This is a genomic window from Enterobacter cloacae complex sp. R_G8, assembly GCF_024599795.1.
GTDB classification, from domain to species: Bacteria; Pseudomonadota; Gammaproteobacteria; order Enterobacterales; family Enterobacteriaceae; genus Enterobacter; species Enterobacter dissolvens.
Genome location: NZ_CP102246.1, coordinates 2,694,355 through 2,750,956, shown reverse-complemented (window position 1 = coordinate 2,750,956; position 56,602 = coordinate 2,694,355). Strand labels below are relative to the sequence as shown.

Below are 56,602 nucleotides of genomic sequence, written 5' to 3'. Positions count from 1 at the left end.
TCGCAGGCGGGCGTCCCCGTTCATTCAACGGCATTCCGTCCGGTGGATGATGCGGCGCTGTGCCGCAACCCGTTTCGTATCTTTACCTCACTGCTGCGCCTTGAGTTGATTGAAAACGTCGCCCTGCGCGAGCGGGCGGCGGAGATCCTCTCTCACCGCAACATCTTTACGCCGCGCTGTCTGGAACTCATCGAACTGCATGAAAAAGAGGGGGCGTTCACCGGGGCGCAGGCGCGGGAGTTTGTTCAGGAAGCGTTAGAAACCTTCCGCTGGCACCGTCATGCGACGGTCGATCAGGAGACCTATCTGGCGCTGCATAATGAACATCGTCTGATTGCGGATGTGGTCTGCTTCCCGGGTTGCCATATTAACCACCTTACGCCGCGCACGCTGGATATTGACCGGGTGCAGGAGCTGATGCCGAAATACGGTATTGAACCCAAAATTCTGATTGAAGGGCCGCCGCGTCGCGAAGTGCCGGTATTATTGCGCCAGACCAGCTTTAAGGCACTGGAAGAGCCGGTGCTGTTTGCCGGAGAGCATAAAGGCACCCATACCGCGCGCTTTGGTGAAATTGAACAGCGCGGGGTCGCGTTAACGCCGAAAGGTCGCGAGCTTTATGACAGGTTGCTCGCCGAGTCCGGCACCGGCAAAGACAACCTGACACACCAGCTTCATCTGCGTGAAGTGTTCAGCGCCTTCCCGGACAGCGAGCTGATGATGCGGCGGCAGGAACTGGCGTATTTCCGCTATCGCCTGACGCCAGCCGGTGAAGCGCATCGCCAGGCGTTTCGCCCCGGTGACGATCCGCAGCCGTTGATTGAGCGCGGATGGGTGGTTGCGCAACCGATCACCTACGAAGATTTCCTGCCGGTCAGCGCCGCAGGGATTTTCCAGTCCAATCTCGGGAATGAAACCCAGGCGCGCAGCCACGGTAACGCCAGCCGCGATGCCTTTGAAGCGGCGTTGGGCTGCCCGGTCTATGACGAGTTCGCACTGTATCAGGAGGCGGAAACGCGCAGCAAACAGCGTTGCGGTTTGCTCTGAAATCGTTACTCTTCAGGGGTGTGATGGAAAAAGAAGGTGGTTATGCAATATCCCTCCGCCCCTGTGGTTGAAACGCGCTACGGCGCACTGGCTGGTTTTACTGATGATAATGTTCATGCGTGGTACGGCATTCCCTACGCCGCACCACCCGTCGGCAACGGGCGCTGGCGCTCTCCGCGTCCGCCCGAGCGCTGGGATGGCGTTCGCCAGGCGTCGGCGTTCTCTTCCTCAAGCTGGCAAAGTAGCGAATATTGTCAGGAGCTGGGTGGGGGCGATCCCGGCCAGTTTTCTGAAGATTGCCTGTATCTGAACGTCTGGTCGCCGGTTAACCGTGCTGAGCCGCTCCCGGTGATGGTGTGGCTACACGGGGGCGGGTTCACCATCGGCGCGGGTGGCTTGCCACCCTACAATGGCAAAGCGCTGGCAGGACGCGGCGTGGTTATTGTCACCATCAATTACCGTCTCGGCCATCTCGGCTTTTTCGCCCATCCTGCGCTGGAGGGGGAAGAAGATCGCGTGGTGCATAATTTTGCCCTGCTGGACCAGATCGCCGCCCTCGAATGGGTGCGGGATAATATCGCGGCCTTCGGGGGCGATCCTGAGAACGTCACGCTGTTTGGCGAATCCGCTGGCGCACGCAGCGTGCTGTCTCTGCTGGCATCGCCGCTGGCGAAGGGGTTATTCCATAAGGCGATTGTGCAAAGTGGCTATACCTTGCCGGATACTCCGCGCGAGCAGGCCCTGAAAAAAGGGGAAGCGGTGGCCGCGCATCTGGGGCTGGAGAACGCCTCAGCAGCGCAACTGCGTGCTATTCCACCGGAGGCATTCTGGCCACTGACCGCGCCGCTGAATATCGCCCCGGCGCCTGTCGTCGGGGATTGTGTTCTGCCAGAGGCGATGCTGGATGTCTTCTTCGCTGCCCGCCAGCATCCTGTTCCGGTCATGATTGGCTCGAACAGCGACGAGGCCAGCGTGATGGCGGTGTTTGGCATCGATCTCGCCGGGCAGATTCAGAAGCTTCGCCGGGAGCGACGTTTTGGTCTGGGGCTGATTAAGCTGCTCTATCCGGGCGTGAAAGGCGACGAAGAGCTGGGACGGCAGGTGTGCCGGGACATGGCGTTTACCACGATGGGGTACGTGGTCATGCAGGCCCAGCAGCGCGTTGGCGCGCCGTGCTGGCGCTACTGGTTTGACTATGTGGCCGAAGCGGAACACGCCACCTATGTCAACGGTGCCTGGCACGGCAATGAGGTGCCGTATGTGTTCGATACCCTTGCAGAGGTGGAACCATCCCGCCACTACGTTAACGATCGGGATCTACAGTTCGCGGCCCAGGTGGCCGACTACTGGGTGAGCTTTGCCCGGGATGCCGGCCATCGTGACAGCCTGCCCGGGCCGACGCACTGGCCAGCCTGTCGCAAAGGACGGGACGTGTTGTTACGCATAGGTGTGAATAAACATGCAGGTTTTAAGCTTGAAAACCGCTTTATGCGCGCCCGCATGAGTCTCTTTAAACGGGTAATGAAGCACCACGTCAGCCTCGATTAAGCAGACAGGCACGAAACGCCGCCAGGCCATTTTCAGTGCCTGGCGATTCACGCAGCACCAGCCGGTAGCTCGCGCCGGTTTTAATACTGGTCGCAAAAGGCCGCGTCAGCCTTCCGGCGCGGACATCCTCTGCCACCAGCGTTTCGTCAGCAATGGCGACGCCCAGCCCCTGAATCGCCGCCGTAATAGCGAGATCCATCGTGTCGAAGTGTTGATTTTTGTGCATAACAACGCCCGGTTCATCCTGTTTTGCCAGCCACAATGACCAGTCTGTCTTGTCCCGTGTCGGGTGAAGAAAGGTTAATGAGCTTAGTGCAGCGCCTGCCCGCAGCGGACTCAGCACCGGGGTTAACGCCTCTTCAAACAACAGATCGCCTGCGCTCATGTGGGTGCCAAACACAATGGCCGCATCATAGGATTCGGTTTTGAAATTGACGTTGTGATCGGTGGTGGTGGTCAACGCAATTTGCAGATCGGGCTGCTCGCGTTCAACGTCCAGCAGCCGCGGTACCAGCCAGCGCATCGCGCAGGTAGGCGCTTTCAGACGGATCACTGTTTGCTGAGCGCGCGCCTGATCGGCCACGGTCAGGAGATGTTCGAAGGCGGATTGCAGTTCCGGAAGCAGGGCGCTGCCCTGGGAAGAAAGGCGCAACCCGCGCGCATGACGCTCAAACAGCGGAAAGCCAAACCACGCTTCCAGGGCGGCGATTTTACGGCTCACGGCACCCTGGGTCAGACACAGCTCTCTGGCGGCATGGGTGAGATTCAGATGACGCGCGGTAACCAGAAAGGCGTCGATGGCATTAAGGGGGAGCGAACGGCGCGACATACAAACACCTCAGCTATGCGTTTTTCTCATGGCTATTATGACAACAATTCGATTGTCGCGACAACAGAGTTGTTGTTTGAATAGTTATGCAATCTCCATGAGAAAGGACAGATGATGACCCTGAAGACCGCGGTGCAAACCCGTTCCAAATTACCTGATGTGGGCACCACCATTTTTACCGTAATCGGCCAGCTTTCTGCTCAGCATAACGCCATTAATCTTTCTCAGGGCGCACCGAATTTTTCCTGCGACCCGAAACTGGTCGCGGGCGTCACCCGCGCGATGGAGGCAGGGCATAACCAGTATGCGGCGATGACCGGCCTGCAGCCTTTGAAGGAGCGTATCGCGGAGAAAATTGCCACCCTCTACGGCACCATGTATGACCCGGGTCGCGAGGTGCTGGTCACCGCCAGCGCCAGCCAGGGGCTCTATTCCGCCATCAGCGGGCTGGTGCATCCGGGTGATGAAGTGATCTACTTCGAGCCGTCATTTGATAGCTACGCGCCGATTGTCCGCCTGCAGGGCGCCACCCCGGTCGCCATCAAACTGACGGTACCGGATTTTGCCGTCAACTGGGATGAAGTCCGCGCAGCCATCACCCCCAAAACGCGCATGATCATCATCAATACGCCACATAACCCCAGCGGGCAGGTGTTCTCGGCGAATGACCTGCAGCAGCTGGTGGCCGTGACGCGCAATACCGATATCATTATTTTGTCTGACGAAGTGTACGAGCACGTCGTTTTTGACGGTGAACCACACCACGGTATGGCCACTCATCCGCAACTGGCGGAGCGTAGCGTCATTATCTCTTCCTTCGGAAAAACCTATCACGTCACCGGCTGGCGCGTGGGTTACTGTGTTGCGCCAGCGGCGCTGATGGAAGAGATTTGTAAAGTGCATCAATTTTTGATGTTTTCTGCCGATACGCCAATGCAGCATGCGTTTGCCGAACATATGACCGATCCGCAAACCTGGCTGTCGCTGGCGGCGTTTTATCAGCGCAAGCGCGATCTGCTGCAAACTTTGCTGGCTGAGTCGCCGTTTAAACTGCTGCCGAGCGCGGGCTCGTTCTTCCTGCTGGCAGATTACAGCCATTTCAGCGACGAGCCCGACAGCGAGATGGTGAAACGGCTGATCGTTGAGTGCGGTGTCGCGACCATTCCGCTGTCCGCTTTCTATACGGACGGTACGGACAATAAATTGATTCGTCTCTCTTTTGCCAAAGATGAGGCGACGTTACGGGCAGGTGCCCAGGCCCTGTGTCGGGTTAAACCACGCTAAGGAGTTTGAGATGAAATTACGCGCGTTAGTTGTCGGCATGGGATTGCTGTGTACGTTTTCTTCCTTCGCGGCCACCGAACTGCGGTACGGACTGGAAGCGGAATATCCGCCGTTTGAGAGCCGCAATGCCTCCGGCGAACTGGAAGGGTTTGACGTTGAGCTGGGGAATGCCATTTGCAAAGCCGCAGCGCTGAAATGCACCTGGGTGGAAACGTCTTTTGATGCGTTGATCCCTGGGCTGGTGGCGAAAAAATTTGATGCCATTAATTCGGCGATGAACATCACCGAACAGCGGCGTAAAAGTATTGATTTTACCCAACCAATCTATCGCATCCCTTCGCAGTTAGTGGGCAAGGCCGGTACCGCGGTAGAGGCGACACCTGAAGGGCTGAAGGGCAAAACCATTGGCGTGTTGCAAGGATCAATTCAGGAAACCTATGCCAAAGAGCACTGGGAAAAGCAGGGTGTCACGGTAGTGTCGTATAAAGATCAGAATATGGCGTGGGGCGATTTGCTGAATGGCCGCATCGACGCCTCGCTGGTGATGTCCGCGGCCGGGCAGGCAGGGTTCCTGAGCAAGCCGCAGGGGAAAGGGTTTGGCTTTATCGGCAAACCGGTGTCTGACGACACGATCCTCGGCAGCGGGATCGGCTTTGGGCTGCGCAAAGGGGATGAGGCCACCAAAAAGCAGCTTGATGCCGCGATTGATAAAGTTCGTGCCGACGGCACGATCGCAAAACTCGCTGATAAGTACTTCCCGGGTATCGATGTCAGCGTAAAATAACCACCTCATTTCGCCCCGGTTGTCGATGTCGCACCGGGGCATTTTTATACACAGTATCCAGGCTTTCTTTACACCACTTTCGGGCCGTTCTGGTCGACATAAAATATTTCTTACTTTGTGCATATAATCACCGGCCAACAATTGGATTCTTAACCATTTTTGTTTAGGCTGTGCGTTCTTTCTTGCCGTCATTTCGCCGAGCGCGAAACACATTCACACGACCATAAGGACGTTTTTCCAGGCATGAATCGCAGACGTTTTTTACAAGGTTCGCTGGCAATGGCAGCCCTGAGCGGCACATCTGGCCTTGCTTCACTGTTCTCCAGAGCGGCCTATGCCGCTGACTCTGACATCGCTGATGGTCAGAGCCGTCGTTTTGACTTCTCCGTACTGCAATCCATGGCCCATGACCTGGCGAAAACCCCATGGGGTGGTGCGCCGCGTCCGCTGCCGGACACGCTGGCAACCATGACGCCGCAAGCCTATAACGCCATCCGGTACGATGAAAAGCAGTCCCTGTGGAATAACATCGACGGCCGTCAGCTGGACGTGCAGTTCTTCCATATGGGGATGGGGTTCCGCCGCCGCGTGCGGATGTTCTCCCTGGACCAGGCGACCTCCCAGGCGCGTGAGATCCACTTCCGCCCGGAGCTGTTCAGCTACGGGGATACCGGGGTGGATACCAAACAGCTTGAAGGGCAGAGCGACCTTGGTTTTGCCGGTTTCCGCGCCTTCAAAGCGCCAGAGCTGGCGCGCCGCGATATCGTCTCTTTCCTCGGGGCGAGCTATTTCCGTGCGGTTGACGACACGTACCAGTACGGCCTGTCGGCGCGCGGTCTGGCGGTGGATACCTTCACCGACACGCCGGAAGAGTTTCCTGATTTTACCGCCTTCTGGTTTGAAACCGTCAAACCGGGCGACACCACCTTTACCGTTTATACGCTGCTGGACAGCCCTAGCATTACCGGTGCCTATAAGTTTGTGATCCACTGCGAGAAGAGCCAGGTGATCATGGAGGTGGAAAACCATCTCTATGCGCGTAAAGCGATCAAACAGCTTGGCATCGCGCCGATGACCAGTATGTTCAGCTGCGGCAATAACGAACGCCGCATGTGCGACACCATTCATCCGCAGATCCATGACTCTGACCGTCTGGCCATGTGGCGGGGCAACGGCGAGTGGATTTGTCGTCCGCTGAACAACCCGCAGAAACTGCAGTTCAATGCCTTTGTCGATAAAAACCCGAAAGGGTTTGGTCTGTTGCAGCTTGACCGGGATTTCTCACACTATCAGGACGTGATGGGCTGGTATAACAAACGCCCAAGCCTGTGGGTGGAGCCGCGTAACGACTGGGGTAAAGGTGCCGTTGGCCTGATGGAAATCCCGACCACGGGTGAAACGCTGGATAACGTGGTCTGCTTCTGGCAGCCGGAAAAAGCGGTTAAAGCGGGCGATGAGCTGGACTTCAAATATCGCCTGTACTGGAGCGCTATGCCACCGGTGCGTTCGCCGCTGGCCAATGTCTTCGCCACCCGTACCGGTATGGGCGGGTTCCCGGAAGGCTGGGCGCCGGGTGAACATTACCCGAAAGTGTGGGCCCGTCGCTTTGCCATCGACTTTGTGGGCGGCGATCTGAAAGCGGCTGCGCCGAAGGGAATTGAGCCGGTGATCACGCTCTCCAGCGGTGAAGCGAAGCAGGTTGAAATCCTCTACGTTGAGCCGTTTGACGGCTATCGCATCCTGTTTGACTGGTATCCAACGTCGGATTCGACAGAGCCTGTGGATATGCGCCTGTTCCTGCGCTGCCAGGGCGACGCCATCAGTGAAACCTGGCTGTACCAGTATTTCCCGCCGGCGCCGGACAAACGTAATTACGTTGACGACCGGGTGATGCGTTAACGATCGATTCCCTCTCCCTGTGGGCTGAGGGATCCCCAGTAATTTTTTACCGAAAGCGATGAATGTTGCTTCAGGAAAATGAATGACTTACAGCGACGCCCTGGTCCGGCTGTAAATCGCTGAGGCGTTTCCTGCAGGCCGGGGCGAGGCGCATGGATGCGCCGAGAGGGCGGCTTTACAGGGACGTTACATCCGCCCGTCCCCGATAAGCCGGAAGGAATAAGCCGAAGGCACCGCGAAGCGGCGATTTACCGCCGGGAGCCCGGGTCGCCAGGGCGGCGGCGATTGAGCCGCCCTGGCACGTTCACAAGTCATGCCGTTACAGAGTAGCAAGGAACATAAAGTGAACGGAATGACCTCTACAGCCATATGTTCCCCCTCACCCCAGCCCTCTCCCTCAAGGGAGAGGGGGGCCTCCGTGCAGGCATTATTTTATGGGGATCCCTCAGCCCTTTGGGAGAGGGCTTGGGTGAGGGGCAATGACCGCAGCAAAATCCGAAATTATCCCGGTATCTTCCCCCTATAGCGCGCCCAGCAGGGGCGTGCGGGTGATCCGACTCTCCCCGTTAACCACTTTTTCGCCGCGCAGATGAATGCTCTCGCCGTCAAAGGCTTCAATGACCGCATCGTCGGTGATTTCAACCTGGTGCTCGATAAGCACATCGCCACTGATCCGCGCCCGCCCCTGAATGACCACCTTGTCATCAATCATGATGGGGCCGCCGCGAAGCCACGCCTGACCGCCAATCAGCACATGATGTTTAATCACGCAGTTGCCTTCCACAACGGCATCCTCCGCAACCTGAGAGCTGTAACGCACGGTAGGGATGGCATCCTCGTCAAACCCGGCAATCAGGCGCGCGTTGCCGTACACTTTTGCACAGTCGCACACCCACACGTTGTTGAGATCGTTGCCTTCAAGAATGGCCTTGTCGAAGACCTCGGCGCGGTGTTCGATAAACGCATAATTGACGATGGCTTCGCCGTAGATTTGCGCCTGGTGCACCACGCGCGACTGGCTGACGGTGGCGTTATCGTAGATTTTAAGGATCTGCTCCTGGTCTGGCGTCAGGCCTTTGGCCGCGATAATCATGCTGTTATGCAGCACACGGGCATTACCGTAAATATGGCAGTCACCCCGCACGCTGGAGTTCTGAATGGTGACGTTGTCACTTATGCGCGCACCATGACTCACTTCCGCGCCGTCCAGCCAACTGTTCCCACTGATATGAGCGTGATGGCTGACCACACACGGCAGGGTGAGTCGGGCATTGCCGGAGATGGTCGCACCGGCGAAGACCACGCTGTTTTCGTCGTAGATCCAGCACTGGCCGTCCTGCGCCAGAGCGCGCTCATCCTCAACCCATCCGCCTTTCGTGCCGCAAAGCACGTCGTTAAAATCGGTGGTGGCGATGATTTGCCGGAGGGGGGTGACGGATTTGGTTTCCCCATTTTGCCAGTGCCACAGGCGTGTTTCGTCGCTAAGGCGATATTTGTTCATGCTGTTCTCTCTGATAAGCATCCTGTTAAACGTAGCAAACTTTTCGCCTGTCGAAAGGGTGGCAACCGCAGGGCAAACTCCTTAAAATGGCATCCATAATACATCTTAATACTGGCGCACTCAGGAAAAACAATGACAGTTGATGAGAATTACTTCACAGAGAAATATGGACTCACCCGTACCCACTCAGAGGTGCTGTACAGCGCAGGGATCGTTAAGCCAGGCAAAACGCTCGATCTCGGCTGCGGCAATGGCCGCAACAGCCTTTACCTGGCCGCCAACGGTTACGATGTGACAGCGTGGGATAAAAACCCAATGAGTATCGATAACATCGAGCGCATCAAAGCGGCAGAAGGGATTGCGAATCTGCAGACGGCAATCAAAGACCTGAACAACCTCAGCTTTGACGGTGCATACGATTTCATCCTTTCCACCGTGGTGCTGATGTTCCTTGAAGCGAAAACCATCCCTGGTTTGATCGCCAATATGCAGCGCTGTACGCAACCGGGCGGCTACAACCTGATTGTGGCGGCGATGGACACCGCGGATTATCCCTGCACCGTCGGCTTCCCGTTTGCGTTTAAAACCGGCGAACTGAGCCGCTATTACGAAGGCTGGGATCTACTTAAGTACAACGAAGATCCCGGCGAACTTCACCGCACCGACGCGAACGGTAACCGCATCAAGCTGCGCTTCGCCACCCTGCTGGCGCGTAAACCCGCTTAACGGGCGGCCAGCAGACAGAGTTGCAGGGCGGTGTGGTAAGAGGCCTCGAACGACGACAGCGGCAGAAACTCAAATCTGGAGTGGAAGTTATGCGCGCCGGTGAAGAAGTTCGGGGTGAGTAACCCTTTTGCGGACAGCGCTGCGCCATCTGTACCGCCGCGCATCGGGATGGGTTTCGGCGTGATCCCGAGGGATTCCATAGCCGCAAACATCAGATCGATGGCGCGGCGATCTTCCCCAATCGCATTGCTGATATTGCTGTAGGTATCCTCAATGTGAAACTCAACGTTTGCGGTGGGGTGTCGGGCGGCAATCAGCGCCGCGACGTCGGCAATCTGCTGCTTACGGGCGGCAAAACGTGCCTGATCGAAGTCGCGGATGTTTGCCTTCAGTATGGCCTCGTTTTGTCCGGCCTGCATTCCGTTAAACCAGATATAGCCCTCACGCCCCTCGGTGCACTCCGGGGTTTGCTGACGGTCGAAATGGTTGATGAAGTCTGTCGCCATCAACAGCGGGTTCACCAGTACGCCCCTGGCAGACATGGGGTGCGCCGTGACGCCGGTAAAACGAATCTCCGCCGCTGCCGCGTTAAAGTTTTCGTACACGATCTCTCCCAGCTCGCAGCAGTCTATTGTCCAGGCGAAATCAACGTCGAAGCGCTTCAGGTCCAGCGCTTTTGCACCATTCAGGCCAATTTCTTCATCCGGCACAAACGCGACCACGATATCACCGTGCTGATGCGCCGACGTCAGGTTTTCCAGCAGGGTCATGACCACGGTCACGGCAGCTTTATTATCTGCGCCTAATACGCTGGTTCCATCGCTGAAAATAATCTCTTCGCCAGGATAGGCCAGAATTTCCGGATGCTCCTTAACGCGAAGCCAGATCTCTTTCTCTTTATTCAGACAGAGGTCTTCACCACGGAACGTTAATATTTGTGGATGAATATCCGGTGATAAACCCACGTCGACGGTATCAATATGAGTAATAAATCCAATCCGTGGTGCGCCGGGTACATTGCCTTTTTTTACCGCGGTGACCGTGGCGAATTCATCGATCACAATGTCGTCTAAGCCCAGCTGTGTCAGCTCTTTCGCCAGTTCCTTCGCCATCTCATGCTGGCCTGGTGTGGAAGGGAGAGTGCTGACTTTTGGATCGCTCTGGCTGGTGATGGCGAGATAACGGAAAAAGCGTTGTGTTAATTGTCTGGAAAGCGACGAGCCCATAGTGTTTTCTTCCTTATTTATTTTTCGGGTGTTTGCCACATCACTTTAATGTTATTTATGAAATGGCAAAAGAATTAATTAGCCGTCGAATTAAAAGACAGGAATAAATGATGAAAAGCAAACTCACAACGTTAACGCTGGCACTCGCTGCGCTCACGGTCAGTTCCACCGTGGCCGCGAAAACGCTGGTGTATTGCTCCGAAGGATCACCGGAAAACTTTAATCCTCAGTTATACACCTCGGGTACCAGCGTGGATGCCAGCGCAGTGCCGGTCTATAACCGGCTGGTCGATTTCAAACCCGGCACCACTGAGCTGGTGCCGAGCCTGGCAGAGCGCTGGGACGTGAGCGATGACGGCAAGGTCTATACCTTCCATCTGCGCAAAGGGGTGAAATTCCAGAGTAACAAATCCTTTACGCCGACGCGCGACTTTAACGCCGATGACGTGATCTTCTCGTTTATGCGCCAGAAGGATGTTAATCATCCGTACCACAACGTCTCTAACGGCAGCTATTCCAACTTCGAAAGTCTGGAATTTGGCAGCTTGATCACGGCAATTGATAAAGTGGATGACCATACCGTGCGCTTTACCCTGGCGCACCCGGAAGCGCCGTTTGTCGCCGATCTGGCGTGGTATTTTGCCTCCATTCTTTCGGCGGAATATGCCGACGCGATGCTCAAGGCGGGCACGCCGGAGAAGGTGGATATGGAGCCCATCGGCACCGGCCCCTTTAAGCTGGCGCAGTATCAGAAAGACTCCCGCATCCTGTTCACCGCCTTCCCGGACTACTGGCAGGGGAAATCGAAGCTGGATCGGCTGGTGTTTACCATTACGCCGGATGCGTCGGTCCGTTTTGCCAAAATCGAGAAAAACGAATGTCAGGTGATGCCGTTCCCGAACCCGGCCGATTTGCCGCGGATGAAGGCGAACAACGATATCAATCTCATGAGCAAGGCGGGGCTGAATACCGGCTTCCTGGCCTTCAATACCCAGAAGCCTCCGCTGGATAATGTGAAAGTGCGCCAGGCGCTGGCGATGGCCATCAATAAACCGGCCATTATTGACGCCGTGTTCCACGGCACCGGCACGGCGGCGAAAAACCTGCTGCCGCCGGGGGTATGGGGGGCCGACAGCGAGCTGAAGGATTACGAATACGATCCCGAAAAAGCCAAAGCGTTGTTGAAAGCGGCCGGCTTTGCCAACGGCATCAGCATCGATTTATGGGCGATGCCGGTGCAGCGACCCTATAACCCGAATGCGAAACGCATGGCGGAAATGATTCAGGCGGACTGGGCGAAGGTGGGCGTGCAGGCCAAAATCGTCACCTACGAGTGGGGCGAGTACCTGAAGCGGGTGAAGGGCGGTGAGCACCAGGCCGCGCTGATGGGCTGGACCACGGCCACCGGCGATCCGGACAACTTCTTTGGTCCGCTCTTTACCTGCACCTCGGCAAACGGCGGTTCTAACTCGGCCAAATGGTGCTACAAGCCGTTTGATAACATCATCGCCGAGGCTAAATCGATAACCGATCATGATAAACGCGTGGCGCTGTATAAACAGGCGCAGCAAATGATGCATGACCAGATGCCTGCGGTGATGATTGCCCACTCCACGATTTTCGAACCGGTGCGCAAAGAGGTGACAGGCTACGAAATCGATCCGTTTGGCAAGCATATCTTCTGGCAGGTGGATATTAATCAGTAATTTTTCACTGCCCGGACCGTCTCCGGGCAGACTTTTCGCAATTTGTGCTCTCAGCATCATTTTTTGTCACAACGCACCCACCAGACTTTTGCTATAACTTCAAATGCATACTTGCAGATAACATGGAAAACCATCATGCGTACTCACACTTTTTTTAAAGTTGCAGTGCTTTCTGGTCTGTTGGCGTTGGCGGGGTGTTCATCAAAAGTCGCCGCGCCAGAGCAGTATTCTGGCTTTTTAAAAGACTATTCAGGATTACAGCAAACGACATCCGCAACGGGTAAACCAACCCTGCGTTGGGTTGATCCTGCTTATAACGAGGCGAATTACGACAGTATTATCTGGACGCCAATTACCTATTATCCGGCACCAAAACCGACGACTCAGATTGGTCAAAAAACACTGGATGAGCTTCTGGCCTATACCAACACCAAAATGAAAACGGCTATTGGCCAACGTAAGCCTATTGTGACGACGCCGGGCAAACACAGCCTGATTTTCCGCGGGGCGATCACCGGGGTGAGCTCGCAGAAAGAAGGTCTGCAGTTCTATGAAGTGGTGCCTGTTGCGCTGGTGGTGGCAGGTACGCAGATGGCAACCGGCCATCGCACCATGGATACCCATCTCTTTTTCGAAGGTGAGTTGATTGATGCGGCGACCAACAAACCGGTCATGAAGGTGGTTCGTAAAGGTGAGGGCAAAGAACTGGCGAACGAAAATACGCCAATGGGCTTTGCGACGCTGAAACAGGTTGTGGATGACATGGCGACGGACGCCACCATGTTTGATGTGCATAAAACAGCGAAATAATCACATACGGCCTGCAAGCGCAGGCCGTTTTTTTATGCCGTCCGCAGGCGTCTGAACCAGGTTTCCGGCCTGGTGAACATCACCATGTTCCCGCCCAGAATCAGCAGTAATCCGATAATGCCGTTAATGTGCCAGACGTAGCCTTCATACACCGTGGAGATGGAGAGCGCCACCAGCGGGAAGAGCAGGGTACTGTAGGCCGCTTTGCCCGGACCAATGCGTCCGACCAGGGTGAAGTAGGCGCCAAACGCTATCACCGAGCCAAACAGCGCCAGATAGACCAGCGCCCCCATGTAGCTCATGGTCCATTGCGGCGCGAAGCTGTCGCCTCTGAACAGCGCAATGCAGCCCATCACCAGCGTGCCGTAGAGCATCGCCCAGGCATTGGTGGTCATGGTTTCAAGCCCTCTGCGCTGATGACGCATGCTGATCATATTGCCCAGCGAGAAGCCATAGGTGCCGAGTGCGGAAAGGCCAATGCCCGTCAGCAGCGATACGCTCCAGCCGCTGGCCAGCAGATCGTCCCAGAAGAGGGTGATGATCCCCACCAGACCGAGTGCGGCTGCCGTCCAGAAACGTGCCGGCGGGCGTTGCCCGAAGAAAATAAAGCTGTTGATGGCGTTATAGAGCACCGCCATGGAAAATATCACCGACTCCAGGCCAGTGTTGATATGCGCCGCGGCCGTGTAAAAACACCAGAAGTTGAAGCAAAACACGCAGCATCCCTGCAGCACGCAGAACAGATGATCCCGCAGCGCCAGTTTACGCAGGCGACGCAGCGCAAGCAGAACCACCATCATCGTGGCGCTGGCCAGCGCGAAACGCCAGAAAATGGACACCGGAGCCGCCACGGGACCCTGCTGCAGAAAAATCGCAATCCAGGTCGTCCCCCAGATAACCACCACCAGTCCGTATAACAATGCGTTCATGTTTTCTCTCTTCTCAAACCACGGAAACCCAGAGTATGGCGACGGGGGCAACGACAGGCTTTCACCGTCCTGCGGTGGACTTGCAAAATCTTGCGCTTTTTTCTGTTCCGGGGTCTGGCAACGGAAGACAACAATTCTTAGACTGACAGTCTGATTCACAGACGCGCTAACGGTTATGTCACACGCTTACGATACCTTTGAAACGCTCCGCCAACAGAACGCCGTGCTGCGGGAAACCGTTGCGCTCAATTCCGGTATCCAGCTGGCGGCGTGGTACAACAAGCGCGACACGATCACCGTAAAAAGCAATCATCACACCCTGAGCCTGTACGTGGCGGACGGTTACGAAAGCTATCAAAAAACGCCGGGCGGCTGGAAAAACGGGGGTGGGCCGGATCGTTTTTGTCTGATGCCGAAAGAGAGTGAATCGACGTGGGATATTCGCGATGACCTGTCGTTTGTCCATCTCTACTGCACCGATGACCATCTGCGCGATGTGGGTGAAAAAATCTGGGACAAACGCCCGCTGTCGTTGACGCTGGATGAAAAAATCTTTGGCAGCGATGCAAAAATTACTGCGCTCTATCGTCAGTTTTTGCTCGGCTGCGACTGGCAGCAAAAAGCCAACCAGCTGACGCTCAGCACGGCCTCAACGCTGCTGCTGACCCATCTGCTGCAGAACTATTCGAATGTGCAGTGGAAGCTGCCGGTGGTCACCGGCGGGCTGTCGCCGTTTGTGCTGCGCAACGTGCTGGCCTTTATCGAAGAGAACCTGGCGCAGCCGCTGACGCTGGCTGAACTGGCGGCGCAGGCCGCGCTCAGCGAGTACCATTTCGCCCGCATGTTCCGCCAGTCAACCGGGCTGGCACCGCACCAGTACGTGATGCAGCGCCGCATGGAGAAAGCCAAAACGCTGGTGCAGCATACGGCGACGCCGCTGACGGACATTGCGCTCGCCTGTGGCTTTAACTCCGCCAGCCATTTCAGCAACCGCTTTCGCAGCGTGATGGGGATGACGCCTTCCCAGCTACGCGCGGCGAAGGCGTGATAAAACGGCGAAGCACACGCCCCCCAGCACCAGCCCCCAGAATGCCGAGCCAATCCCGAGCAGCGTCACGCCGCTGGCGGTCATCAGAAACGTGACAATCGCCGCGTCACGCTCCGTTTCGTTATGCAATGCCTGATACAAACTCCCGCTGATGGTGCCCAGCAGCGCCAGGCCTGCCAGCGTCTGGATCCAGCTCGGCGGCAGGGCCGCCATCAGCCCGGTAAGGGATCCACCGAATACGCCCGCCAGCAGGTAAAAGCCGCCTGCCGCCATCGCTGCCAGCCAGCGTTTACTGGCATCCGGATGTGCATCCGGGCTCTGGCAAATGGCGGCGGTAATGGCTGCAATGCAGATGGAGTAGACGCCGAAGGGCGAAAGCAGCAGCGCCAGCCCGCCGGTTGCGATCATCAGCGGAGATACCGACAGCGGATAGCCCGACGCTTTCATCGTGGCAATGCCTGGCGCATTCTGCGACGCCATGGTCACGAGGAAAAAGGGCAAGCCGATACTGACCAGGCTGGTAAAGGAAAATGCCGGTGCAATAAACTGTGGCATGACGAGGGAGAGGGTGAGATTGTTTGTGACAACGTCACCACTCGTCCAGGCCACCACGCTCCCGGTGACCAGCGTCGCCACAATGGCGTAGCGTGGAGCCAGCGCTTTGGCGACCAGCCATGCCGCAATCATGCTGCCGCAGAGCAGAAAATGGCCGTCAAGGTGACTGAACGTCTGCAGGCCAAAGCGCAGCAATACGCCTGCCAGCATCGCGGCGGCAAGCGAATGGGGAATGAGTTTCATCAGGCGGGCGAAGAGTCCGGTCAGGCCGCACAGTAAGATCAGCCCATTGGCGAAAATGAAAATGCCGATGGTTTCTGCAAGTGTTATCCCGTGCAGACTGGTAGCCAGTAGCGCCGCGCCGGGGGTTGACCAGGCGGTGAGCACCGGGGCTTTATACCACCATGACAGGGCGAGCGTACTGATCCCCATGCCGAACCCCAGCGCGGTCATCCAGCCGGCGATCTGCTGTGCGCTCGCGCCTGCCGCGGCAGCAGCCTGCCAGATAATAGCGGCCGAGCTGGCATAACCGACCAGAACGGCAACGAATCCGGCAAGAATGGCGGGAAAAAGAGGGGCTGACTGGCGCATAAAATCTCCGTTGTGCGTTATAACGTCCGCACTAAGGTAACACTGTGCGTTATAGCGTACAAGTGGTATGCTTATCCGCCTCGGGAGGAATCATGGACATCACACAACATCTTGCTACAACACTGAAGACGCAGCGCCAGGCGCGCGGCTGGAGCCTGTCAAAGCTGGCAGAAGAGACGGGGGTGTCAAAAGCCATGCTGGGACAGATCGAGCGTAATGAATCCAGCCCAACGGTGTCGACGCTGTGGAAAATTGCCACGGGGCTGAATGTTCCGTTCTCGGCGTTTATCACGCCGGAAGCAGACCGGCAGGCGGTGTTCGATCCGCAGCAGCAGGCGATGGTGGTGAAACCGCTGTTCCCGTGGGACGAGACGCTGAAGTTCGATCATTTCTCCATCACCCTGGCGCCCGACGCCCTGAGTGAATCCACGCCGCACGAGGCGGGGGTGATTGAACACGTGGTGGTGATAAGCGGTGAACTGGAGATGAAAATTGACGGCGAATGGCGAACCCTTTACGCCGACCAGGGCGTGCGTTTTGCCGGGGATAAACCGCATGCCTACCGCAACAGCAGCAGCCGACCGGTGCATTTTCACTCCCTGATTCATTATCCCCGCTAAAGCCTCGCAAAACTGTTTCGCTGATGCATACTTCTGACTACAATAGCCGCCATTTTGACCATAACGGATAACGACGAAGTATGCGCCTGCAATCCCATCATCTTGAACTTTTAAGCCCGGCCCGCGACGCCGCCATCGCCCGTGAAGCGATCCTTCATGGGGCTGATGCCGTCTACATTGGCGGTCCTGGCTTCGGTGCCCGCCATAACGCCAGCAACAGCCTGAGCGATATTGCCGAGCTGGTGCCGTTCGCCCACCGTTTTGGGGCGAAAGTGTTCGTGACCCTGAACACCATTCTGCATGATGATGAACTGGAGCCTGCGCAACGTCTGATCACCGATCTCTACCAGACCGGCGTGGACGCCCTGATTGTTCAGGACATGGGCGTACTGGAGCTGGATATTCCACCAATTGAACTGCACGCCAGTACCCAGTGCGATATTCGCACTGTCGAGAAGGCGAAGTTTCTCTCTGATGCGGGCTTTTCCCAGATCGTGCTGGCGCGCGAGCTGAACCTGAATCAAATCCGCGATATTCACCAGGCGACGGATGCCACCATTGAGTTCTTTATCCACGGTGCGCTGTGCGTGGCGTATTCCGGGCAGTGCAATATCTCCCATGCGCAGACGGGCCGCAGCGCCAACCGCGGTGACTGCTCTCAGGCCTGCCGTCTGCCGTATACCCTGAAAGACGATCAGGGCCGCGTGGTCGCGTTCGAAAAACACCTGCTGTCAATGAAGGACAACGATCAAACCGCCAACCTGGGCGCGCTGATTGATGCCGGTGTGCGTTCCTTCAAGATTGAAGGGCGCTACAAAGACATGAGCTACGTGAAGAACATTACCGCCCATTATCGTCAGATGCTGGACGCCATCATTGAAGATCGCGGTGACCTGGCGCGCGCGTCTGCCGGTCGCACCGAGCATTTCTTTATTCCGTCGACGGATAAAACCTTCCACCGTGGCAGCACAGACTACTTCGTCAATGCCCGCAAAGGCGATATTGGCGCGTTTGATTCACCGAAGTTTATCGGTTTACCGGTGGGTGAAGTGCTGAAGGTTGCCAAAGATTATCTCGACGTGTCGGTGACCGAACCGCTGGCGAACGGGGATGGTCTGAACGTGATGATCAAACGTGAAGTCGTGGGCTTCCGTGCTAATACGGTCGAAAAGACCGGTGAAAACCGCTATCGCGTCTGGCCAAACGAGATGCCTGCCGATCTCTATAAAGCACGTCCTAACGCCGCGCTGAACCGTAACCTCGATCACAACTGGCAGCAGGCGCTGCTGAAAACTTCCAGCGAGCGTCGCATTGCGGTAGATATCGAGTTAGGGGGCTGGGAAGAGCAGCTGATCCTGACCATGACCTGTGAAGACGGCATCAGCGTCACGCATACTCTCGACGGTCTGTTTGAGGTGGCGAACAATGCAGAAAAAGCGCTCAATAGCCTGAAGGATGGCGTGGCGAAGCTGGGACAGACCATTTACTTTGCGCGCAACATTGCGGTAAATCTGCCGGATGCGCTGTTCGTGCCAAATAGCCTGCTGAACCAGTTCCGCCGGGAAACGGCAGAGATGCTGGATGACGCGCGACTGGCGAATTATCCGCGCGGCAGCCGCAAGGCGGAAACCGTGCCAGCACCCGTTTATCCCGAGTCGCATTTATCGTTCCTGGCGAACGTGTATAACCATAAAGCGCGCGAGTTTTATCATCGCCACGGCGTGCAGTTAATTGATGCTGCCTATGAAGCGCATGAAGAGAAGGGTGATGTGCCGGTGATGATCACCAAACATTGTCTGCGTTTTGCCTTTAATCTTTGCCCGAAACAGGCGAAAGGTAATATTAAGAGCTGGAAAGCCACGCCAATGCAGCTGGTGAATGGTGACGAGGTGCTGACCCTCAAATTTGATTGTCGTCCGTGTGAAATGCACGTTATCGGCAAAATGAAAAACCATATATTCAAAATGCCACCACCGGGCAGTATTGTTGCCTCCGTGAGCCCCGACGAACTGATGAAAACCCTGCCGAAACGTAAGGGTAATTAATTAACGAAAGTGTGTATCCGGTTTGCGCGATTTTTGCCACAGGTGATGTTCGCGCAAACCCTCCGCTGATTCCTCCGCTGCGCTGCGTAATTCATCACTGTCTGCCTCGTGCCGAAGTTGATGATCAACATTCCTGACCCACAAATATTCATGGCCTTTGTGTCCTGCCATCAGCTGGCCGGAAAACAGGGCGCAGACCAGCATAATAAGCGTTAACCCCTTTTTGAACATGGACTTCCCCTTCAATAAAAATGCCACGCTAGCATGAACGTAGTTTCGTAGGGTTATTATTGGCATTTTCAAATTAGCGCAAAGAATATGTCATGTTGCGCGAACAGGATATATTTTGCGCTTAGTGAGATTTTTCCTAAAAAAGAATTATCTTTGTCATACCCTAAAATTTGGTATCAAAATATGGCAGAGGTTTAAGGATTAATCTTATATAATAAGATTTCTCTGACAAAGGAATGGATCTGATTCAATGAAAAAAGTCATGTCAATAGCGCTTCTGGTGGTTGCCGTTGGGGCTGTTGTAGGTATGAACGTTAACTGGAGTGGCGAACCGGATTATATTCAGTCAGCGGAAGCTCGGGTCGGTTCTTATTTAACCAGCGACTACGGACGCGTGGCGTGTAATAGCAAGCAAATTGATGACCAGCGTTGGGAATTAGGCTGTACCAATCCGTCGAAAGGTAAAACATTCCAGTTTGCTGTTTTCTCAGCAGATAAAGCACCGTATGGCGTCTCGCGTCCATTCTATCTGGAAGCGATTAACGATGATGCAAAACAGAGCGCGGAACAGGGCCTGATGCGCTACCTGCAAATTAATACCAAAGCGGGTTAATGGCTCTGTTTAGCTTTTGTTGAGTTCAGGCATGTTAGGTTGTTATTGATCCGCTGCCCGGCATGGAGTGTCGGGACGTAGACATGAAAATACAAATCTATCCATGCAAGCATTTACCGCCAGATAATGGCGGTTTTTTTTTGCCTGCGAACCGGCCATCAGCGTGGCGGGCGGGCAAACTGTTTACGGTACTGGGCAGGGGAAAGCGCGAACTGCTGGCGGAAATGGTGTCGCAGGGTCGCTGCCTGACCAAAACCGGTTTGTTCAGCAATGCTGTCGATGCTGAGACGGCTGCTCTCCAGATAATCTTTCGCCCGTAAGAGTCGTTCATTAAGCAGCCAGCGCGCAGGCGTGGTGCCTGTGGCAGCCTGAAAGCGGCGCAGAAAGGTGCGCTGGCTCATGCCGACGCGACGCGCCAGCGAATCCACGCTGTGAGAAACGCTCAGGTGATTGTGCAGAAAATCGAACAACTGTCCCAGACGCTGGCTCTCCCGCAGCTGCGCCACCGGGCGACTCAGCTGCTGCGGCTGGGAGCCATCCCGGTGGGGAGGAATCACCAGACGGCGCGCGACGCTGTTGGCGGTTTCCATACCGTAATCCCGTCGCACCACGTGCAGACAGAGATCGATGCCTGCCGCGCTTCCTGCAGAGGTCAGAATATCGCCTTCATCCTGATACAACACATCGTCGACCACGCCGATCGCCGGATAACGGGCTTTCAGCGCCTCAATATAGCGCCAGTGGGTGGTGGCTTTGCGCCCGTTCAGCAGACCCGACGCGGCCAGAACAAACACCCCGGAACAGATAGAAAGCAGCTGGCAACCGCGTGCGTTGGCCCGGCGTAATGCCTCGCACAACGACGCGGGAACAGGCGCATCCATCCCTCGCCAGCCCGGCATAACAATCAGGTCTGCCGACGCCAGCAGATCAAGCCCCCCGTCGGTCAGGATGCGGATCCCACCGGTTGCCCGAAGCTCACCGTCATCAATGCCCGCCACCGCAAAACGATACCATTCGTCGCCCAGCTCGGGACGTGGCAAACCGAAGATTTCCACCGCCACGCCGAATTCAAAGGTACACAAACCGTCATAGGCCAGTACCACCACCTGCGGGCGGGAAACCTGTCTTAAGTTTGTCATCTTTTTGCTGTTTTCTGGCATAAGCGGACGCATTCACGTGATCAATTTCTGGATAGAGTAGTGTTAACACAAACGCCAAAGATGAGGAAGGATCATGAGTTATGTTACTGAATTTCCGGCTGCCGAGCCGCAGGAAGCCGTTACCCATTTTCTGCGTCGCCTGAGCGTCGAAACGGACTGTGCCGATGTGCACCATGCGCTGACGAATAACGAGCAGGACTTTGTGTTGCTGCATGTTGTCGGGAAACCTGAGCAGTTTGCCCGTCGTCATGTGCCCGGCGCGATACATATGCCCTGGAGCCAGATCACCGAGGCGCGCATGGCGCAGTGGCCGGCCGATACGCTGTTCGTGGTGTACTGCGCCGGGCCGCACTGTAACGGCGCGGACAGAGCCGCGCTGAAGCTGGCGCGTCTCGGACTGCCGGTGAAAATCATGATTGGCGGCATCACCGGCTGGGAGGACGAACAGTACGCGTTTGCCAGTAGCGAAACCGCTGCCGCGCTATGAACATGAATAATTTTCAACTGTCGTGAAATTTTCTCGTTTGCCGGGATACAGCAGGTATGTCATCTTTTTTGGACATTTAGACATCCAGAAGTCTAAAGATTCAAGAGATGAATTATCACTGCTGGCAATTATCGCCGGCAGACAGAGGAGATTTCCATGCAGCGACAGCACGCCCCATACCGCGCCGATGTAGTCGGCAGTTTTTTACGCCCGGATGCCATCAAACAGGCGCGCCAGCAGTTTGCCCGCGGTGAGATTGATGCCGGGCAGCTTCGCGCGGTGGAAGATGACGCGATCCGCCAGGTGGTCGAACAGCAGTGCGCCTGCGGCCTGCACGTGGTCACCGACGGTGAGTTCCGTCGCGCCTGGTGGCACTTCGATTTCTTCGATGGTCTGCAGGGGGTTGAGCGTTACGATTCACAGCAGGGCATTCAGTTCAACGGCGTGCAGACCAAAGCGCACGGCGTGCGCGTCACTGGCAAGCTGGGCTTTGGCGATCATCCGATGCTGGAAGACTTCCGCTACCTGAAAAGCATCAGCGGCAACGCGCAACCGAAAATGACCATTCCCAGCCCGAGCGTGCTGCACTTCCGTGGTGGCCGCAAAGACATTGATGCCACGGTGTATCCGGATCTGAAAGACTATTTTGACGATCTGGCTACCACCTGGCGCGATGCCATCCGGGCATTTTACGACGCGGGCTGCCGCTATCTGCAGCTGGATGATACCGTCTGGGCCTACCTCTGTTCGGATGACCAGCGTCGTCAGATCCGCGAGCGCGGGGAAGATGCCGATGAGCTGGCGCGTACCTATGCCCGCGTGCTGAACAAGGCGCTGGAAGGTAAACCAGACGATCTGACCATCGGTCTGCATGTCTGTCGCGGTAACTTCCGCTCAACCTGGATTTCCGAAGGCGGCTATGAGCCGGTGGCCCAGGTGCTGTTCGGCACGGTGAACGTCGATGCCTTCTTCCTGGAGTATGATAATGACCGTAGCGGTGATTTCGCACCGCTGCGCTTTGTCCGCCCGGGCAAGCAGCAGGTGGTACTTGGCCTGATCACCACCAAAAATGGCGAGCTGGAAAACCCTGAAGGGGTGAAGGCGCGCCTGGAGGAGGCGGCCAGATACGTGGCGAAAGAGCAGATCTGCCTCAGCCCGCAGTGCGGCTTTGCCTCCACTGAAGAGGGCAACACCCTGAGTGAAGCCCAGCAGTGGGACAAAGTGCGTCTGGTCACGCAGATCGCCAGCGAAGTCTGGTAATCCCGCCGTTACAGCGCTGCATTATAAAAGTGCAGCGCTGTACCATTCTGAGTCGTTTTCTTTACATCCCGCGTTACACATCCTGCAATAGCACGTTATTCATCCTGGCATCCTTTTTGCTCCTGCTTCGCTGAGACATTTTTCCGCGTCCATGCCGTAACGGACGTCTTCGCACAGCGTTCTTTTTCAGGAGTGAAAATATGCACCGTCGTACATTATTAAAAGCCTTCGCGTTGTCTGCGTCAGTCGTTGCTATGGGGATGAGTTTTGGCGCACAGGCGGCCGATACCATCAAAGTGGGGATTATGCATTCGCTCTCCGGCACGATGGCGATCTCAGAAACGCCGCTGAAAGATGTCGCCCTGATGACGATTGACGAGATCAACGCCAAAGGCGGGGTGCTGGGTAAAAAACTGGAGCCGGTGGTGGTTGACCCGGCTTCTAACTGGCCGCTGTTTGCCGAAAAAGCCCGCCAGCTGCTGAGCCAGGATAAAGTGGCCGTGGTGTTTGGCTGCTGGACCTCGGTGTCACGTAAATCCGTACTGCCGGTGTTCGAGGAGCTGAACGGTCTGCTGTTCTATCCGGTGCAATACGAGGGCGAAGAGATGTCGCCGAACGTCTTCTATACCGGTGCGGCGCCAAACCAGCAGGCCATACCGGCGGTGGAGTACCTGATGAGCGAAGACGGCGGTAGCGCCAAACGCTTCTTCCTGTTGGGTACGGATTACGTCTACCCGCGAACCACCAACAAGATCCTGCGCGCCTTCCTGCACTCCAAAGGGGTGGAAGACAAAGATATCGAAGAGGTCTACACCCCGTTCGGGCATAGCGATTACCAGACCATCGTCGCCAACATCAAGAAATTCTCCACAGGCGGTAAAACCGCTGTGGTCTCCACTATCAACGGCGATTCTAACGTCCCGTTCTATAAAGAACTGGCTAACCAGGGGCTGAAAGCAACCGATGTCCCGGTGGTGGCATTCTCCGTTGGCGAAGAGGAGCTGCGCGGGATTGACACCAAACCGCTGGTCGGCAACCTGGCCGCATGGAACTACTTCGAGTCCGTCGATAACCCGACCAACCAGGCCTTCGTGGCGGACTATAAAGCCTATGCCAAAGCCCATAAGCTGCCGAACGCCGATACCGTGGTCACCAACGACCCGATGGAAGCCACCTATGTCGGGATCCATATGTGGGCGCAGGCGGTAGAGAAAGCAGGCACCACCGACGTGGATAAAGTGCGCGCGGCCATGGCCGGACAGTCCTTTAAAGCGCCATCCGGCTTTACGCTCACCATGGATGCCACCAACCATCACCTGCATAAGCCGGTCATGATCGGTGAAATCGAAGGTAACGGTCAGTTCAATGTGGTCTGGCAGACGGAAGAGCCGGTACGCGCTCAGCCGTGGAGCCCGTTCATCGCCGGGAACGATAAAAAGCCCGACCAGCCGATGAAGACCGCCAGCAACTAAGCCATTACCGCAGGGAGAAAAGTCATGAACGCCATGCGCATGATGATCGCTATTGTATGGCTTACCGGACTGCTGCCAGGGATGGCGCAGGCATCGGATGCCGATCAATTTGTTGCCGCCAGCCGCAGCCAGCAGGCTGAGATGCTGACCCGCTGGGCCATCGCGCCGGATGCCGCAAGGCTGCCGTTACTGCAGGCGCTGCAAAACGAAAATCTGTTTGCCGACAGCCAGAAGCATGCCTTTGCGCGACGCAATGGCGAGATAGTGGCGCTGGGAGATTCCCCTGCCGCAGAAGGGCAAACCAAAGCCGTACGCCTGACCAACCGTCTGCGGGTGCTGGCCGCTACGGCCAACGCTACGCATCAACTTATCAGTGACAACGTCACGCAGCGGCGGGCCGCCGCGCGTCAGTTACAGCGGGATGCGCAGCCGGAAATGATCGGCCTCCTGCAAACGCGGGTAAACAGTGAAACGGACGATGTGGCACGCCAGTCGCTGCTGCTGGCGCTGGCTAATCTCCAGCTCGCCAGCCCGCAGGCTGATGTGCGTCTTCAGGCTATTGAACGACTCGGGCAATCTGACGACCCGGACGTGCCATCCCGACTCATGCCGTATACCCAGACGCAAACCGAACCGGATGCCCGCGTGCGAGCCGCTGCCGGGGAGAGCCTGAGTCAGATCCAGCACCGACTGATGTGGGGCGATCTTCTTGGGCAGGCGTTTATGGGGCTGTCGCTGGGCTCGGTCCTGCTGCTGGCGGCGCTGGGGCTGGCGATCACCTATGGGCTGCTGGGGGTCATCAACATGGCGCACGGCGAGATGCTGATGCTGGGGGCGTACGCCACGTGGATGGTTCAGCAGGCGATGGCCGGATTGACGCCTCAGTGGCTGGCGCTGTATCCGGTTGTCGCGCTGCCCATCGCCTTCTGCCTGACCGCCGGCATCGGGATGATTCTGGAACGCACCGTGATCCGCCATCTCTACGGTCGTCCGCTGGAGACATTACTCGCCACCTGGGGTATCAGCCTGATGCTGATCCAGCTGGTACGCATGACGTTTGGCGCGCAGAACCTGGAGGTGGCAAACCCGGCCTGGCTGTCCGGCGGGGTGCAGGTGTTTGCCAACCTGACGCTGCCGTGGAACCGCATTGTGGTACTGGGCTTTGTGCTGATGGTGCTGTTCTTTACCTGGCTGGTCCTGAATAAAACTCGTCTGGGCCTGAACGTGCGTGCGGTAACGCAAAACCGCAGCATGGCGGCCTGTTGCGGGGTGCCGACCGGACGTGTCGATATGCTGGCGTTTGGTCTGGGCTCCGGCATTGCCGGTTTAGGCGGCGTGGCGCTCTCCCAGTTGGGCAACGTCGGGCCGGAACTGGGCCAGGGTTACATTATCGACTCTTTCCTGGTGGTGGTGCTCGGCGGCGTCGGACAGCTGGCGGGGAGCGTGGCGGCGGCCTTTGGCCTTGGGATCTTCAACAAAATTCTTGAACCGCAGATGGGGGCCGTGCTGGGCAAAATCGTCATTCTGGTGGCCATCATTCTGTTTATCCAGAAACGCCCGCAGGGATTGTTTGCGCTGAAAGGGAGGGTCACTGACTGATGAGCCAGCCACTTACCTTAAAACTGGCGCGAAAAGCGCCACGCACCACGCAGATTGCAGGCAGCCTGCTGGTGGCGTGTCTGCTGGTATTGCCGTTCTTTGCGATGTTGCCCGCTACCCATCCGCTGGCGCTGTCGACCTGGATGCTGACGCTGATCGGCAAAATCCTGTGCTACGCCATCGTTGCGGTGGCGCTCGATCTGGTATGGGGATACGCCGGCATGCTCTCGCTGGGCCACGGGATCTTCTTCGCGCTGGGCGGATATGCGATGGGCATGTACCTGATGCGCCAGGCCGCGGGTGATGGCCTGCCCGCGTTTATGTCGTTTCTCTCCTGGAGCGAACTGCCGTGGTTCTGGTGGGGGACGCAGCACTTTGTCTGGGCGCTGGTACTGATTGTGATGGTGCCGGGACTGCTGGCACTGGTGTTTGGCTGGTTTGCCTTTCGCTCTAAAATCAAAGGGGTCTATTTTTCGATCATGACGCAGGCCCTGACCTACGCGGGGATGTTGCTGTTCTTTCGCAACGAAACCGGGTTTGGCGGCAATAACGGCTTTACTGGTTTCACCACGCTGCTGGGCTTTTCCGTCACCGCAACCACAACCCGTATCGCGCTGTTTCTGGCGACCGTGATGCTGCTGCTCCTGACGCTCGGCACCGGTTTTGCCCTCGCCAGGAGTAAGTTTGGCCGCATTCTGACCGCCGTACGCGATGCTGAAAACCGCCTGACGTTTTGTGGCTACGATCCGAAGGGGTTTAAGCTGCTGGTGTGGACGCTTTCCGCCGTGCTGTGTGGTCTGGCGGGAGCGCTCTATGTCCCGCAGGTCGGGATTATTAACCCGGGTGAAATGTCGCCGACCAACTCCATTGAAGCCGCTATCTGGGTGGCGCTGGGCGGCCGTGGCACGCTGGTTGGCCCGGTGATTGGCGCGGCGCTGGTGAACGGCGCAAAGAGTTTCTTCACCGTCGCGATGCCGGAGTACTGGCAGCTGTTTCTCGGGCTGATTTTTATCGCGGTTACGCTGTTTTTACCGCGCGGCGTCTACGGCCTGTTTCGTAAAGGAGAGAAATAATGCAGCCAGCCGAAGGATTATTTACTCGCCAGCTGCCCGGAGATCGCTATCGCGAGCAGACGGACCCGGTGCTGCAGCTGGATAAGATCAACGTGAACTTCGATGGATTTCAGGCGCTGACGGATCTCACGCTGAACATTGGCGTGGGGGAGTTGCGCTGCGTGATTGGCCCAAACGGCGCGGGGAAAACCACCCTGATGGACGTGATCACCGGCAAAACGCGGCCAAAAAGCGGTAAAGCCGTGTATGACCAGTCGGTAGATCTAACCCTGCTTGAACCGGCCGCCATTGCGCGCCAGGGGATTGGCCGCAAGTTTCAGAAACCGACGGTATTTGAAGCGCTGACGGTGTGGGAAAACCTTGAGATCGCCATGAAAACCGACAAGTCCGTCTGGGCAAGCCTGCGGGCTAAACTCAACGGCGAACAGCGCGATCGTATTGATGAGATGCTGGTCCTGCTGCGGCTGGCCAGTGAACGCGACCGCCGCGCCGGACTGCTTTCGCACGGGCAAAAACAGTTCCTCGAGATCGGAATGTTGCTGGTCCAGGATCCGCATCTGTTGTTGCTGGATGAACCCGCCGCCGGGATGACGGACGCGGAGACCGAGTACACCGCCGAGCTTTTCCGGACCCTGGCAGGCAAGCACTCGTTGATGGTGGTTGAGCATGACATGGGGTTTGTTGAAACCATTGCCGATCGCGTGACCGTACTGCATCAGGGACAGGTGCTGGCAGAAGGCTCGCTGCGCGAGGTACAGGCCAACGAGCAGGTAATTGAAGTCTATCTGGGACGCTAAGGAGCCTTGATGTTACAGGTTAACGAACTGAATCAATACTACGGTGGAAGCCATATTCTTCGCGGCGTGAGCTTTGAGGCCATTACCGGCGAAGTGACCTGCCTGCTGGGGCGCAACGGCGTGGGGAAAACCACGCTGCTGAAGTGTCTGATGGGGCTGATCCCGGCGAAAACGGGTGAGGTTATCTGGCAGGGGAAAAAGATCACCCACAGCAAGCCGCACCAGCGGGTACAGTCTGGGGTCGCGTATGTGCCGCAGGGACGTGAGATTTTCCCGCGCTTAACCGTGGAAGAGAATCTGCTCATGGGGCTGTCGCGCTTCTCAGCCCGCGATGCAAAGCATGTCCCGGAGGAAATCTGGCAGCTTTTCCCGGTATTAAAAGAGATGAAGCACCGACGCGGAGGCGATCTCTCTGGCGGACAACAGCAGCAGCTGGCGATTGGACGCGCCCTGGCGAGCCGTCCGCAGCTGCTGATCCTCGATGAACCTACCGAAGGCATTCAGCCCTCGGTAATCAAAGAGATTGGCCACGTGATCCGCCAGCTTGCAGACCGGGGGGACATGGCGATCCTGCTTGTTGAGCAGTTTTATGACTTCGCGGCTGAGCTGGCGGACAGCTATCTGCTGATGTCTCGCGGCACCATTATCCAGCGAGGACGGGGAGACAACATGGAGCAGGAGGGCGTTCGCGGACGGGTTGCGATCTGAAATGTTATAATATAACATCCTCATTCTTATAAAAACGGAGTGAGGATACTGTTGTGGCTGCACATATTGGAAAATTTGCGATGACTCTGGGGGCGCTGCTGGTCAGCGGCCAGCTGTTTGCCCACTCACACGGTCACCAGATGACCGAAGCGGAGCAAAAGGCGGCAAACGGCGTGTTTGCAGATAAAGACGTTAAGGACCGGAAACTGTCCGACTGGGATGGCACCTGGCAGTCCGTTTATCCCTTCCTGCTGGATGGCTCGCTGGACACGGTCTTCAGAAAGAAGGCGCAGAAGGACAATAAAACCTTCGACGAGATCAAAGCCTATTACCGCACGGGGTACGCCACCGACGTGGAGGCTATCGGCATCGAAAATAACGTCATGGAATTCCACAAAGGTAAAGAGGTCAGCCGCTGTGAGTATGATTACAGCGGCTACAAAATTCTGACCTACGCGTCAGGCAAAAAAGGCGTTCGCTATCTGTTTGAGTGTAAGGACGCTGACAGCAAGGCGCCGAAGTTTGTTCAGTTCAGCGACCACACCATTGCGCCAAAAGCCTCTTCCCACTTCCACATCTTTATGGGCGATACCTCTCACGAGGCGCTGCTGAAAGAGATGGATAACTGGCCGACCTATTATCCAAACGAGATGTACAAAGAGCAGGTGGTGGAGGAGATGTTGCACCACTGATGCTTTATTGCAGGCGGGTGACGGCTACGCCATACCCGGCCTGCGATTAGGGTTTTGTCGGTCGGGTAAGCGCAGCGCCACCCGACACGCTATCTTCATTTTTCACGCTCATGCCACGCAAAATCATCAACCATGCAACGACAATGGCGGCCATCATAATCACGAACAATGACCAGTGCGGCAGGTTGGTCAGGATAATGCCGGTGATCATCGGGTTAGCTGCCGCGCCGAGCCAGCCCAGCGCCTGGGCGGAGAAGTAGCTTGCTTTCATTCCCGGCGGGGCGATGTTGTCGATCAGCATGTATTCACCCGGCGCATAAATAATCTCACCCAGCGTAAAGATGGCGGCAGCGATGCCCCAGTAAATCAGGTTTTCCCCGGAGAGCATAAAGCCCCCCAGCCCCACGATAAAAAACAGCGTCGCGGCGGTCATCAGCGGGCGAATATTGCTGGCAGAGATCTTACGACCGAGTGCGTACTGCAGCGTCACCACCACGGCGGCGTTGACGGGCAGCACTACGGCGACCACCTTTTCGGCGAAATCACTGTCTGCATGCGCGGCCAGGACATACTGCGAAATACAGCTCGCGAACGACCCGCCAACGTATGACGCGAGCAGGCCAGAGAGCGTATACCAGAATAACGCCCGATCTTTCAGCAATACCGACGGCTGCCACGTTGTCTTCTGCTCAGCGGTATCTAACGCAACGCTTTTTTGCACAAAGAAATGGATAAACCCCAGCGGCAGGGCGGCACAGAACGCGGCCAGCCAGAACGGCAGCTGCAGGCTGTACATCACCAGAAACGTGCCGAGAGGCGGCCCGACCGTCCAGCCGATATTCAGAAAGCTGTAGTTCAGCGAAAACACGCGGGCTTTTTCACTGGAGGTCAGAACGTCAGAGAACCAGGCTTTCAGCACCGTCGAAAACACGGAATAGGCGCAGTTGATCAGCGAAAAGAAGAGCACCACCAGCGTGACGTTATTGACCAGCGGGATCGCCACAAAACCGGCGATAAACGCCACGATGGCGATCAGCATGTAGCGCTTTTTATCAAACTTATCGGCCAGAATGCCAAATCCCAGACTGAATACCACGCCGATGGTTAACGCAATGGTCAGGGCATAACCAATATTCCCGACGCTCATGTTAAACACACGCGTGAGATAAATCGTCATGAACGGCAGCGTGGCCCCACGACCGATGGTTAACAACAATGACGATGCCAGCAGCGCTGCGGTTGAGCGCCTGAGAGATGGTTTCATATTCCTGCCCGACAAATGCTTATGCTTTTTTTAGTTGTGTTCTAAAAGGAGTATCACGACATAAGAGGCTTGTATAGCGGCTAATTTATCCGTAAGTGCTTCAGCTGCCTGCCAGAATTAATGATCTTCTCGTAACGCGCTTTTTTCTGTTACCTTCAAGTGTTAACAAATTATTAATAAATCAGGGGCAGGGTATGACGCGTAAAGACGGACTGCTGGCATTGCTGGTGGTCATCGTATGGGGACTCAATTTTGTGGTCATTAAAGTGGGATTGCATAACATGCCCCCACTGATGTTGGCAGGCTTGCGTTTTATGCTGGTGGCGTTCCCGGCACTGTTCTTTGTTGCCCGCCCGAAAATTCCGTTTACCTTGCTGCTGGGTTATGGCCTGACCATCAGCTTTGGCCAGTTTGCGTTTCTGTTCTGTGCCATCAAATTCGGGATGCCGGCCGGGCTGGCCTCGCTGGTACTGCAGGCGCAGGCGTTCTTTACCATCATTCTTGGCGCATTTGTCTTCGGCGAGCGTTTGCAGGGTAAACAGCTGGCGGGGATCACTTTAGCCGTGTTTGGCGTGCTGGTGCTGATTGAGGCCAGCCTGAACGGTCAGCATGTGGCGTTGCTGGGCTTTATGCTGACGCTGGCGGCGGGTCTGAGCTGGGCCTGCGGCAATATCTTCAACAAGCTGATTATGCAGCATGAGGCACGCCCGCAGGTGATGTCGCTGGTGGTCTGGAGCGCACTGATCCCGGTGGTGCCGTTTATGGTCGCGTCGCTGATTTTTGACGGCCACGCGGTGATGCTGAAGAGTCTGGTTGAAATCGACCTTACCACCATTCTGTCGTTGGTTTATCTGGCGTTTGTCGCCACCATTGTGGGCTACGGTATCTGGGGTTCACTGCTGGGGCGGTACGAAACCTGGCGCGTGGCGCCGTTATCGCTGCTGGTGCCGGTCGTCGGGCTGGCCAGCGCTGCAATCCTGCTGGATGAGAAGCTAAGTGCATTACAGCTGCTGGGGGCGGTGTTGATCATGGCCGGACTGTATATCAACGTGTTTGGCTTGCGCGTGCGTCGGGCGACGCGGGTGCGGGGATAGGGCAGAAAAAAGCCCCGCATCCGCGGGGCAAAAACGAATCAGAGGCCGTGCTGATTATAATAAGGCACGCCTAATTCGTCGGATTTGTCGCTACCAGTCCCCATGTGGTTGAAATCATAGGGAGACCGGTCATGTGCTGACGGCAAAATCATCGTATCATGATTATTTTGCTGCGTTGCACGGGGTGTTTGCTCCGCGAAGGTCTGGCTGGAAAACAGCACCAGCAAGGCGAGGGCGGCGGAGGCGGTAAGGTTCATGATTTCCTCGGTTACGTCTTTACAGGCGATGATTAACTACAATGTTTTAGCGGATACAGGTATCGGGATTCACCCGGCACGCTGGTGATTCGATACTTATGAGGCGGCACGTCGAAGTAGTTCTTAAACGTACGCGTCAGGGTTTGTTGCGATTCAAATCCGTAACGCTCCGCCAGATAAAGGATCGGTTCATTGCTTTCTTTCAGTTTTTGGGCAATTTCCGTCAGCTTGCGGCTGCGAATATATTGACCTAATGAATGACCGGTCTCTTTTTTGAACATCCGTTGCAGGTGCCATTTGGAGTAACCTGAACGCTCTGACACTTTTTCAAGGGAGAGCGGCGATTCCAGGTTATCTTCGATCCAGTCCAAAATGCTATGAATGGTGATAGCGTCAGTATTGCGTCTGGACATCGTCATACCTCTTTTTCTGTTTACGGCAGTATTTTCTTAAGCAAAAGCTCAAGCGTTGCCACTTCATCTGCCGTTAAGTTTTTTGTTAGTTCCTGATGCAGTGTTTGTCCTACTAATTGATGACATTGCTCACACATATCCGCACCGTCGCGGGTGAGTGTCACCAGGACGCCGCGCTTGTCATTCGGGTTAGGGCTTCGTTCTATCCATCCTTTACAGACGAGACGATCCAGCATGCGGGTCAGCGCGCCCAGATCGACAGAGAGCACCTTTTTTAATTCAACCGGGGTGATGCACACCTGACAGCGAATGGAGCACAGCACTTTAAACTGTGTTGCGGTGATATCCAGCGGCGACAGATAGTCATTCAGCAGGCGGTCTTTTTTCTGGTTAACCAGATGAATAAGACGACCCAGTGGAACAACGTCGTTGAAGATATCACTGGTGCTTTTCACAATGGTTGCCCTGGCAAGTAGTTTAGTCACGGCAGATATTATTGCTCAGGCAAGTATAAGTCAACTGAATGGATCTGCGGATGCCACGAATTGCTAAAACGTTTCATGAACTTTTGTTGGGGTCTTTCAAATCATACAGATAACGCAGGGTTATCGTTCCCGGATGAAAATAATCGTTACGTTGAGTGCATGGCTCAACGTCACACTTTCACCCTATAATTGCGGTGGTAAATATGGATAAGGACAACGACACATTATGGTGGATTTGATTAAAGCAATTGGTCTTGGGCTGGTGGTGTTACTGCCGTTGGCTAACCCGTTAACGACGGTAGCGCTCTTTCTGGGGCTGGCAGGGAATATGAACAGCGCAGAGCGCAATCATCAGTCGATGATGGCCTCCGTGTATGTGTTCGCCATCATGATGGTTGCTTACTACGCCGGTCAGCTGGTGATGAATACCTTCGGGATCTCCATTCCTGGTCTGCGCATCGCCGGGGGGCTGATTGTGGCCTTTATCGGTTTCCGCATGCTGTTCCCGGCGCAAAAAGCGCATGAATCGCCTGAAGCGAAAAGCAAATCCGAAGAGCTGGAAAGCGAACCCAGCGCGAATATCGCCTTTGTGCCGTTAGCCATGCCGAGCACGGCGGGGCCAGGGACTATTGCGATGATCATCAGTTCCGCCTCGACGGTGCGTGACAGCGCTACGTTCCCGGACTGGGTACTGACCGTTGCACCCCCGCTTATTTTTGCCCTGATCGGCGTGATTGTCTGGGCCTCCTTGCGCAGCTCCGGGGCGATTATGCGCTGGGTAGGCAAGGGCGGTATCGAGGCGATTTCCCGGCTGATGGGGTTCTTGCTGGTGTGTATGGGCGTGCAGTTTATTATTAACGGCGTGCTGGAGATTATTAAGACCTATCATTGATGTGTTTGCCGGGTGGCGCTGCGCTTACCCGGCACAACCAGACATCACCCGTGGTGAGCCTGTTCCTCCAGCGCCACCGGCCATTTACGGAAGATCAACACCGACCAGATAAGCGCCACCACGGCCGGAATGGCCCCCAGATAGCCAATCGCCGACATGGAGACATGCAGGATCACCTGATTGCCCACCAGCGCACCCGCGCCAATCCCCAGATTAAAAATGCCCGAGAACAGCGACATCGCCACATCAGTGGCATCCGGCGCGAGGGCCAGCACCTTCACCTGCATCCCGAGACCAATAATCATGATCGCCACGCCCCAGAACAGGCTGAGGATCGCCAGCTGGCTTTCACTGCCCGCCGCGGGCATCAGCAGTAGCAGACACGCCAGCAGCAAACCGATGGCGCTGCTCACCAGCGTTGAAGCGTGTTTATTGCCGAGCTTACCAAACAGAATACTGCCGATAATGCCAGCCCCGCCAAGGAGCAGCAGCAGGAGGGTGGCAAAGTTGGCGCTGAAGCCGGCCACGACCTGAACGAACGGCTCAATGTAGCTGTAGGCCGTATAGTGGGCGGTGACCACGATGACGGTAAGCAGATAAATGCTCAGCAGTGCCGGACGACGCATCAACAGCGGCAGGCTTTTCAGCGAGCCGGAATGTTCGCTCGGCAGCTTCGGCAGCAGTTTCATCAGGCAAACCAGGGTAATCAGCGCCCCCATACCGATGGCGAAGAACGTGGTACGCCAGCCGAAGTATTGCCCCACGATGCGGCCAATCGGCAGGCCCAGCACCATTGCCAGGGCGGTCCCGGTGGCAATCAGGCTCAGCGCCTGAGCGCGTTTCCCCGCGGGCGCCAGCCGGATAGCCAGTGACGCGGTGATCGACCAGAAAACGGCGTGAGCAAAGGCAATTCCGACGCGGCTTAACACCAGCACCGTAAAATTCCACGCCAGGAACGACAGCACGTGGCTGGCGATAAACAACGCAAACAGCCCGATCAGCAGCTTACGGCGCTCCATCTGGCTGGTCAGCAGCATAAACGGCAGCGACATCAATGCCACCACCCAGGCGTAAATGGTCAACATAATGCCCACCTGCGCCGTTTCCATCTGGAAACTTTCTGCGATGTCAGACAACAGCCCAACCGGAACAAATTCTGTGGTGTTGAAAATAAACGCGGCGATAGCCAGCGTGACCACGCGTAGCCACGCAACCCTGCGGGAAACTGTGTTCGTTGTCATAGGGATGTCGGAGATTCGTTGCTAAAGAAGAGGAGACGATCTTAAAGCCTTGAACGGCGAAAACTCAACCATTATGTGATGCAGATCTCAATATTTACCTTATCAAAGCGGTAGCCGGGGGCGTGGTTTTCATTGAATATAAAGGAACACTCCAATAAAAACAGGCGGTAAGACAGTGCAGGAGATTGATTTTTATCTGGTCGATGCGTTCAGCAATGTGTCATTTGGCGGAAATCCGGCTGCCGTTTGCCCGCTGAAAGCGTGGCTGCCGGACGAAACGTTACTGAAAATGGCGCAACAGCATAATCAGTCGGAAACCGCATTTTTCGTCTGTACGAAAGGGGGCATTGAGCTACGCTGGTTTACCACGCTCACCGAAGTCAACCTGTGCGGTCACGCCACCCTTGCTGCGGCGCACGTCCTGTTCAGTGAGCTGGACTATCCAGACCCGCGTATCCATTTTGAAACGGCTTCCGGTCGCCTGACGGTGAGCCGGGAGGGGGACTGGCTGACGCTGGATTTCCCGGCATGCCCGACACAGGAAGAGACGCCCCCGCCGGAGATGCTGGCGGCGCTGGGGATAAGCCACTACATCGAAGCCCGAAAAGGGCGTGCCTGGGTGGTGGTGCTGGAGGATCGCCAGCAGGTTGAAGCGCTCACACCGACTATTTCGGCCATGACGCCAGGCGAACATAAAGTTGCCGTTACGGCGCGGGGCGACGGGGATTATGACTTCGTCAGCCGTTTCTTCTCACCCGGCGTTGCCGTCTGGGAAGATCCGGTGACCGGCTCTGCACACACGATGCTCATTCCCTACTGGAGTGAGACGTTGGGTAAAACCACGCTGTTTGCCCGTCAGGTGTCCGCGCGGGGTGGCGATGTGCGGTGCGAGCTGAAAGGTTCGCGCGTGCTGATGAGCGGGCAGGCGTCACTCTATTTGAAAGGCACAGTTTTTCTGCGCTAAATACCTATAACAACAGAGGAAAAGACAATGCAGGAAATTGATTTTTATCTGGTGGATGCCTTCAGCGACAGGGCGTTTGGCGGCAATGCCGCGGCGGTATGCCCGCTGGAAGAGTGGCTTTCGGATGAGACGCTGCTCAAAATGGCGCAGCAGCATAACCAGTCCGAAACAGCTTTCTTCGTGCGTACCGACACCGGCTTCGAGCTGCGCTGGTTCACTACGCTGCATGAAATTAATCTGTGCGGCCACGCCACGCTGGCGGCGTCCCACGTTATTTTCGAATACCTTGATTATCCGCATACCGAAATCACCTTCACCACGCGCTTCGTGGGTGAGCTGACGGTGAAACGCAGCGGCGACTGGCTGACGCTCAATTTCCCTGCGTGGTCGACCGAGATGGTTGACAATCCACCGCCAGGCCTGTTCAGCGCGCTGGGGATAGCCCAGGCTAAAGAGGTCCGCGTCGGACGGGATTACATGGTGGTGCTGGAGAGCCAGCAACAGGTGGAAGCCTTAACCCCGGATATTGCAGCGATGGCGCCGCTGGGGAAAATGGTCTGCGTGACGGCTCCGGGGGAGGAGTATGACTTCGTCAGCCGCTTCTTCTGCCCGGGCGAAGGGGTACCGGAAGATCCGGTCACCGGATCCACGCACAGCATGCTGATACCGTACTGGAGCGAGAAGCTGGGCAAAACGTCGATGAACGCCCGCCAGGTTTCGTACCGTGGCGGGGATCTGCGCTGCGAACTGAAGGGCGACCGTGTGCTGATTGGCGGCCAGGCGACGCTCTATCTGAAAGGGCGTATCTTCCTGCGCTAGCTGAGCGAGGCGCCGCCGCATATCACCATCTCCTGGCCCGTGATGGCGGCGGCTTCATCGCTGAGCAAGAAATTCACCAGCCCCGCGACCTCTTCTGGCGTGATGAGACGGCCGATGGGCGGACACGTGGGCGGTGAGCTTTCTCGCCCCGGAGCGCTAAGCATCGGCGTTTGGGTGGCCCCCGGCGCGACCACGTTCGCGGTGATCCCACGCGGGGCCAGTTCCGCCGCCCAGCTTCTGACCATCCCTGTCATCGCCGCCTTGGTGGCAACATACTGCGAACGGCCTGCCGCCCCGCGGGAGGTTCTGCTGCCAATCGCCACAAATCGTCCACCGGCGGCCATAGCGGGCGCGAAATGGTTAAACAGGGCTTCGCAGGCCTGAACGTGCAGTTGCCACAGTGACGCGCCAACCCTGCTGTCCAGTTGCCCCAGTGGGGCGGCGGCCATCATTCCGGCGGCGTGGATCACCGCCTGCGGTGTCGCGATGGCGTGCAGGGCGCTGTTCAGCGCCTCAGGGTCGGTGATATCCACGCGTAACCCCGTAAAGCCAGGGGTATCCGGCATCACGGCACGGCGGCTGAGTCCGGTGACCTGCCAGCCTTCCGCCAGTAAACGCTTAACGATGGCCTCACCAATTCCGGAGCTGGCTCCGGTCACGACGGCGTGACGCATGTCAGGCCTCCAGCATTGAACGAGGAACTTTAAACACCGCTTTGCGAACGGTCATCGGTGCGCCGCTGGCGCACAGCGCCTGGTGTGGTTCTTCAGGATAAAAGACCGCAAAGTCACCCGCGCCAAGGCGGATCCCGACGCTGTGTGCCGGTGAGCGGGCAATGAACAGGTCCGCTTTACGCTCTTCGTCATTCGGCTTGCCGACAGGGCGTGCCCCGGCATAGATGAGTTCTTCTCCCGCCAGCACAACCTGAATATCCGCCCACTGGTGATGGTACTCCGTATGCCGCTCCGCGCGCTGCTGCGTCTGCGCCGGACCAATCTGGCAAAACCAGGGGGCATTGTCCGGCTGCCAGCGGCCGTCGTCGCGTTCGCTAAGCGCCTGCAGCGTGCAGTCCGGGCGGGACAGCAGGGCATACAACACTGGCGGTAACCCTGCCAGCGGCAGGGCGTTGAGATGTCCGATAATCATGCTGACTCCTTGACCCACTCGGGCGTCACCCGTACGTATTTTATGGCCTGACGAAAGTAGGTGTAGGCGATATGCAGGCTGCCATCCGGGCTCTGTTTAATGCTCGGATAGGAAAACTCACGATTCAGTTTCTCCAGGGAGTTGTTAGTCATGCAGTAGCCGTCTCCCTCGTCCAGATGCCGTTGCCACGGCCAGCTTTTGCCTCCGTCCGGCGAAATGGCGACGGTCATCGGCGCACGCGGGGCACCCCAGAAGGCGGCCCGACCGTGGGTCACAACCGGCTCTTTACGGCCATCGCCATCGTCAATTTCGTCGTACAGCGAGGTGCGACGCTCCTGCGCCCCGGCGGCGCTCATGAAGTTAAACACCAGCGCCAGCTCGCCACTGGCAAGCGTTGTCACCTGGATAGAGGAGTTGTTGTTGGGTAATACCGTGGGCTCCGGCACGGACCAGCTTTCGCCGTTGTCCGTTGACTGGCTGTAATAAATGTTATCCGCCCACCGGCTACGGAACAGGGCAACCAGGGTGCCATTGCGCAGCGGGGTGATGTTCATATGGACGCAGCCCAGGCTGTCCGGTACCTCGACATCACGCCAGGTTTTGCCCCCGTCTTCGGAGATTTTCACCGCGCTGATATCATCGTTTCCGACCCATTTCTCACCCGGCCGGGTGCGGCAGTAAAACACCGGCAGCAGCCAGTTACCGTTCTCCAGCACGATAATCGGCTGACGAATAAAGGTGCCGGGTTTATCGAGCAGGGTCGCGATGTCCCCCCAGGTTTTACCCCGATCCCGGGACTGGCGATAGCGCACAATAGCGGTGTCCTGGTTGCCGGACATCTGCGCGGTCCACAGCAGCCACAGCACGTTATCTGGCGCCAGGAACAGAACCGGGTTCTGTTCGGAGCGCGTGGCATCGTCCGACAGTTTTTCTGCCTCACTCCACTGCTGGCTTCCCGGTGACAGGCGCGAACCCCAGACTGAGATATCCGCAATACCCTCCTGGGTACCGCCAAACCAGACGCACATCAGCGAACCATCCGGCAGCGGCAGCAGATTTGCCGCGTGGTTTTGTGGGCAGGCGGAAGGCAGCATCGCCGCCTCCACGCGAGTATCCTGTTGTGGGCGAATAATTCCGTCGCGGGTTACGGTTACAGACATATCAGACTCCATTGTTTTCAACGGGGGTTGGCGCTTTACCCTGTGCCTTTCCCGGAATGAGACGGTCGATGACCATGATGACCGCAGGGGTCAGCAGGGCGATGTACATATTGTTAATGCCAAACGGATCGCCCAGCAGATACCAGACGGAGGTTACAACGCAGGCGCCGATCAGCCCTGCATTGGCTCCGCGGGTGCTGCGGAAGAACGGGGCGTAGAATGCGATGACCGCCACGACGGAAATTGACAGACGAATGGCACGGGTAAAGAACGACAGCTTCAGCACTTCAGGCACCAGCAGAACAAAAATCAGCGGCAGGAAACCAATCAGCAGGGAGATCCAGCGGGTGGCCTTAAATTCCTGCTCGGGCGTCGGGTTGCGCATCGGTACGTAAAAATCTTTGACCACCAGGGAGGCAATGGCGAGCGCCACGGTACTGACGCTGACGAAGATGGACGCCACCAGAGAGGTGGTTACCAGACCGGCCAGCCACGGGTTCATATCCTGCAGGAAAATCGGCATCGCATACAGGCTGTCGATCTCCGGATGCAGGTATTTTGCCGCCACGCCAATCACCGCAATGGCCAGCGCAATCGGCAGGCAGAAAAAGAACGCGACCCAGGTCGAGCGTTTAGCCGATTTAACATCTTTGGTGGAGGAGATGGCCTGGATCACAAACTGGGTGCAGAAGATGGATCCAATGGTGCCAATGAGCCATGCGAAAATGGTCGACGCGCCGATATTGCCATCCCAGGTCCAGTAGAAGTCCGGCATGTTTTCGATCATCGGCGTGAAACCGCCGGTTTTGGATAACGCAAAGCCCATGATGGCCAGAATGCCGAAGTATTTCAGCGCACTGTGCAGCACGGTTACCCACGCCACGCCCTTCATGCCGCCAAAGGCGAAATAGAAGGTGCTGACGATAGCCGTAATAAAGGCGGCAACGGGCAGATTGACTTTCAGTACGGTGGAAATGGCTGCTGCGCCGCTGACGTAATTCCCCACGTTAACCAGCAGCAGGGCGTAGATCATGATGAGGGAGATAATGTTTTTGGTGCTGTTACCGTATTTTTCAGCAATCGCACCCGAGATGGTGATTTTCCCGGTGTTGTATATGCGTTTTACCAGCAACAGACCAAAAAGTGGGAAGCCAATCGCGGCCCCGATGACGGACCATGACGCAGCAAACCCGTCCTCAAACGCCGCCTGCGCGGTGCCGATGGTGGATTTAGCGCCGATATACTCAGACATCAGCAGGATCCCGACAATAAACGCCGGCATCGCACGGGAGCCTTCCATAAAGTCCCCGGAGTTTTTACTGCGGATCCGGAAGGTCAGCCAGGTGGTGAACAGGATGTAGGCAATGACTATGCCCACAATGATCAGGGTATCTTCAGCGGTAAAATTATTCATCTTTGCCTCTCTTCAGGGCGAGTGAATCCTGGGCACCTCAGGTACCCGGTATTCTTATTGACGAAACCAACGCCGTTTAGCTAAGTGACGTTGTCACTATCTGGCGAATCTGTTGGCACTGCTGCTCGCTAAACGCCACGGCATAGCGACTCACTCCGACATCCTCGCCCATGATTTGCAGGGCCTTTTTAACGGCGGCAGGGGAAAACGCCACGCTGTAGAGCTCGGTGCGCAGTCGGGTGACGCGCTCCTGCGCCTGCCGGGAACCTTCAACATCACCCGCGTTAAAGCGTGACCAGATGGCGTTGATCGCCGCTGGTGCCACGTTCGCCAGCCCGGAAATACAGGCTGAACATCCGTCGACGAAGCCCTGATGGATCAGTGAATCCGGTCCGTTCAGCACGTCAAACCCATCAATGTCGCTGACCGCGTTGAGGAAACCGCGCAGGCTTTCATAGCTCCCGGCACTGTCTTTAATACCTGAAATGTTGGGGTGTTCGGCCAGCGCCCGTACCGTGGCGGGCTCAAGTGTGTTGCCGGTCCGCGCCGGAATGTTGTACAGAAAGACCGGTACGGTTAGCGCGTCAGCGACGGCGGTGTAGTGTGCGATGAGCTCAGCCTGTTTCAGCGGCACGAAGTAAGGGGTGATGACGGAAACCGCATCCACACCCAGCGCAGCGATCTGTTTTCCCAGCCGGATGGTGTCGCGGGTGGAGATTTCGCCAATATGCGCCACGACGGGCGCGCGTCCGGCGACGGTTTCCACACAGGTCCGGGTGACCGCGATTTTTTCCGCTTCGTTCAGGACAAAGAACTCGCCGTTGGTTCCGCCGCAAAAAATGCCGTTTCCGGCGTCCAGCTGGCGGGCGATCTGCCGCGTTAAGCCGGGAAGGTTGAGTTCGCCTTCCGCGTCAAAAGGGGTGACGATGGCCGTCAGCACGCCCTTGATGTTGTTACGCATTTCTTACTCCTTGACTATGCATGTTCAGGAAACAGTGTCCGGTAAATCGCCTGCACCTCGTCGTGATTCACCTGACAGGGGGCATTGTTCATTAACCGTTTAACGTTCAGGGCGGCATCGCTCAGGGAAGCGATGTCTTCGCGCGGCACGCCCAGGGACTCAAGGTTGTCCGGCAGGTTGAGACGACGAACCAGCGCGGCAAAGTACTCCACCAGCGCGTGAGATTTTTCGTCATCGGACAGGCTGCTGTCCGCGCCTGGCACGAGATCCCAGACCTGCGCAAATTTTGTCACGCAGTGGGGACGAACCACACGCATGCAGGGTGCCAGAAGAATGGCGTTGGCCACGCCGTGCGGCAGGTGATATTTCCCGCCAAGCGGATAAGACAGGGCGTGAACCAGATGTGTGCCGGCCTGCGCAATCGCGACCCCGCCGTAATAAGAGGCCCACAGCATTTCCAGCTTTGCCAGCAGGTTACCCGGCTCAGCGCAGGCCGTTTCAATGTTCTTCAGCAGCTTAGCGAGCCCGGTCAACGCCGCGTTATCGCTGACCGGGTTGGCGACCGTGGCGGTGAAGCACTCAATCAGATGGCACAGGGCATCGATTCCGGTAGAGGAGGCAATATGCGCGGGCATGCTGGTGGTCAGTTCCGGCAGCAGGGCGACGTAATCGGGCAGCAGGACCGGGGAGATAATACCAATCTTCGTGTTTTGCTCCGGTATCGCCAGAATAGCGTTCGGCGTGGCTTCTGACCCGGTTCCGGCGGTGGCGGGGATCAGAATTGAGGAGATACGTGCCATCGGTTTTACCCCTGCCAGCAGCCTGTCCAGCCCCGGCGACAGCGGGTGACAGAGCACGGAGAGCAGTTTCGCCACATCCAGTACGCTACCGCCGCCGATCCCGACCACAACATCAAACGATCCGCCGTTTAACCCCGCGAGCAACTGGCTGACATCGTGGTGGGAGGGTTCAGGTGGCACCGTGTCAATCACCGTGACGCGGCGGTTGTCCTCTTCAAGAATTGAACGGATCTGTTTTGCCGCCTCCAGACGCGCAATGTTGCCGTCCGTGACCAGCAAGAGCTGCGCGTTATCGGTGAGTAATGGCCTGATGGCGGCGAGCGCATTTGCGCCGCTAATAATGGTGCTGTTAAGGGTAACCACGCTTTTCTCCTGTCTTTGTGTCCATGATTAAATTCGCTCAATTAAGACGCTTCATGGTCATCGTGTGGCTAAATTTATAATTTATCCGCAAACTGATTAACTTGATCTTGCTCACATATAATCAATCATGATTGAATATAATCATTAGCAGGAAAAGCGAGCCCGGAGTGGGAATGAAAGAAAACAACCTGTTCAGAGACGTCGTTGTCGTCGCAGATGACTTTACCGGTGCAAACGATGCGGGTGTCAGCCTGGCGCTGAGCGGTAAGAAGGTCAGCGTGGCATTCCAGACACCCTTTACCCAGACGGTGGATGCACTGGTCATTAATACCGATTCCCGTGCGCTGAGGGCAGCAGAGGCGGCCGAAAAAGTGGCCGTACTGGGGGCGGATATTGCGGAGGCGCGCTGGCTCATCAAAAAGATTGATTCCACGCTGCGCGGCAATGTAGGGGCAGAAACAGGCGTCCTTAAGGCAGTAAGCGGCAAACGGCAGGTGATTGTGGCGCCAGCGTATCCCGCGGCAGGGCGGATCACGCGCCACGGCAGGTGTCTGGTGAACGGCATTTCGGTGGATGAAACCGAATTTGCCAGCGATCCGAAAACGCCCGTCCCGTCTGCCACTATTGCTGACATGTTTACCAACGTGAGTTGTCAATCCGTGACCGTGAACACGCTGGCAGCCGAACTGGCGCAGGGAACGGAGTGGCTCATCGTCGATGCCCAGTGTGACGAGGATCTGGACGCCATTATTGGCGCCGCGCTGACCTGCCCGCAGACACCACTGCTGGTCGGGTCTGCCGGCTTATGTGATGCGCTGGCACGCCATCTCGCCCCCGTGAAGCGTCAGCAGCTGCTGGCGGTGGTGGGATCAATGAGTGAGATCGCTCAGCGCCAGATTGCGCTGGCCGCTGCAGAGCCTGCGGTTTCGTCGGTGTTCATTGATGTTAATGATGTGCTGAAGGGGGAGACGGCGAACGCGCTCATGCGCATCACGCAGGCCCTGAAGGCGGGCCGACACTGCCTCGTTCATACCTGCCCGGACCATGAGGCGCGACATCAGGTTGAACGGCTTTGCGCGCAGTATCAAATGACCCGGGCCGAACTGGGTGAAACGATCTGCGCCTTCCTGGGAGAGATTACCCGAGAGGCACTGACGGCATGTCCGCCAGATGCGTTGTATGTCTCAGGCGGTGATGTGGCAATGGCCGTCGCCAGCGCGCTTGATGCGCAAGGATTTGAAATTACAGGGCGCGTCGCAGGATGCGTCCCTTACGGCAAATTTCTGGGTTGTGCCTGGCACCAGCCGGTAATGACCAAAGCAGGGGGCTTCGGAAAAGAAGAGACGCTGCTTGAGGTGTTGCATTTTATCGAGGAGAGACTGAGTGACTAACATTATTGCTGTAACCATGGGTGACCCGGCGGGCATTGGCCCGGAGATCATTATCAAATCCCTCACCGGGAGCGAATTAACGGGAGCCCCGGTTGTCGTTGTGGGCTGTGCCCGCACGCTCAGGCGGGTGCTGGATGATGGGATCGTGGGGCAGGCTGACATCCATATCATCAAGCAGGTCAGCGAGGCTCGTTTCGCACCCAACGTGATTAACGTGCTGGACGAACCGCTGGCCGACCCTGATGCCCTGAAGCCCGGCGTGGTTCAGGCTCAGGCGGGGGATTTAGCCTATCGCTGCGTGAAGCGCGCGACGGAACTGGCGATGGCGGGGGACGTGAAAGCGGTTGCCACCGCGCCACTGAATAAAGAAGCGCTGCATCTGGCCGGACATCACTACCCCGGGCATACCGAGCTGCTGGCCCATCTGACGCACAGCAAAGACTACGCTATGGTGCTGTACACCGATCGGCTGAAGGTCATTCATATCACGACCCATATTGCGCTGCGTAAATTCCTTGATACGCTCAATCAGGATCGGGTAAAAACCGTCATCGGCATTGCGGATACCTTCCTGAAGCGGGTGGGCTTTAGCGCACCTCGTATTGCGGTCGCGGGTGTGAACCCGCATGCGGGAGAAAATGGCCTGTTTGGCGATGAAGAGATCACAATCGTCGGCCCGGCCGTTGCGGCGATGAAGGCGCAGGGGGTTAACGTCACCGGACCGTGCCCGCCGGATACGGTATTTATGCAATGCCACGAAGGAATGTATGACATGGTCGTTGCGATGTATCACGATCAGGGGCATATTCCGCTAAAATTGCTCGGCTTTTACGACGGGGTGAATATCACCGCCGGATTGCCGTTTATCCGCACCTCTGCAGACCACGGAACCGCGTTCAATATTGCATGGACCGGTAAAGCCAGGTCGGAGAGCATGACGGTGTCTATTCAGTTGGCTATGCAAATTACACGGGAATAATATGAAGGGATATAACCGGTTAGAGCAGATAATGGATTACCTCAAAGGGCACAACCTGGTCACGGTGGATCAGCTGGTGGCGATCACCGATGCCTCACCGGCGACGATCCGCCGCGACCTGATTAAGCTTGACCAGGAGGGCGTCATCAGCCGAACCCACGGCGGCGTTACCCTTAACCGGTTTATTCCTTCCCAGCCGACCACGTCCGAAAAAATGCAGCGCAGTCTGGCAGAAAAACATGCCATCGCCAGGGCGGCAGCGAGCTTTGTTAACGCGGGGGATGCCATTGTGCTGGACGCCGGTACCACAATGATTGAACTCGCGCGTCAGCTGACGCATCTGCCGCTTCGCGTCATCACCAGCGATCTGCACATTGCGCTGTTTCTCTCTGAGTTTAAACAGATTGAAGTGACGATCATTGGCGGTCGTATCGATGATTCGAGCCAGTCCTGTATCGGGGAACACGGGCGTCGGCTGTTGCAGAATGTCTGGCCTGATGTGGCTTTCGTCAGCTGTAATGGCTGGGATATTACCCGCGGTATCACGTCGCCCACGGAAGAGAAGGCCGCGCTGAAGCGGGATTTGATTGCCAATGCCAAACGTCGGGTGCTGCTGGCGGACAGCTCTAAATACGGTGCCTGGTCGCTGTTTAATGTGGCGCACCTGAACACCCTGACGGATATCGTCACCGACAGCAGGCTGGATGAAGCCGCCCGGGCCCAGCTGGAACAGCTTGAGACCCGCCTGACGCTGGCGTCATGACATAAGTTAAAACTATGAAGTCCGAACAGATGGCAGACGCTATGTTGAAATCTGGTGTCACAAAAAAAGCAAGGAGCCTGCCATGTATTCCATTACCTCTGAATCTGCCCGTCATCCGGATATCCTCAAGCTGATTGCGGCGCTTGACCGCTATCAGAGCGAACTCTATCCCGCTGAAAGCAATCATCTGCTCGATCTGGCTGCGCTGCCTGAAGCCTCGCTTATCCTGATGATCATTCGCGACCCGCAGCTGCAGGCCGTGGGATGTGGTGCCGTGGTGCTGAATGGCGACGGTACCGGAGAAATGAAGCGGGTCTATATTGATCCGGCCCATCGCGGGCAACATCTGGGCGAGACGCTGCTGGCCGCCCTCGAAGATGAAGCCCTGAGCCGTCATTGCCATACCGTGCGTCTGGAGACAGGGATCAAGCAAAATGCCGCCATTCGCCTGTATGAACAGTGCGGATATGAACGCCGTCCGGCGTTTGCGCCGTATGTCGACGATCCGCTGAGTCTGTTTATGGAGAAGGCTCTGGTTGTCGACGTTCGTTTAGCAGCGCTATAAACGCTTCGAGCTGGCGGGTCATCGCCCCACGACGCCACACCAGCCAGGTGGTCAGCCAGCGCCAGTTCTCCGCCAGCGGCCACGCCTCTACCTGATGATGCCCCGGCATACTCTCCAGCATTGAGCGGGGCATCAACGCAATACCCGCCCCTGCAATCACGCAGGCGAGCATACCGTGATACGACTCCATCTCATGGATCCGCCCGGGCGTGGCGCGGTCGGCGTGAAACCAGCTTTCCAGATGACGTCGATACGAACAGTTTGCGCGAAACGCGTAGACGTCGCTGCCGCTTACCTGCGCGGCGCGCGTCACCGCCGCATGCCCGGCAGGCGTGACCAGCATCATCTCTTCCCGGTAAACCGGCATGCCTTCCAGTTCCGGGTGAGAAAGTGGCCCGTCGACAAACGCCGCACTTAAGGTGCCTTCCAGAACGCCGTCAATCATGGTTCCGGACGGGCCGGTAGAGAGCGCGAACTGAATGCGCGGATAGCGTTGGTTAAACGCCGCCAGACTTTCCGGGATCCGCACGGCGGCGGTGCTCTCCAGGGCGCCAAGGGCAAATAACCCCTGCGGCTCATCACCGGCGACGACCATCCGCGCCTCGTCAACCAGCGCCAGGATCTGCTTGCTGTAGCGCAGAAAGTTGTGCCCGGCGGGAGATAACCGCAAACGCTGGCTCTCCCGGATAAACAGCTCAACGCCGAGATCGGCCTCAAGCTGGCGGATGCGGGTGGTCAGGTTAGACGGCACGCGATGCACCTTCTGCGCCGCCTGGGTGATGCTGCCGGTCAGGGCAACGGCGTTAAACATTTCAAGCTGAGTTAAATCCATAGCATTCTCGATTCGTGAATAAGGTGGTTAGTATTATTCATTTTTAAGAAATAGCAGAGTGGGCCACAATCAATCAACCGATATTACGTGGAGAACATCATGACTTATTCATCTGCTACGCATGCCCTCTCTGTTAATCCGGCGACAGGCGAGACGCTGGCCGCGTATCCCTGGGCCACATCCGAAGAGGTTGAACAGGCAATCACCCTGGCTGAGGCCGGTTTTCGCCAGTGGCGAGGGGAAAGCGTCTCTCACCGGGCACAAAAGCTGCGCGACCTGGGGGCAGCACTGCGCCAGCGTGGGGAAGAGATGGCGCAGATGATCTCCCGGGAAATGGGCAAGCCGATTGTGCAGGCGCGGGCGGAAGTGGCCAAATCTGCGGGTCTGTGCGACTGGTATGCGGAACATGGCCCGGCGATGCTGCGTGCGGAGCCCACGCTGGTGGAAAACCAAAACGCGGTCATTGAATACCGTCCGCTGGGGCCGATTCTTGCGGTGATGCCGTGGAACTTCCCGCTCTGGCAGGTGCTGCGTGGTGCGGTGCCGATCCTGCTGGCAGGTAACAGCTATCTGCTCAAGCATGCACCGAACGTCCTCGGTTCTGCTGCGCTGATTGGGCAAATTTTTGCTGATGCCGGTATTGCGCAAGGCGTCTTTGGCTGGGTGAATGCCACCAATGATGGTGTGAGCCAGGCGATCAACGATCGTCGTATCGCAGCGGTAACCGTCACCGGTAGCGTGCGTGCAGGTGCGGCAATAGGGGCTCAGGCGGGAGCGGCGCTGAAAAAATGTGTTCTGGAGCTGGGCGGCTCCGATCCGTTTATCGTGCTGAATGATGCCGATCTGGATCTGGCGGTTCGCGCGGCCGTCACGGGACGTTATCAGAACACCGGGCAGGTTTGCGCGGCGGCAAAGCGCTTTATTATCGAAGAGGGGATTGCCGATGACTTTACCCGGCGTTTTGTTGCGGCGGTGGCGGCGCTGAAGATGGGAGCACCGGATCGGGAAGAGAATGATATTGGCCCGATGGCGCGTTTCGATCTGCGTGACGAACTGCACCAGCAGGTGCAGGCCACGCTCGCGCAAGGGGCCACGCTGCTGCTGGGCGGCGAGAAAATCAGCGGGGAGGGCAACTATTACGCGCCAACCGTGCTGAGCCATGTCACCCCGACAATGACCGCCTTCCGTCAGGAGCTGTTTGGCCCGGTGGCGGCGATTACGGTGGCGAAGGATGCGGAACATGCCCTGCAGCTTGCCAACGACAGCGACTTTGGTCTCTCTGCCACGGTGTTTACCGCCGACGAAGCGCTGGCCGGGAGATTCTCCCGCGAGCTGGAGTGCGGCGGGGTGTTTATCAATGGCTTTAGCGCCAGCGATGCGCGCGTGGCCTTTGGCGGCGTGAAGAAGAGTGGTTTTGGCCGCGAGCTTTCCCACTTTGGTTTGCACGAATTCTGTAACGTGCAGACGGTGTGGAAGAACAGAGTGTAACCCGCCCTCCTTACAGAGACCCTGACGACGAGGGTCTCTGTCATTTCTCTGCAATGGTTCTGTCATTTTCGTTTCGTAGACTCGCACGCGTCTAACGTCTTGTTACTGAAGAAAATTATGAACCTAACGCAAATTTATCGTCGTATTGCGCAGCACATTATCCCCCGCCAGTTTGGCCTGCTGACCGGTATCTTTTGTATTATCGGCCTCTTTTCCGCCCTGCAACTCTCCTCGTCGTTCCTGCTCAATGCCTCCCTGAAGGAAGCGCAACGCAACGAGCAGCAAAACCTGCTGGCGTACCAGCAGCAGAGCAAGCTGGATCTGGCTCGCGTTTCCCTGCTGGCCGCAAGCGATCTGCTTAACCGCTCCGGCGTCTGGTTTATGCAGGATAAAGAGACCGGCTCCGAGGGCAGCTGGCACAGCCTGATGGACGACGCGCAACAGGCGCTGGACGTGTCGCAGCAGGCGTGGAATGCCTGGCTGGCACTTAACCCACCAAAGGATGACGCCCTGGTGAACAGCTATCAGCTTTTTTACGGCGCGATAAAAGAGCAGGCGGAAGGGCTGGTGAAAACCAACACCATCGATGCGTTTTTTGCCGTGCCGGCGCAGGCATTTCAGACCGACTTTAATGACAACTATGCCCGCTATCAGCAAGCAAGCGAGAAGCAGGCGCTCAAAGGGCGTCAGTCGTTGATGGCGCAGCTCTCCGGTCTGCAAACGTTGTTCCTGCTTGCGCCTGTTCTGTTGCTCGCTATTGCGGTTGCCGTCTGGTTCGGGATGTCCCGATGGGTGATTACCCCGTTGCGGCGCTTGATTGCGCATATCAACCGGCTGGCCGCAGGCGATCTTTCCGGTACCCCTCCTGGCGTGACGCGTTTTAACCGTGAAATTGCACAGCTCAGCGACAGTATTGCCACCATGCAGCACGGGCTACAGCAACTGGTGACCCAGGTTAGCGATGCCACCACCTCAATGGTGGAAAACATTGGTGCGCTGGCGCAGGGCAATCAAAAGCTGTATTACCAGTCGGCGCGTCAGGCCAAAGAGCTGGAAGACGTGACGGCGCATATCGCGACCCTGGAAACCCACGTGGAAGGCAACACGGGCTATGCGAAGCTTGCCAGCTCGCGGGCGGATGAGGCGCGCCAGGCCGCTGCGGGAGGGGATCAGATGATGTCGACCGTCAATGCGTCGATGCAGGCGATCGTCGACCGATCTTCTGAGATGCGGGGGATCGTGGCGATGATCGACAGCGTCGCGTTTCAGACCAACATTCTGGCGCTGAATGCGGCAATTGAAGCGGCCCATGCGGGAAACCAGGGGCGCGGGTTTGCCGTTGTCGCCCGGGAAGTGGGGCTGCTGGCGAGAAAGAGCAGCCACTCGACGCAGACCATTCAGGAGCTTATCAACCGTTCCCTTCAGGGGATCGAAGACGGTTCCCGGGCCGTTAACCGTCTGGAAGACAACCTGCAGCAGGTCACGGGGCTGGTGGGAACATTAAGCAGTTTGCTGAATGAGATCTCGGCGGCCACGCTGAGTCAGGGGGAGAGTATTCATCAGATGACGCGCCAGCTTCAGGCGCTGAATCAGGTGTCGCGGCAGACCGACAGCCTCGTTTCTGACGCGTCCGATGCCTCTGAGCGCCTGCACAAACAGTCGGATCTTTTATTGCAGGCCGTTTCGCGTTTTCGTCTCAGTGCCTGACGCAACTCATAAGCGTCTGTTATACTCGCAGCCCGTTTTAGCCTGAGGGCAAGGAGCAAAGAGAGTGGCTGCGGTCATCCATAATGAGATGCTGGACGAGATTCTGGCGCAGGTTCGTCCGTTACTTGGAAAAGGGAAGGTTGCCGATTACATTCCGGCCCTTGCCTCGGTCAGCGGGAATAAGCTGGGTATTGCAATTTGTACGATCGATGGACAGCGTTACCAGGCCGGTGACGCCACGGAACGTTTTTCCATCCAGTCTATTTCGAAAGTGTTGAGTCTGGTCGCGGCCATGCGGCAGTACGAAGAAGAGGAGATCTGGCAGCGGGTAGGTAAAGATCCCTCCGGGCAGCCGTTTAACTCGCTGCTTCAGCTTGAGATTGAACAGGGTAAACCGCGTAACCCCTTTATCAATGCCGGGGCGCTGGTGGTCTGCGATATGCTGCAAAGCCGTCTCAGCGCGCCACGTCAGCGCATGCTTGAAATCGTTCGTCAGCTTTCAGGCGTTGACGACATTGCCTACGATCCGGTGGTGGCTCGCTCGGAGTTTGATCACTCTGCGCGGAACGCGGCCATCGCCTGGCTGATGAAATCCTTCGGCAATTTCCATAATGATGTGGCGACCGTACTGCAAAACTATTTCCACTACTGCGCGCTGAAAATGAGTTGTGTGGAGCTGGCGCAGACTTTCCTGTTTCTTGCCCACCAGGGACATGCTCCGCATCTTAATCAGGACGTTGTTTCACCGCTGCAGGCGCGTCAGGTCAATGCCCTGATGGCGACAAGCGGGATGTATCAGAACGCGGGGGAATTTGCCTGGCGTGTCGGTCTTCCGGCCAAGTCGGGCGTCGGTGGCGGGGTGGTCGCCATTGTACCGCATGAGATGGCAATCGCCGTCTGGAGCCCGGAGCTGGATGAGACGGGAAATTCACTGGCCGGTGTGGCGGTTCTGGAGCAACTGACCCAACGCCTGGGACGTTCCGTTTACTGATGTCTGCTCTGGATCCGCTTTTTTCTCGCCTGGCGCGATCGACCTTTCGGTCGCGCTTTCGCTTAGGCACCAAAGAACGGCAGTACTGCTGGGACAAGGGTGCCGATACCATTGATCGGCATGCCGCCGATTTTATTGCTCAGCGTCTTGCGCCCGCGCACCCCGCCAATGACGGAAAACAGACGCCGATGCGCGGCCATCCGGTGTTTATAGCCCAGCATGCGACCGCCACCTGCTGTCGCGGCTGTCTGGCGAAATGGCACAACATTCCGCAAGGTGTTCAGCTCACCGCGCAGCAACAGCATTATATCGTGGGCGTGATCCATCACTGGCTGGTGTTGCAAATGAACACCAAAAGTTGACGAGTGCTGATCCTGTTGTAATTGTGTTATAGATGCACGTTAAGTGATTTCCCCTCGTGGTGACGGGTCAGTTAGTTGCCATAAGTTATTATATGGAATGATATTTAATGCGTTCAGACCCCTCTGCCTTCACGCTCTTTCGACCTGAATCGCCGCTGCGTAATGCGGCGGGTATCTTTATTCTCACCACCTTGTTCTATTTTATTGGTGCGGAGTTACGTCTGGTCGAAGCCTTGTCGCTGTTCTGGCCGCTGAACGGCGTGATGGCAGGCGTCTTTGCCCGTTATACCTATCTTAATCGTCTGCATTACTATGCGGTGTCGTATGTCGCCATGCTGATGTACGACGCGGTCACCACCAACTGGGGAATGGCCTCGGTGGTCATCAACCTGTCGAATATGATCTTTATCGTCGTTGTCGCGTTGCTGGTGGTGCGTGATAAGCGATTGATGAAGAAAACCCCCGATCCTATCAATGCGCTGCGGCTGTTCAATTACTGTCTGATCGCCGCCTTACTGTGCGCGCTGCTCGGCGCGACCGGGTCGGTGGGGATCGACAGCCATACCTTCTGGCCGCTGTTTGCCGACTGGTTTAGCGAGCAGTTCTCAACGGGCGTGCTCATTTTGCCGTGTATGCTCACGGTCAGTATGCCGACGCGGGCATTCAGGCTGCGTCTGGAGCAACTTTTACCGGTCATTGCGTTGATTGTCTCGGTGATGGCATCGGTGGTGATTGGCGGGGCGGGAAGCCTTGCCTTTCCGCTGCCGGCGCTGATCTGGTGTGCGGTCCGCTACTCCTTGCCCGCGACCTGTCTGCTGACGTTTCTGACCGGAGGCGTGGAGATCGTCCTGGTCGCCAACTCCATTATCAATATCGCCGTGGGCACGCCGCTCTCGACTCCGATGATGTTCTCCGCCCGGCTGGGGATTGCCACCATGGCTATCTGTCCGGTTATGGTCTCCGTCAGTATGGCGGCCATTAATTCGCTGATCCACCAGGTGTCGTTGCGTGCGGATTATGATTTTCTGACCCACGTGTATTCGCGCTCCGGGCTCTATGAGGCGTTAAAGCGGGAAGAGGCGCACCGGCATACACGTTTTCTGACCGTGATGTTGCTGGATATCGATTACTTCAAAAGCATCAATGATAACTATGGGCACGAGTGTGGCGACCGCGTGCTGGCGTCGTTTGCCCGCGAGGTGCAGCAGGTTGTCGGAGACGACGGCATGGTGGCGCGTATGGGCGGGGAAGAGTTCGCGGTTGTGGTGAATACCGGTGACGCGCGACACGGCTTTGCGCTGGCGGAACGTATCAGAGTCACCATTGCCGGTCATCCGTTTACCTGGCGCCAGCAAACGCTCTATCTGACCGTCAGTATCGGCCTTGGAAGCGGGAAGGCGGAGTCCTGGCAACTGACTGAGATTTTCAACAAGCTGATGGCCGAAGCAGACGATCATCTTTATCGATCCAAAAAAGCGGGGAGAAATCGCACCAGTGCGCGTGTGTCAGACGAACCCATTATCCCGACACCAGAGAGTGAAACCTGAGCGCAGCCTGCATTCTGCCGGGAATGAATCATAACGAATAGCGGATAAATTGCTTGCTAGGTATTTTTAACGTCAATAAGATACCGGAAGAAAGCTATCGGAAAATTCGCAGAATGAATGCAGCTGACAAACTCAGTAGAAGCCCTCGTGTACCAGGAAGCCGGTTTGTCAAACGTATGTATCTGATGCGTATTCTCGGCACGTTTCTCTGTTTTATCCCCATCCTCTCCGTGCTGATTGAACAGAATCGTTCAGTCTGGCTGATGTGTTTACTGGCAATAAACGCATTTATCTGGCCTACGCTTGCCTGGTATCGGGCGCGAAATTCGGCGATGCCTCTGGTGACTGAGCATCAGAATCTGGTGCTGGACGCCGGAGCCGGGGGGTTCTGGATCGCCATGATGGCGGTCAATCCGCTGCCGTCGGTAGTCATTGCCACCATTATGCTGACCGACCGGCTCTCGGCAGGGGGAATTACGCTGATGAAAAAGGCGGCCATCACCATGCTGGGCGTTTTCCTGGTGAGCTGGCTGACGCAGGGGATGGCGGTAGAGATGTACGTTTCGCAGCGCACCATGTTTGCCACGCTGCCGCTGATTGCGATTTATCTGCTGGCACTGAGCATGTTGACGGACAGCATTGCGCTGCGTCTGCGGATCAAGAGTCGGGAGCTTGAGCGGATTGCGATGATGGATCCGCTGCTGGATATTGCTAACCGGCGGCTGCTTGAAAAGCGGATTGACCACGAACTGAATAAACTGCGTCAGACGTGCCGTGAATCGGCCCTGATGTTTATCGATATCGACAATTTTAAAGACGTTAACGATCGTTTTGGCCATAAGGTCGGGGATGCATTGCTGGCGACCGTCTCGCAAATTTTGCATCTGTCGACGCGCCCGAGCGATACCCCCGCACGCCTTGGCGGCGATGAGTTTGTGGTTCTGCTGCCGGATACCACCCTGGAAGAGGCGCATGTTGTCGCCAGGCGCATTATGGATGCGGCTGCAATCAAAAAGGAGGTGGCTCAGGAGACGGTGCATTGCACGCTCAGCATCGGTATTGCCTGTGCCACAAGAGAGATGAAAAGCGTAACCGACTGGCTACAGGCCGCGGACAACGCCCTGTACCGCGCCAAGCGGGACGGTAAGAACAGAATATTCGCGCACTGACAATGTCTCTGTTTAGGCTACGCTTTGAGTAACGCTTTGCGTCAGGAGACGTTATGAAAACACCTGCAACCCCTGCAAATGAAATGGAACGTCTGAACTCGCTGCGCGAGTCAGGCCTGCTTGAGATCGACGGCTCCCCGGCGTTTGACCGACTGACACGTCTGGCAAAACGCTTCTTCCAGGTCCCGCTGGCGATGGTCAATCTGATTGATGAACATTCGCTGATTGTGAAGTCGGCCGACGGCCAGGCACCTGGTTCCGTTCCGCGTAATATCTCGTTTTGCGGTCATACGATCCTCAGCGAAGCGCCGCTGGTGGTCGCCGATATGCGTCAGGACGATCGTTTTGCCGATAACCCGCTGGTGGCCGGTGAGCCCGGCGTAAGATTCTATGCCGGTTTTCCACTGCGTTTACGTGACGGGGCGAGCGTGGGATCGCTCTGTCTGATTGATTATTCTCCCCGTGAATTTTCGGCGGCCGATCTGGCCGTGCTGGGTGACCTCGGCGCGCTGGCGGAAGACGAATTTGCTGCCGTCAGTGCGGCGACAACCGATGAATTAACCGGACTGTTCAACCGTCGGGGCTTTAACCAGCTTCTCCGGTTCACGCTGTCCGTGGCCAGACGCCGGGCGGAGCCGTTAACCCTTGGCTGGCTGGATCTGGATCGCTTCAAAGAGATTAACGATCGCTACGGGCATGAGGAAGGTGACAACGCACTGAAAGTCATGGCGGAACTGATGCGCACCTCTTTCCGTGAAGCGGATTTGCTGGTTCGCTTTGGCGGCGATGAATTTGCCGTGCTGTTTGCCGATACAGATGAGCAGGGGGCCTGGATTGCCATGCAGTATCTTGCCGAGCAGGTTGAACACTACAATGCCCGCAAGCTGCATCCCTGGTCTCTCCATTTTTCCTGGGGATTGAGCGAGTTCGATCATAACGGCAACGATCTGCAGCAGTGGATGAAAGACGCGGATGAAAAAATGTATGCCATGAAGCAGCAGCGTAAGCATACAAAATGACATAACAAAAGCCTATGTCTGACATGATTGCGTTACAAAGATGTTAAATGCAAAGTGAGGATATTCAACGTAAGGAAAAATAATGAATACCTCACTGCAGATCAAAACCCTCACCCGGGACGATATTCTCACCCACCTCGATGCGCTGGCCGATATCCTTGAAAACTGTGTCAACGGTGGCGCTTCCGTCAGTTTTATGTTGCCTTTCAGTACCGAAAAAGCCCGCGCGTTCTGGCAGGGGATTGCCGGGAGCGTAGAGCGTAACGAACGCGTCGTGCTGGCCTGCATCGATTCGCAGGATGGCGTGATTGGCACCGTGCAACTGATTACCGATCAGCCGGAAAACCAGCCGCATCGTGCCGATGTGGCAAAGCTGCTGGTTCATGAAAAAGCGCGCCGTAAAGGGGCCGCGATGGCGCTGATGGGGGAACTGGAAGTGCAGGCCAGAGCCAGCGGCATCTCGGTGCTGGTGCTGGATACCTCAACCGGTAGCGGAGCGGAGACCTTCTACCAGCGGGCAGGCTGGCAAAAGGTCGGGGAGATCCCGCGCTATGCGCTGATGCCGGATGGCGCAATGACCGCCACATCTGTCTTCTATAAGTTCTTGTGATTATTTCCCTCAATGACGTGATGAATTGATCAAAAGCGGGGTTCTGGTCGAAAACCTTTGATAAGTTATCATACCAATCTTATCAGGCTGTACGACTAATCATAAAAGGATCCCATTGTGAACACACTTAACCGTCGTGATTTCCCCGGTGCTCTCTACCCTGAACGTATCATTCAGTTTGGTGAGGGCAATTTCCTGCGTGCGTTTGTCGACTGGCAAATCGACCTGTTAAACGAACATACCGATCTCAATGCCGGTGTCGTGGTGGTTCGCCCCATTCAAAGCGACTTCCCGCCTTCATTAAGCACTCAGGATGGTCTGTATACCACGATCATTCGTGGTCTGAATGAGCAGGGCGAGGCGGTCAGCGAAGCGCGCCTTATCCGCTCTGTAAATCGTGAGATCAGCGTTTACAGCCAGTACGATGAGTTTCTGAAACTGGCACATAATCCTGAGATGCGCTTTGTCTTCTCCAACACCACCGAGGCGGGGATTGGCTGGCACGCGGGCGATCGTTTTGAAGATGCACCAGCGGTGAGCTATCCGGCGAAGCTGACGCGGCTGCTGTTTGAGCGCTTCAGCCATTTTAACGGCGCCGCGGATAAAGGCTGGATCGTTATTCCGTGCGAGTTGATTGACTACAACGGCGAAGCGCTGCGTGAACTG

56 protein-coding genes (2 of these 56 running past the window's edge) are annotated in these 56,602 nt (G+C 56.7%); 37 read left to right on the top strand and 19 right to left on the bottom strand.

Annotated features, from left to right (window positions below; translation table 11 throughout):
- Together NQ842_RS13040 and NQ842_RS13035 are read left to right on the top strand one after the other, a co-directional pair.
- A protein-coding gene (locus tag NQ842_RS13040; protein WP_063411930.1) for a VOC family protein crosses the window boundary here: on the top strand, positions 1-1,047 show its 3' portion. 297 nt of this gene lie to the left of the window's left edge; the window shows 1,047 of its 1,344 coding nt (coding positions 298-1,344); its start codon lies beyond the left edge, outside the window; it ends in the stop codon at positions 1,045-1,047.
- Positions 1,048-1,089: 42 nt separating this feature from the next.
- Complete coding sequence (locus NQ842_RS13035) at positions 1,090-2,595, top strand: carboxylesterase/lipase family protein (protein WP_257255927.1); 1,506 nt, start codon at positions 1,090-1,092, stop codon at positions 2,593-2,595.
- Here NQ842_RS13035 and NQ842_RS13030 read toward each other — a convergent pair.
- Entirely contained in the window at positions 2,582-3,424 is an 843-nt protein-coding gene (locus NQ842_RS13030; protein WP_014831876.1) for a LysR family transcriptional regulator, read from the bottom strand. The two genes, NQ842_RS13035 and NQ842_RS13030, sit on opposite strands and share 14 nt — an antisense overlap.
- 114 nt (positions 3,425-3,538) lie before the next feature.
- Here NQ842_RS13030 and NQ842_RS13025 point away from each other — a divergent pair, with 114 nt between their 5' ends.
- From NQ842_RS13025 to NQ842_RS13015, 3 genes are all read left to right on the top strand, one after another.
- Positions 3,539-4,708: a pyridoxal phosphate-dependent aminotransferase gene (locus NQ842_RS13025; RefSeq protein ID WP_063411953.1), complete on the top strand. Its 1,170-nt coding sequence runs from the start codon at positions 3,539-3,541 to the stop codon at positions 4,706-4,708.
- Between the two features lie 10 nt (positions 4,709-4,718).
- Positions 4,719-5,492 (top strand): ABC transporter substrate-binding protein, encoded by a 774-nt coding sequence (locus NQ842_RS13020; protein ID WP_014831878.1) that lies wholly within the window; start codon positions 4,719-4,721, stop codon positions 5,490-5,492.
- A gap of 243 nt (positions 5,493-5,735) precedes the next feature.
- Positions 5,736-7,391 carry a glucan biosynthesis protein D gene (locus tag NQ842_RS13015; RefSeq protein WP_014831879.1) on the top strand — a complete coding sequence of 552 codons (1,656 nt, stop codon included), beginning with the start codon at positions 5,736-5,738 and terminating at the stop codon, positions 7,389-7,391.
- A gap of 520 nt (positions 7,392-7,911) precedes the next feature.
- On the opposite strand, the gene ydcK is transcribed toward NQ842_RS13015, so the two are convergent.
- Complete coding sequence (ydcK, locus tag NQ842_RS13010; protein ID WP_257255926.1) at positions 7,912-8,892, bottom strand: YdcK family protein; 981 nt, start codon at positions 8,890-8,892, stop codon at positions 7,912-7,914.
- Positions 8,893-9,024: 132 nt separating this feature from the next.
- Here ydcK and tehB point away from each other — a divergent pair, with 132 nt between their 5' ends.
- Positions 9,025-9,618, top strand: a complete 594-nt coding sequence (tehB, locus tag NQ842_RS13005; protein ID WP_014831881.1) for a tellurite resistance methyltransferase TehB — start codon at positions 9,025-9,027, stop codon at positions 9,616-9,618.
- Here tehB and pepT read toward each other — a convergent pair.
- The gene (pepT, locus tag NQ842_RS13000) at positions 9,615-10,844 is read right to left on the bottom strand and encodes a peptidase T (RefSeq protein ID WP_196372283.1); all 1,230 of its coding nucleotides are present in this window, start codon (positions 10,842-10,844) and stop codon (positions 9,615-9,617) included. The genes tehB and pepT overlap by 4 nt on opposite strands.
- Before the next feature lie 110 nt (positions 10,845-10,954).
- On the opposite strand from pepT, the gene NQ842_RS12995 reads away from it, so the two are divergent.
- On the top strand, positions 10,955-12,550 hold the full coding sequence (locus tag NQ842_RS12995) for an ABC transporter substrate-binding protein (RefSeq protein ID WP_050861401.1): 1,596 nt from the start codon (positions 10,955-10,957) through the stop codon (positions 12,548-12,550).
- A gap of 135 nt (positions 12,551-12,685) precedes the next feature.
- Positions 12,686-13,360, top strand: coding sequence for a DUF3313 domain-containing protein (locus NQ842_RS12990; protein ID WP_014831884.1), 675 nt, complete (start codon positions 12,686-12,688; stop codon positions 13,358-13,360).
- A gap of 32 nt (positions 13,361-13,392) precedes the next feature.
- Here the strand turns inward: NQ842_RS12990 and NQ842_RS12985 are convergent, their stop codons facing one another.
- On the bottom strand, positions 13,393-14,289 hold the full coding sequence (locus tag NQ842_RS12985; protein WP_014831885.1) for a DMT family transporter: 897 nt from the start codon (positions 14,287-14,289) through the stop codon (positions 13,393-13,395).
- A 175-nt stretch (positions 14,290-14,464) separates the two neighbouring features.
- Between NQ842_RS12985 and NQ842_RS12980 the strand changes: the two genes are divergently transcribed.
- Positions 14,465-15,337, top strand: coding sequence for an AraC family transcriptional regulator (locus tag NQ842_RS12980; RefSeq protein WP_013096645.1), 873 nt, complete (start codon positions 14,465-14,467; stop codon positions 15,335-15,337).
- On the opposite strand, the gene NQ842_RS12975 is transcribed toward NQ842_RS12980, so the two are convergent.
- Positions 15,317-16,483 (bottom strand): benzoate/H(+) symporter BenE family transporter, encoded by a 1,167-nt coding sequence (locus NQ842_RS12975; RefSeq protein ID WP_257255925.1) that lies wholly within the window; start codon positions 16,481-16,483, stop codon positions 15,317-15,319. The genes NQ842_RS12980 and NQ842_RS12975 overlap by 21 nt on opposite strands.
- Positions 16,484-16,575: 92 nt before the next feature.
- Between NQ842_RS12975 and NQ842_RS12970 the strand changes: the two genes are divergently transcribed.
- Both NQ842_RS12970 and NQ842_RS12965 read left to right on the top strand, forming a co-directional pair.
- Entirely contained in the window at positions 16,576-17,103 is a 528-nt protein-coding gene (locus NQ842_RS12970; protein WP_046887479.1) for a helix-turn-helix domain-containing protein, read from the top strand.
- An 80-nt stretch (positions 17,104-17,183) separates the two neighbouring features.
- Positions 17,184-19,148, top strand: coding sequence for a U32 family peptidase (locus tag NQ842_RS12965; protein ID WP_257255924.1), 1,965 nt, complete (start codon positions 17,184-17,186; stop codon positions 19,146-19,148).
- Here NQ842_RS12965 and NQ842_RS12960 read toward each other — a convergent pair whose 3' ends face one another.
- Complete coding sequence (locus tag NQ842_RS12960) at positions 19,149-19,379, bottom strand: DUF2554 family protein (RefSeq protein WP_046887478.1); 231 nt, start codon at positions 19,377-19,379, stop codon at positions 19,149-19,151.
- A 250-nt stretch (positions 19,380-19,629) separates the two neighbouring features.
- Here NQ842_RS12960 and NQ842_RS12955 point away from each other — a divergent pair, with 250 nt between their 5' ends.
- Positions 19,630-19,992, top strand: a complete 363-nt coding sequence (locus tag NQ842_RS12955; RefSeq protein ID WP_014831891.1) for a hypothetical protein — start codon at positions 19,630-19,632, stop codon at positions 19,990-19,992.
- A 158-nt stretch (positions 19,993-20,150) separates the two neighbouring features.
- Here NQ842_RS12955 and ftrA read toward each other — a convergent pair whose 3' ends face one another.
- Positions 20,151-21,152, bottom strand: a complete 1,002-nt coding sequence (ftrA, locus tag NQ842_RS12950; RefSeq protein WP_257256935.1) for a transcriptional regulator FtrA — start codon at positions 21,150-21,152, stop codon at positions 20,151-20,153.
- A 73-nt stretch (positions 21,153-21,225) separates the two neighbouring features.
- On the opposite strand from ftrA, the gene NQ842_RS12945 reads away from it, so the two are divergent.
- The 8 genes from NQ842_RS12945 to zinT all read left to right on the top strand — a co-directional run bounded on the left by NQ842_RS12945 (position 21,226) and on the right by zinT (position 29,240).
- The gene (locus tag NQ842_RS12945) at positions 21,226-21,639 is read left to right on the top strand and encodes a rhodanese-like domain-containing protein (protein ID WP_013096638.1); all 414 of its coding nucleotides are present in this window, start codon (positions 21,226-21,228) and stop codon (positions 21,637-21,639) included.
- 156 nt (positions 21,640-21,795) lie between these two features.
- Positions 21,796-22,899 (top strand): cobalamin-independent methionine synthase II family protein, encoded by a 1,104-nt coding sequence (locus tag NQ842_RS12940; RefSeq protein ID WP_062676619.1) that lies wholly within the window; start codon positions 21,796-21,798, stop codon positions 22,897-22,899.
- A gap of 200 nt (positions 22,900-23,099) precedes the next feature.
- Entirely contained in the window at positions 23,100-24,371 is a 1,272-nt protein-coding gene (gene urtA, locus NQ842_RS12935) for an urea ABC transporter substrate-binding protein (RefSeq protein ID WP_153907082.1), read from the top strand.
- A 24-nt stretch (positions 24,372-24,395) separates the two neighbouring features.
- The gene (gene urtB / locus NQ842_RS12930; protein ID WP_257255923.1) at positions 24,396-25,970 is read left to right on the top strand and encodes an urea ABC transporter permease subunit UrtB; all 1,575 of its coding nucleotides are present in this window, start codon (positions 24,396-24,398) and stop codon (positions 25,968-25,970) included.
- Positions 25,970-27,043, top strand: a complete 1,074-nt coding sequence (gene urtC, locus NQ842_RS12925) for an urea ABC transporter permease subunit UrtC (protein WP_257255922.1) — start codon at positions 25,970-25,972, stop codon at positions 27,041-27,043. The genes urtB and urtC overlap by 1 nt, the downstream gene beginning before the upstream one ends.
- Positions 27,043-27,840, top strand: a complete 798-nt coding sequence (urtD, locus tag NQ842_RS12920; RefSeq protein WP_014831896.1) for an urea ABC transporter ATP-binding protein UrtD — start codon at positions 27,043-27,045, stop codon at positions 27,838-27,840. The genes urtC and urtD overlap by 1 nt, the downstream gene beginning before the upstream one ends.
- Before the next feature lie 9 nt (positions 27,841-27,849).
- Entirely contained in the window at positions 27,850-28,548 is a 699-nt protein-coding gene (urtE, locus tag NQ842_RS12915) for an urea ABC transporter ATP-binding subunit UrtE (protein ID WP_063411942.1), read from the top strand.
- A 53-nt stretch (positions 28,549-28,601) separates the two neighbouring features.
- Entirely contained in the window at positions 28,602-29,240 is a 639-nt protein-coding gene (gene zinT, locus NQ842_RS12910; RefSeq protein ID WP_257255921.1) for a metal-binding protein ZinT, read from the top strand.
- 46 nt (positions 29,241-29,286) lie between these two features.
- Here zinT and ydeE read toward each other — a convergent pair whose 3' ends face one another.
- The gene (ydeE, locus tag NQ842_RS12905; protein ID WP_046887473.1) at positions 29,287-30,504 is read right to left on the bottom strand and encodes an efflux MFS transporter YdeE; all 1,218 of its coding nucleotides are present in this window, start codon (positions 30,502-30,504) and stop codon (positions 29,287-29,289) included.
- Between the two features lie 194 nt (positions 30,505-30,698).
- Between ydeE and eamA the strand changes: the two genes are divergently transcribed.
- Complete coding sequence (eamA, locus tag NQ842_RS12900) at positions 30,699-31,598, top strand: O-acetylserine/cysteine exporter (RefSeq protein WP_014831900.1); 900 nt, start codon at positions 30,699-30,701, stop codon at positions 31,596-31,598.
- A gap of 38 nt (positions 31,599-31,636) precedes the next feature.
- Here eamA and marB read toward each other — a convergent pair whose 3' ends face one another.
- The 3 genes from marB to marR are packed head-to-tail and all read right to left on the bottom strand — an operon-like array spanning position 31,637 to position 32,723.
- The gene (gene marB / locus NQ842_RS12895) at positions 31,637-31,855 is read right to left on the bottom strand and encodes a multiple antibiotic resistance protein MarB (RefSeq protein ID WP_014831901.1); all 219 of its coding nucleotides are present in this window, start codon (positions 31,853-31,855) and stop codon (positions 31,637-31,639) included.
- A gap of 32 nt (positions 31,856-31,887) precedes the next feature.
- Positions 31,888-32,268 carry an MDR efflux pump AcrAB transcriptional activator MarA gene (gene marA / locus NQ842_RS12890; protein ID WP_008502237.1) on the bottom strand — a complete coding sequence of 127 codons (381 nt, stop codon included), beginning with the start codon at positions 32,266-32,268 and terminating at the stop codon, positions 31,888-31,890.
- 20 nt (positions 32,269-32,288) lie between these two features.
- The gene (marR, locus tag NQ842_RS12885; RefSeq protein ID WP_047361939.1) at positions 32,289-32,723 is read right to left on the bottom strand and encodes a multiple antibiotic resistance transcriptional regulator MarR; all 435 of its coding nucleotides are present in this window, start codon (positions 32,721-32,723) and stop codon (positions 32,289-32,291) included.
- A gap of 256 nt (positions 32,724-32,979) precedes the next feature.
- Here marR and NQ842_RS12880 point away from each other — a divergent pair, with 256 nt between their 5' ends.
- Positions 32,980-33,645 (top strand): MarC family NAAT transporter, encoded by a 666-nt coding sequence (locus NQ842_RS12880; protein WP_014831903.1) that lies wholly within the window; start codon positions 32,980-32,982, stop codon positions 33,643-33,645.
- A gap of 44 nt (positions 33,646-33,689) precedes the next feature.
- On the opposite strand, the gene NQ842_RS12875 is transcribed toward NQ842_RS12880, so the two are convergent.
- The gene (locus tag NQ842_RS12875; RefSeq protein WP_014831904.1) at positions 33,690-34,886 is read right to left on the bottom strand and encodes a sugar transporter; all 1,197 of its coding nucleotides are present in this window, start codon (positions 34,884-34,886) and stop codon (positions 33,690-33,692) included.
- 175 nt (positions 34,887-35,061) lie between these two features.
- Here NQ842_RS12875 and NQ842_RS12870 point away from each other — a divergent pair, with 175 nt between their 5' ends.
- Together NQ842_RS12870 and NQ842_RS12865 are read left to right on the top strand one after the other, a co-directional pair.
- The gene (locus NQ842_RS12870; protein WP_047361935.1) at positions 35,062-35,850 is read left to right on the top strand and encodes a PhzF family phenazine biosynthesis protein; all 789 of its coding nucleotides are present in this window, start codon (positions 35,062-35,064) and stop codon (positions 35,848-35,850) included.
- Positions 35,851-35,877: 27 nt separating this feature from the next.
- Positions 35,878-36,669 (top strand): PhzF family phenazine biosynthesis protein, encoded by a 792-nt coding sequence (locus NQ842_RS12865; protein ID WP_014831906.1) that lies wholly within the window; start codon positions 35,878-35,880, stop codon positions 36,667-36,669.
- On the opposite strand, the gene NQ842_RS12860 is transcribed toward NQ842_RS12865, so the two are convergent.
- From NQ842_RS12860 to NQ842_RS12835, 6 genes are all read right to left on the bottom strand, one after another.
- A complete protein-coding gene (locus NQ842_RS12860) occupies positions 36,666-37,343 on the bottom strand; it encodes an SDR family NAD(P)-dependent oxidoreductase (RefSeq protein WP_163281128.1) in 678 nt (225 codons plus the stop codon). The genes NQ842_RS12865 and NQ842_RS12860 overlap by 4 nt on opposite strands.
- A 1-nt stretch (position 37,344) precedes the next feature.
- Entirely contained in the window at positions 37,345-37,815 is a 471-nt protein-coding gene (locus NQ842_RS12855) for a YhcH/YjgK/YiaL family protein (protein WP_163281129.1), read from the bottom strand.
- Positions 37,812-38,975, bottom strand: a complete 1,164-nt coding sequence (locus tag NQ842_RS12850; protein ID WP_257255920.1) for an exo-alpha-sialidase — start codon at positions 38,973-38,975, stop codon at positions 37,812-37,814. Before NQ842_RS12850 ends, NQ842_RS12855 begins: the two co-directional genes overlap by 4 nt.
- Before the next feature lies 1 nt (position 38,976).
- Positions 38,977-40,389: a sodium:solute symporter family protein gene (locus NQ842_RS12845; protein ID WP_013096620.1), complete on the bottom strand. Its 1,413-nt coding sequence runs from the start codon at positions 40,387-40,389 to the stop codon at positions 38,977-38,979.
- Positions 40,390-40,465: 76 nt separating this feature from the next.
- Positions 40,466-41,350, bottom strand: a complete 885-nt coding sequence (locus NQ842_RS12840; protein WP_257255919.1) for a dihydrodipicolinate synthase family protein — start codon at positions 41,348-41,350, stop codon at positions 40,466-40,468.
- 14 nt (positions 41,351-41,364) lie between these two features.
- Positions 41,365-42,513, bottom strand: coding sequence for an iron-containing alcohol dehydrogenase (locus NQ842_RS12835; protein ID WP_257255918.1), 1,149 nt, complete (start codon positions 42,511-42,513; stop codon positions 41,365-41,367).
- A gap of 173 nt (positions 42,514-42,686) precedes the next feature.
- On the opposite strand from NQ842_RS12835, the gene NQ842_RS12830 reads away from it, so the two are divergent.
- From NQ842_RS12830 to NQ842_RS12815, 4 genes are all read left to right on the top strand, one after another.
- Positions 42,687-43,904: a four-carbon acid sugar kinase family protein gene (locus NQ842_RS12830; RefSeq protein WP_257255917.1), complete on the top strand. Its 1,218-nt coding sequence runs from the start codon at positions 42,687-42,689 to the stop codon at positions 43,902-43,904.
- Positions 43,897-44,883 carry a D-threonate 4-phosphate dehydrogenase gene (locus NQ842_RS12825; RefSeq protein WP_257255916.1) on the top strand — a complete coding sequence of 329 codons (987 nt, stop codon included), beginning with the start codon at positions 43,897-43,899 and terminating at the stop codon, positions 44,881-44,883. Before NQ842_RS12830 ends, NQ842_RS12825 begins: the two co-directional genes overlap by 8 nt.
- A gap of 1 nt (position 44,884) precedes the next feature.
- Complete coding sequence (locus NQ842_RS12820) at positions 44,885-45,646, top strand: DeoR/GlpR family DNA-binding transcription regulator (protein ID WP_047361923.1); 762 nt, start codon at positions 44,885-44,887, stop codon at positions 45,644-45,646.
- 82 nt (positions 45,647-45,728) lie between these two features.
- The gene (locus tag NQ842_RS12815; protein WP_014831915.1) at positions 45,729-46,211 is read left to right on the top strand and encodes a GNAT family N-acetyltransferase; all 483 of its coding nucleotides are present in this window, start codon (positions 45,729-45,731) and stop codon (positions 46,209-46,211) included.
- Here NQ842_RS12815 and NQ842_RS12810 read toward each other — a convergent pair.
- A complete protein-coding gene (locus tag NQ842_RS12810) occupies positions 46,165-47,043 on the bottom strand; it encodes a LysR family transcriptional regulator (RefSeq protein ID WP_047361921.1) in 879 nt (292 codons plus the stop codon). The genes NQ842_RS12815 and NQ842_RS12810 overlap by 47 nt on opposite strands.
- A 99-nt stretch (positions 47,044-47,142) precedes the next feature.
- Between NQ842_RS12810 and sad the strand changes: the two genes are divergently transcribed.
- From sad to NQ842_RS12765, 9 genes are all read left to right on the top strand, one after another.
- A complete protein-coding gene (gene sad, locus NQ842_RS12805) occupies positions 47,143-48,531 on the top strand; it encodes a succinate-semialdehyde dehydrogenase (protein WP_257255915.1) in 1,389 nt (462 codons plus the stop codon).
- Positions 48,532-48,648: 117 nt separating this feature from the next.
- Complete coding sequence (locus tag NQ842_RS12800; RefSeq protein WP_257255914.1) at positions 48,649-50,238, top strand: methyl-accepting chemotaxis protein; 1,590 nt, start codon at positions 48,649-48,651, stop codon at positions 50,236-50,238.
- 88 nt (positions 50,239-50,326) lie between these two features.
- Complete coding sequence (gene glsB, locus NQ842_RS12795; protein WP_220470944.1) at positions 50,327-51,229, top strand: glutaminase B; 903 nt, start codon at positions 50,327-50,329, stop codon at positions 51,227-51,229.
- On the top strand, positions 51,229-51,591 hold the full coding sequence (locus NQ842_RS12790) for a DUF4186 domain-containing protein (RefSeq protein ID WP_257255913.1): 363 nt from the start codon (positions 51,229-51,231) through the stop codon (positions 51,589-51,591). Before glsB ends, NQ842_RS12790 begins: the two co-directional genes overlap by 1 nt.
- A gap of 107 nt (positions 51,592-51,698) precedes the next feature.
- Positions 51,699-53,138 carry a GGDEF domain-containing protein gene (locus tag NQ842_RS12785; protein WP_194516128.1) on the top strand — a complete coding sequence of 480 codons (1,440 nt, stop codon included), beginning with the start codon at positions 51,699-51,701 and terminating at the stop codon, positions 53,136-53,138.
- A gap of 176 nt (positions 53,139-53,314) precedes the next feature.
- Complete coding sequence (locus NQ842_RS12780) at positions 53,315-54,307, top strand: sensor domain-containing diguanylate cyclase (RefSeq protein ID WP_194516129.1); 993 nt, start codon at positions 53,315-53,317, stop codon at positions 54,305-54,307.
- A 53-nt stretch (positions 54,308-54,360) separates the two neighbouring features.
- Complete coding sequence (locus tag NQ842_RS12775) at positions 54,361-55,326, top strand: sensor domain-containing diguanylate cyclase (protein ID WP_014831923.1); 966 nt, start codon at positions 54,361-54,363, stop codon at positions 55,324-55,326.
- Positions 55,327-55,408: 82 nt separating this feature from the next.
- Entirely contained in the window at positions 55,409-55,936 is a 528-nt protein-coding gene (locus NQ842_RS12770; RefSeq protein ID WP_257255912.1) for a GNAT family N-acetyltransferase, read from the top strand.
- 117 nt (positions 55,937-56,053) lie between these two features.
- Positions 56,054-56,602, top strand: partial view of a tagaturonate reductase gene (locus NQ842_RS12765; protein WP_194516131.1) — the beginning only. 903 nt of this gene lie beyond the right edge of the window; only the first 549 of its 1,452 coding nucleotides appear in the window; it begins with the start codon at positions 56,054-56,056; its stop codon lies beyond the right edge, outside the window.

What these genes read in the sequence shown, in the direction of transcription:
- NQ842_RS13035 (WP_257255927.1), top strand. Translation starts at nt 1,090, where the DNA reads ATGCAATATCCCTCCGCCCCTGTGGTTGAAACGCGCTACGGCGCACTG.
- NQ842_RS13030 (WP_014831876.1), bottom strand. Translation starts at nt 3,424, where the DNA reads ATGTCGCGCCGTTCGCTCCCCCTTAATGCCATCGACGCCTTTCTGGTT.
- NQ842_RS13025 (WP_063411953.1), top strand. Translation starts at nt 3,539, where the DNA reads ATGACCCTGAAGACCGCGGTGCAAACCCGTTCCAAATTACCTGATGTG.
- NQ842_RS13020 (WP_014831878.1), top strand. Translation starts at nt 4,719, where the DNA reads ATGAAATTACGCGCGTTAGTTGTCGGCATGGGATTGCTGTGTACGTTT.
- NQ842_RS13015 (WP_014831879.1), top strand. Translation starts at nt 5,736, where the DNA reads ATGAATCGCAGACGTTTTTTACAAGGTTCGCTGGCAATGGCAGCCCTG.
- ydcK (WP_257255926.1), bottom strand. Translation starts at nt 8,892, where the DNA reads ATGAACAAATATCGCCTTAGCGACGAAACACGCCTGTGGCACTGGCAA.
- tehB (WP_014831881.1), top strand. Translation starts at nt 9,025, where the DNA reads ATGACAGTTGATGAGAATTACTTCACAGAGAAATATGGACTCACCCGT.
- pepT (WP_196372283.1), bottom strand. Translation starts at nt 10,844, where the DNA reads ATGGGCTCGTCGCTTTCCAGACAATTAACACAACGCTTTTTCCGTTAT.
- NQ842_RS12995 (WP_050861401.1), top strand. Translation starts at nt 10,955, where the DNA reads ATGAAAAGCAAACTCACAACGTTAACGCTGGCACTCGCTGCGCTCACG.
- NQ842_RS12990 (WP_014831884.1), top strand. Translation starts at nt 12,686, where the DNA reads ATGCGTACTCACACTTTTTTTAAAGTTGCAGTGCTTTCTGGTCTGTTG.
- NQ842_RS12985 (WP_014831885.1), bottom strand. Translation starts at nt 14,289, where the DNA reads ATGAACGCATTGTTATACGGACTGGTGGTGGTTATCTGGGGGACGACC.
- NQ842_RS12980 (WP_013096645.1), top strand. Translation starts at nt 14,465, where the DNA reads ATGTCACACGCTTACGATACCTTTGAAACGCTCCGCCAACAGAACGCC.
- NQ842_RS12975 (WP_257255925.1), bottom strand. Translation starts at nt 16,483, where the DNA reads ATGCGCCAGTCAGCCCCTCTTTTTCCCGCCATTCTTGCCGGATTCGTT.
- NQ842_RS12970 (WP_046887479.1), top strand. Translation starts at nt 16,576, where the DNA reads ATGGACATCACACAACATCTTGCTACAACACTGAAGACGCAGCGCCAG.
- NQ842_RS12965 (WP_257255924.1), top strand. Translation starts at nt 17,184, where the DNA reads ATGCGCCTGCAATCCCATCATCTTGAACTTTTAAGCCCGGCCCGCGAC.
- NQ842_RS12960 (WP_046887478.1), bottom strand. Translation starts at nt 19,379, where the DNA reads ATGTTCAAAAAGGGGTTAACGCTTATTATGCTGGTCTGCGCCCTGTTT.
- NQ842_RS12955 (WP_014831891.1), top strand. Translation starts at nt 19,630, where the DNA reads ATGAAAAAAGTCATGTCAATAGCGCTTCTGGTGGTTGCCGTTGGGGCT.
- ftrA (WP_257256935.1), bottom strand. Translation starts at nt 21,152, where the DNA reads ATGCCAGAAAACAGCAAAAAGATGACAAACTTAAGACAGGTTTCCCGC.
- NQ842_RS12945 (WP_013096638.1), top strand. Translation starts at nt 21,226, where the DNA reads ATGAGTTATGTTACTGAATTTCCGGCTGCCGAGCCGCAGGAAGCCGTT.
- NQ842_RS12940 (WP_062676619.1), top strand. Translation starts at nt 21,796, where the DNA reads ATGCAGCGACAGCACGCCCCATACCGCGCCGATGTAGTCGGCAGTTTT.
- urtA (WP_153907082.1), top strand. Translation starts at nt 23,100, where the DNA reads ATGCACCGTCGTACATTATTAAAAGCCTTCGCGTTGTCTGCGTCAGTC.
- urtB (WP_257255923.1), top strand. Translation starts at nt 24,396, where the DNA reads ATGAACGCCATGCGCATGATGATCGCTATTGTATGGCTTACCGGACTG.
- urtC (WP_257255922.1), top strand. Translation starts at nt 25,970, where the DNA reads ATGAGCCAGCCACTTACCTTAAAACTGGCGCGAAAAGCGCCACGCACC.
- urtD (WP_014831896.1), top strand. Translation starts at nt 27,043, where the DNA reads ATGCAGCCAGCCGAAGGATTATTTACTCGCCAGCTGCCCGGAGATCGC.
- urtE (WP_063411942.1), top strand. Translation starts at nt 27,850, where the DNA reads ATGTTACAGGTTAACGAACTGAATCAATACTACGGTGGAAGCCATATT.
- ydeE (WP_046887473.1), bottom strand. Translation starts at nt 30,504, where the DNA reads ATGAAACCATCTCTCAGGCGCTCAACCGCAGCGCTGCTGGCATCGTCA.
- eamA (WP_014831900.1), top strand. Translation starts at nt 30,699, where the DNA reads ATGACGCGTAAAGACGGACTGCTGGCATTGCTGGTGGTCATCGTATGG.
- marB (WP_014831901.1), bottom strand. Translation starts at nt 31,855, where the DNA reads ATGAACCTTACCGCCTCCGCCGCCCTCGCCTTGCTGGTGCTGTTTTCC.
- marA (WP_008502237.1), bottom strand. Translation starts at nt 32,268, where the DNA reads ATGTCCAGACGCAATACTGACGCTATCACCATTCATAGCATTTTGGAC.
- NQ842_RS12880 (WP_014831903.1), top strand. Translation starts at nt 32,980, where the DNA reads ATGGTGGATTTGATTAAAGCAATTGGTCTTGGGCTGGTGGTGTTACTG.
- NQ842_RS12875 (WP_014831904.1), bottom strand. Translation starts at nt 34,886, where the DNA reads ATGACAACGAACACAGTTTCCCGCAGGGTTGCGTGGCTACGCGTGGTC.
- NQ842_RS12865 (WP_014831906.1), top strand. Translation starts at nt 35,878, where the DNA reads ATGCAGGAAATTGATTTTTATCTGGTGGATGCCTTCAGCGACAGGGCG.
- NQ842_RS12860 (WP_163281128.1), bottom strand. Translation starts at nt 37,343, where the DNA reads ATGCGTCACGCCGTCGTGACCGGAGCCAGCTCCGGAATTGGTGAGGCC.
- NQ842_RS12855 (WP_163281129.1), bottom strand. Translation starts at nt 37,815, where the DNA reads ATGATTATCGGACATCTCAACGCCCTGCCGCTGGCAGGGTTACCGCCA.
- NQ842_RS12850 (WP_257255920.1), bottom strand. Translation starts at nt 38,975, where the DNA reads ATGTCTGTAACCGTAACCCGCGACGGAATTATTCGCCCACAACAGGAT.
- NQ842_RS12845 (WP_013096620.1), bottom strand. Translation starts at nt 40,389, where the DNA reads ATGAATAATTTTACCGCTGAAGATACCCTGATCATTGTGGGCATAGTC.
- NQ842_RS12840 (WP_257255919.1), bottom strand. Translation starts at nt 41,350, where the DNA reads ATGCGTAACAACATCAAGGGCGTGCTGACGGCCATCGTCACCCCTTTT.
- NQ842_RS12830 (WP_257255917.1), top strand. Translation starts at nt 42,687, where the DNA reads ATGAAAGAAAACAACCTGTTCAGAGACGTCGTTGTCGTCGCAGATGAC.
- NQ842_RS12820 (WP_047361923.1), top strand. Translation starts at nt 44,885, where the DNA reads ATGAAGGGATATAACCGGTTAGAGCAGATAATGGATTACCTCAAAGGG.
- NQ842_RS12815 (WP_014831915.1), top strand. Translation starts at nt 45,729, where the DNA reads ATGTATTCCATTACCTCTGAATCTGCCCGTCATCCGGATATCCTCAAG.
- NQ842_RS12810 (WP_047361921.1), bottom strand. Translation starts at nt 47,043, where the DNA reads ATGGATTTAACTCAGCTTGAAATGTTTAACGCCGTTGCCCTGACCGGC.
- sad (WP_257255915.1), top strand. Translation starts at nt 47,143, where the DNA reads ATGACTTATTCATCTGCTACGCATGCCCTCTCTGTTAATCCGGCGACA.
- NQ842_RS12800 (WP_257255914.1), top strand. Translation starts at nt 48,649, where the DNA reads ATGAACCTAACGCAAATTTATCGTCGTATTGCGCAGCACATTATCCCC.
- glsB (WP_220470944.1), top strand. Translation starts at nt 50,327, where the DNA reads ATGCTGGACGAGATTCTGGCGCAGGTTCGTCCGTTACTTGGAAAAGGG.
- NQ842_RS12790 (WP_257255913.1), top strand. Translation starts at nt 51,229, where the DNA reads ATGTCTGCTCTGGATCCGCTTTTTTCTCGCCTGGCGCGATCGACCTTT.
- NQ842_RS12785 (WP_194516128.1), top strand. Translation starts at nt 51,699, where the DNA reads ATGCGTTCAGACCCCTCTGCCTTCACGCTCTTTCGACCTGAATCGCCG.
- NQ842_RS12780 (WP_194516129.1), top strand. Translation starts at nt 53,315, where the DNA reads ATGTATCTGATGCGTATTCTCGGCACGTTTCTCTGTTTTATCCCCATC.
- NQ842_RS12775 (WP_014831923.1), top strand. Translation starts at nt 54,361, where the DNA reads ATGAAAACACCTGCAACCCCTGCAAATGAAATGGAACGTCTGAACTCG.
- NQ842_RS12770 (WP_257255912.1), top strand. Translation starts at nt 55,409, where the DNA reads ATGAATACCTCACTGCAGATCAAAACCCTCACCCGGGACGATATTCTC.